Genomic DNA, 57,671 nt, shown 5'->3' with positions numbered 1-57,671 from the left:
GTTTAGGCGCGCCGGGTGAGGTGGGTAAAGCGGTGGCGTTTCTGGCCTCCGATGCGGCCAGCTTTATTAACGCCACCGAGCTGTTCGTGGACGGCGGGATGGCGCAAATCTAACCCAGACTGCGCCAGCAGCGGACGTCACGGCCCTCGCGAGAGGGCTGTAACGGCTGAGGACGCTCGCACCCCTGCGCGGCCATCGGGCATCGGTCGCGGAAAAAACAGCCTTCGGGCAGACGGCGGTTGCCGGGAAGCTCCGTTTTGCGTAAGGCCAGCGTTTCATCCAGCGGTTCACCGGTGCGCGGAACCGAATCGAGCAGCAGGCGGGTGTAAGGATGGCGCGGCTCGCCAAGCACCTGCGCGGCGCTGCCCAGCTCCACAATCTGCCCAAGGTACATCACCGCCACGCGGTCGCTCATGTGCCGGACCACCGAGACGTTATGCGAGATCAACACGTAGGTCAGATTACGCTGCTGTTGCAGGGTCACCAGCAGGTTGAGGATCTGCGCCTGCACGGAAATATCCAGCGCGCTGGTGGGTTCATCGAGCACGATGATATCCGGATCGGACGAGAGCGCCCGGGCGATGGCAATGCGCTGGCGCTGCCCGCCGGAGAAGGCGTGCGGAAGCCGGTCGAGATATTCCGGGCGAATACCCACCTGCAGCGCCAGGTTTTCAGCCAGCTGGCGGCGGTCGCGCTCGCTGCTGCGCTTTTGCACCCACACCGGCTCGGTGATGATTCGCCAGACCGGCAGGCGCGGGTCAAGCGAGGAGAGCGGATCCTGAAACACCATCTGCATGCCGCCCGCGTGGTGCGCCCGCTGGCAGGCGCCGGTGCTGGGCTTAAGCATGCCCATCAGCAGCTGGGCGAGCGTGCTTTTCCCACAGCCGGATTCCCCGACAATGCCAAGCGTTTCTCCCCGACGGATCTCAAGGTCGAGCCCGTTGAGCGCATGGACCCGTTCCGTCACGCGACCCAGCCAGTTTTTGCGCGCCGCAAAGTTCACGTGCACGCTATCCAGTTCCAGCAGTACATCAGACATGGGCTTTCTCCCGTTGTGGATACCAGCAGGCGGCCTGTTGGTCCTCTGCGCCAATGGGCGCTAAGCGCGGCGTTTCGCTGCATTTCGCCCCGGCGGCAAAGCAGCGCTCGCGGAATGCGCATCCCTGCGGAAGGTGGCTGAGGTTGGGCACCGTGCCGGGGATGGCGGGAAGCGGGGCGCGCGGCTGGCCGTTTTCCGGCGCGCACTGCAGCAGGCCAATAGAGTAGGGATGCACGGGCTGGTGGATCAGCGTTTGCGTGGTGCCGCTCTCGATCACGCTGCCCGCATACATCACGTACATTCTGTCGCAGAGCTGGGACACCACGGCCATATCGTGGCTGATAAACAGCACCGAGGTGCCGCTGGCCCGCGCCTTGTGCTTCAGCAGGCGCAGCACCTGCAGCTGAACGGTGACGTCCAGCGCGGTGGTCGGTTCGTCGGCGACGATCAGCTCCGGCTCGCAGGAGAAGGCAAGGGCAATCATCACCCGCTGGCGCATGCCGCCGGAGAGTTCAAACGGATAGCGCGCCATGACCGCTTTCGCGTCCGGGATTTGCATCTCTTCCAGCAGGGTAATTGCCTTCTGCTGCGCCTCACGCCGGGAAAGCGGTTGATGCTGGCGGATCACCTCGACCATCTGTTTGCCAATCCGCCGCGTCGGGTTGAGGGCGGTCATGGGCTCCTGAAAAATCATCGCGACCTTTGCGCCGCGCCACTGGCGAAGCTGTTTCTCGGACGCCGTCAGGACATTTTCGCCGAGTAATTTCACCTGACCATGATGAATGCGGTAGCTGCCTTCCGGCAGAAGACGCATGGCGAGCATGGCGGTCACGGATTTACCCGAACCGGATTCGCCCACCACGCCGACAATTTCACCCCTGCCGATCTCCAGCGAGACGTGGTTCAGCGCGTGGACCTCGCCGCGGAAAATCGGGAAGCTCAGATGCAGGTCGTCAATCTTGAGAACCGGATCGGTCATCACTGTTTACCTCCTGACTTCGGATCCAGCAGATCGCGGATGCCATCCCCAAACAGGTTAAAGCCCACGGCGGTAATCAAAATCGCCGCTCCGGGAAACGCGCAGTACCACCACTGGTCCAGAACGTAGTTACGGCCGACGGCCACCATCGCGCCCCATTCGGCGGTCGGCTGCTGCGCCCCCAGGCCAATAAAACCCAGCGTGGCGGCCATCAGGATGGCGCTGCCGATGTCCAGCGACGCCTGCACAATCAGCGGCGGCAGGGCGTTGCGCAAGATATGCCAGCGGATCACATGCCAGCGGGAGGCGCCAAAGGTGCGGGCCGCCTGCACGTAGGTAAACTGGCGCACCACCAGGGTTTGGCCGCGCGCCAGGCGGACGTAAAACGGAATGCGGACAATCGCAATCGCCAGCATGGCGTTAAACAGGCTTGGCCCGAGCGCGGCGGCCAGCGCCATGGTCAGCACCAGGGAAGGTATCGAGAGCATAATGTCCATCACCCGCATGATGACGGCGTCGCCGCGCCCGCCCAGCACGCCGGACAGACAGCCCAGCAGCGAACCGATGCCGCCCGCAATTACCACCACCGCCAGCCCGGCGGTAATAGACTGCTGGCTGCCCGCCAGCACGCGGCTGAACAGATCGCGGCCCACCTCGTCGGTACCAAACCAGTGCTGCGCGGACGGCGCCTGCAGGCGCGCGGTCAGATCCAGCGCGTTCGGGTCGTGCGGCACGATCCACGGTGCGGCCACCATAATGAAAAGCATCACCAGCATAATGACGCCGCCAACCATCGTGAGCGGACTTTGGCGCAGCATCCAGAACAGCTTTGCCCAGTTGATGCGTTGTCTGGCGGTTTTCACCGGGACGGGCGTTTCCTGCGTTAACATCATTCGGCACCTCCGCGCCCGATTCGCGGGTCAATCCACAGGTAAAGCAGATCGACCACCAGATTAACCAGCACGTAGGCCAGCGAAACAACGACCGCAAAACCCATCACGGCGGGGAAATCGAGCGCCTGAATGGACGTCACCACCCAGGCACCCATGCCCGGCCAGGCAAAGACGGTTTCGGTCAGCACGGCCCCGTACAGCAGATCCCCCAGCGCCAGCCCGAGCACGGTAATCGACGGGATCATCGCATTCGGCAGGGCGTAGCGCAGGACGATATACCAGCCGGGCAGGCCGCTGGCGCGGGCCGTGCGAATGTAGTCTTCGCTAAGCTGCTCCAGCATCGCGGAACGGACCTGACGCGCCACGATGCCGAGATGCACGAATGCCAGCGTCAGCGAGGGTAAAATCAGGTGCTGCAGCGCATTGAAAAAGACCTCGCCGTTGCCTTCCAGCAGCGCGTCCAGCAGGTAAAAGCCGGTGACGTGCGTCGGCGGATCGAGCCAGTCGTCCAGCCTGCCGCCGCCCGGCAGGATTTGCAGGTGCCCGTAGAACAGCACAATGACGCCCAGCCCAAGCCAGAAGGCCGGGGTGGAGATCCCGGTCATCGCCATTAAACGCACCAGGTGATCCAGCCAGCGGTTGCGGTACACCGCCGATAAAATCCCCAGCGGCACGCCGATGACCAGCGCCAGCAGGAGGGAACAAAAGGCCAGCTCCAGCGTGGCGGGGAAAAAGGCCTTCAGGTCTTCCGCAACCGGGCGTCCGGTCCGGATGGAGGTGCCTAAATCACCGTGGGCCAGGGCGTCCACGTAGCGGCCAAACTGAACGTAGAGCGGCTGATCCAGCCCCAGCTGCTGGCGAATGTTCTGCACGATGTCGTCGCTGGCGCGGTCGCCGGCCAGCAGACGGGCCGGATCGCCGGGGATCAGGTGCGAAATAATAAAAGTGATAATACAGACACCGGCCACCACCAGGAGTAACCCCCAGCAGCGCTGGCGCACGATGCTCCAGAACGTCATACACTTTCCCCCGGCGAAACGGTTACTTGCTCATGGTGGCGATGTTAAACACCTGCTCGAGCATCGGATTAAAGGTGAAGCCTTTGACCTCTTTGTTCATCGCCAGCTGGTAGTTCTTCTGGAACAGATAAACGTAGGCCGCCTCGTCGATGACCACCTTTTGCGCCTGCTGGTAATCTTTGGTGCGTTCCGCCTGGTCCGTGGTTTTCAGCGCGGCCTGCAGCAGGGAATCGACCTCTTTGTTCTCATAGAACGAACGGTTGCCCGGCAGACCTTTCTTGTCCGATTCGAACCAGTAATTCATAAACATGTACGGGTCGGCAAAATCCGGGCTCCAGTTGCCGATGGCGATGTCGTAATCGCCTTTGCCGACGCGGTCTCGCATGGTGGCGTTGGCCAGTTTCTCCAGCTTGACGTTAATGCCGATCTTGCCGAGGCTGGCCTGAGTCGAAAGGGCGATAGGCTCCCAGTTTGGATCGTTGTCCGAGTAGAGGAAGGTCAGGCTGGCGAGCTTGTCTTTGACCTTCTCCAGGGCTGCTTTAGCTTTGGCTTCGTCGAAGCTGTACTGCATGGCCGTGGCGTCAAAGCCCCACATGCCTTCCGGGATCGGGCCGCGCATCTGCTTGCCGTTGCCGCTCAGAATGCCTTTCACCATCCCCTCATAGTCCGTCGCCCAGGAGACCGCGCGGCGTAAATCCACCTGATTGAGCGGCGCTTTGCTGTTGTTGAGGTAGAGGTAGGTCACGCGCAGAGACGGGTATTCGGCGACGGCGACTTTGCCTTCCTGCTTCAGGGCCGCCAGCTGATCGACCGGCAGGGAGTCGGCAATGTCCAGATCGCCGCGGGAAAGCTGCAGACGGCGCGACGCGCTCTCACCGATAATTTTCACCGAGACGCGCTTGAAGTGCGGCTTGTCGCCCGACCAGTGCGGGTTTGGCACCAGCACCAGCTGCTGGCCTTTCTGCCAGCTCTTCAACATAAACGGCCCGGAACCGGCGGTGTTTTGCGCCAGAAAGCCGCGCGCGTCGTCCGCGGCATTGGCCTTCAGCACCGTCGGGTTAATGATGGAGGCGCCGTCGTTCGCCAGGGTGTAGAGGAAAGGCGCGAACGGCTGGCTGAGGGTGAATTTCACCGTGTGCTCATCAACGGCCTCCACTTTCAGATCTTTCGGGAAGGCCTCAGACGGCCCCTGGCCGAGCTTCAGCAGGCGCTCAAAGGAGAGTTTGACCGCCTCGGCGGTGACCGGCGTGCCGTCGGAGAATTTGGCGTTATCCGCCAGGGTGAAGGTCCACTCTTTCTGGTCGTCGGAGGCTTTCCAGCCCGTCGACAGATCGCCTTCCACCTCGGTAGAGCCTGGCTTGTACTTGACCAGACGCTGGTAGGACGGATAGGTGACGGTCCAGTCGTTGTTATCGATGGTGATGGCAGGGTCGAGCGTTTGCGGGTCGGCGGCTTTACCGATCGCCAGCATGTCTTTCGGGACGGCGGCCAGCGCCAGCGGGGCGCTCAGGGCCAGCGTGGCGGCAATGACGGTCGAGAGAAGCGATGTTTTCATGGCAGTGCTCCAGGTTCAAAGAGAGGTGTGCGTCAGGGGAAAACAGGCAAAACGGTCATCAAGCAGCGGGTAGCTGGCGGCGTTCGGCAGTTCGAAGTGCCACCATTCGCTGCCGATCCCGACAAAACCGCCGCCGAACATGATGGCGTTCAACAGCAGACGGTTGCGCTGGGCGTGCGGCGGCACGGAAGGGTGATACGGATGCGAGCGGTCATGCATTTCGTCAAAACCGGCGCCCATATCCAGCACGGCGTTATGCTCGTCCATCAGGGTCACGTCGATGGCCGTGCCGCGGCTGTGGTTGGAGCCAATCGCCACGTCGACCACATATTCCGGGTTCGGGCAGGCCTCCCACAGCTGGGCCTGCGCCTGCTGCGGCCGATAGGCGTCGTAAACCACCAGCTTCAGCCCGGCCAGCGTGGCAATGCTGATGGCTTTTGCCAGCGCGGTAGCAGCATCGGTATGCAGCAGGCACAGCGCCTCCTGATAGATCGGGCGGCCTGTGATGTTGTCGGCGGTGGCGTACTTCAGATCGATATGCAGCGTGGGGAACGTCTTCGCCACATCAATCAGTTCACTCTCAACGGGCATAGCTCCGCTCCTTTAGCGTTCGAATTGACCAAACTCTTGTTGTAATTGTCGGTTTACCGCCAGGCGCGCCGGGAGCGCATCGCCCAGCGCTTCCACCACGCCCGACAGCAGCAGGTTGAACAGACAGCTCACGGGGGCAAGTGAATCCCAGAAATGACCGGTATCGGTTTTCACCTGCAGTAAATCCATCGGGTAATCCCGCGCCCACGGGCACCAGATGTCGGTGATTAAGGCCAGCGGAATGCCTTTCTCGCTCGCGACGCGGCAGTACTGGCGGGCCATCGTGGAGTAGGTGCGCGTATCGGTCAGCACGACATAAGGGTGAGCAAACCCGGAGTTAAGGGATTCTACCCAGCTGCCGGATGCCCCTTCGGAGTAGCTCACCCGCGGGCGGAGGTATTCAAGGTGGCTGAAGAAGGCGTTGGCGATCCCGCGCGTGGACTGGATCCCCAGCACAAAGACCGCGTCCGCGTGGGCCAGATGGTGCACTACCTGGCGGAAGGCGTCCGTTTGCGCCAGCTGATACACCTGCGTGATGGCGTCCACTTCCAGCGACAGGGCGTGCTGAAGGCGGTTGGGCAGGGGGCGCTGCTGCTGCCAGGAGTCGAGGCGCTCGTTCATGCCCCAGGGCTGGTACGGATCGCGCAGACTCTTTTTGGCATCCTCCAGGTTGCGATACCCCAGCTTGCGCAGAAAGCGTCCGACGGTGATCCCGCTGGTTCCGCTCGCCAGCCCGACGCTCTCCGCCGTTTCAAACGGGATTTGCGCGGCGTGCGCCAGCAGCCAGCTTCCGACCCGCTTTTCGCTGGGCGTGAGCTGGCTGAAGGTCGCCTCGATACGGCTTAACATCTCGGGTTTCGTCGTCATACCGCCTCGCTGTTAACAGGCTGTCAAAAGCTGAATATGTGTTACCGGGTTAACAATGCATGACGCGTGCCATGTTCACAGAAGGGCGAAAACCCGCTGCGCAGTAAACTTCATGCAATATTTGGTTAACCAATGATCAACATTTGTGCAGCGTAGTTCACTTTTGGTGCACTGGCTGACCTGGCAGGGATGAATTTGGTGAATACGTCAGCCCGTTCACATTTTTGATAAGATAGAAAGACAGTGAACATAAAAGGGATCCCGGCATGGCGAATTGGCCCTGGCGAGTCAGCGTGCGCCTGGTGGCGCTTGCAAAGAAAACAGGGATGGTCGTGGGGATCGTCCTGGTCGTCCTGCTGGCGGTGCGGGTCTATCTCTCGCAGCAGGGGCCGGAACTGCACCCGTGGCACACCTGGCGGGGAGATGAGATGTCCGTTCGCGAGCTGGATAACGCCGATTTCGCCGGGTACCTCGCCCGTGAAAAGGCGATTTTCACCGATCTGGATAACGCGGTGACGGCGAAAACAGCGGGCGAGGATCAAACTCCGTTAAACCGCTACTACCGCCAGAGCCTGGTGTGGCCCGGCCAGTTTGTCCCCGATGCCAACCGCTCCTTTGTGCTGATGCCAGCCGGGAAGCCCCGCGGCGCGGTGGTGCTGCTGCACGGCCTGACCGACTCGCCTTACAGCGTCAGGCACCTTGCCGTGAACTATCAGCAGCGCGGCTTTGTGGCCGTGGTCCCGCGTCTTCCCGGACACGGCACCGCGCCCGGCGCGCTGACGGACGTGGACTGGGAAATGTGGCTGGCAGCGACGCGGCTTGCCGTGCGGGAAGCCACGCGTCTGACGGGGAATAACGTGCCGCTGCATCTGGTGGGCTACTCCAACGGCGGGGCGCTGGCGATGAAGTATGCCCTCGATGCGCTGGAAGACCCTGCGCTGCGTAAGCCTCAGCAGATGATCCTGCTCTCACCGATGATCGGCGTGACGTCCTTTGCGCGGTTCGCCGGATTCGCCGGGCTACCGGCGCTGCTGCCGCCGTTTGCCAAAGCGGCCTGGCTGAATATCTCCCCGGAATATAATCCATATAAATACAACTCGTTCCCGGTGAACGCCGCCCGCCAGTCGTGGCTGCTGACAAAGGCCCTGCAGGAGCAGATTGGCCGTGAGGCGCGGGAAAACAGGCTGGCGAATTTGCCGCCGGTGCTGGCGTTCCAGTCGGTGATGGACTCTACGGTCAGTACCCGCGCGGTGGTCAGCGGCCTGTTTGACCAGCTTCCGGCAAACGGCAGCGAGCTGGTGGTGTTTGATATCAACCAGGCGGCGAGCTTCCGTCCGCTCTTCAAACCGTCGTCCTGGACGGCCACCACGGCGCTGCTGCCGGTCGCGCAGAGGCGTTACGGTGTCACGATTATCACCAATGCCGGCGAGCAAAGTTTCTCGACGGTGGCGAAAATCACGCCGGCAGGCAGCACGCAGGAGACGGTCGTGCCGCTTGCCCAGTCCTGGCCGCAGGATGTTTATTCCCTGTCGCACGTTGCGGTGCCGTTCCCGCCGGATGACGATCTCTATGGTCGTGAACCACGCGTGAAAAACCGATATGGCATCAGCCTGGGGACGATTGCGCTGTGGGGAGAGACGTCCGTGTTGAGCGTCGGGAAAGAGGCGCTTATGCGGGTCACCTCGAACCCGTTCTACGACTATATGCAGGAGAGGATTAACAGCCGGATCGGGGACCAGAAAAAGTAATGTTCCCTTGTGGCGTGAATATGTTAGGTCGCATTGATTAAGTATGTTACATAGTAGCTTCAAGGCACCTCTCTTTATCACTGGAACCCCTTTTTGTGCTGACGACGCTGATCTACCGAAGCCACTTGAATTTATCCCGCCCGTCCACCGAACTGCGGGAGCTGGTGGAGCGCGCCAGGGGCCGCAACGTAAAACTGGACATTACCGGCGTCCTCCTTGCTAAAGGCAACGACGTTCTGCAGATCCTCGAAGGGTCGGAAGAGAGTGTGGTCAAACTGTTCCATAAAATCCGCGAGGACAAGCGGCACAGCGGGGTAGTAGAACTGCTGCGGGACTATGGTCCGCGCAGACGCTTCGAAAACGTCGGTATGCTGCTGTTCGACCTGCAAACGCAGTCGCCGAAAGAGGTGCTGCAGTCGGTGCTGCGCTACAGCAAGCTGGACAGCTATCTGACCTCCGACGATCGGGTGTTCAAATTTATTCAGACCTTTATAACCGGTAAACGTCCGGTCCCGTCGGGGGCACGCTACACCGCGGACAAATGGACGCTCTCGACCGAAGCGCTTCCCTTTGGCGAACATCTGGGCCTGATTGCCGGGCAAACCTGCCAGTTTGCGCTGCAGCCTATTGTCGAGCCCTCGGAAGGGAAGATCAGCTCCCTTGAGGCACTTATCCGCGGCAACGACGGCGGCAGCCCGGAGCATTTCTTCAGCACCGTCAATCCGGACAACGTCTACGAAGTCGATCTCCAGACGAAAGCCTATGCCTTTGCGCTGGCGGAAAAGCTGGGCATTGGTAGCCATAAAATCGCGGTCAACCTGCTGCCCATGTCGCTGGTAAATGTCCCAGGCGCGGTGGAATTTCTGGTCGATCAGATTAAAAAACATGGCCTTCAGCCGGAGCAGGTGGTCATTGAAGTCACTGAAAACGAGATGATCTCCGGGCTCAACCAGTTTAACAGCGCCATCAAGCAGCTTCGCGGCGAGGGGATTGGCCTGGCGATCGATGATTTTGGCTCGGGCTATGCCGGGCTTTCGCTGCTGACCCGCTTCCAGCCGGACAAAATTAAAATCGACCGTGAGATTGTCAGCAACATCCACCTGAGCGGCCCAAAACAGGCGATTGTGCGCTCCATCATCAGCTGCTGCTCCGATCTTGAAATCACCCTGGTGGCCGAAGGCATCGAGAAAATTGAGGAGTGGTGCTGGCTCGAATCGGCCGGGATCCGCCGCTTTCAGGGCTTCCTGTTTGCCCGGCCGCAGCTTAATGGCGTCGGCGATATCCACTGGCCGCATCTGGCGCGTTAAGTCAAATTTCCCTCCCGTTATTTCCCCTTTGCACGGCCTGTGCTTAAATAGCTAAAACGGTTTAACATAGTTTAGCTACGAGGATAACATGAAGAAAATCTGGGTACTTGGCGATGCGGTAGTGGATTTGCTGCCCGATGGAGAAGGTCGATTACTGCAGTGTCCCGGCGGCGCGCCGGCGAACGTCGCGGTCGGTATTGCCCGGCTGGGCGGCCAGAGCGCCTTTATCGGCAGGGTTGGCGACGATCCTTTCGGGCGCTTTATGGCGAAAACGCTCGCTGACGAGCGGGTTGACGTGACGTGGATGCGCCTTGACCCGGCGCACCGCACCTCAACGGTGGTGGTCGATCTCGACGACCACGGCGAGCGCTCGTTTACCTTCATGGTGCGCCCAAGCGCCGATCTGTTTCTCGAACCCGACGACCTGCCGACGTTCAGCGCCGGGGAGTGGCTGCACGTCTGCTCCATCGCCTTAAGCGCCGAGCCGAGCCGGACTGCGACGTTTCAGGCGATGGCCGCCATTCGTGAGGCGGGCGGTTACGTCAGCTTCGACCCCAATATTCGCCCGGACCTCTGGCCGGATGAGAACGCACTGCATGGCTGCCTGGAGCAGGCCCTGCAAAGCGCCGACGTGGTGAAACTTTCGGTAGAAGAGCTGGCCTTTTTCACCGGCAGCGCGGAGGTCAACGTTGGTCTGGAGGTGCTGATGCAGCGCTGCCCGGCGCGTCTGGTGCTGGTTACCCAGGGAAAAGCGGGCGTAACCGCGTGGCATGAAGGTACCGTAAAACACTACCCGGCAACGCCTGTGCAGTGCATTGATACGACCGGCGCGGGCGACGCCTTTGTGGCAGGGCTGCTCTACGGGCTGGCCGCCGGACAGGACCTGACGCCGGTTATCGCGCTCGCCCAGCGCTGCGGCGCGCTGGCCACCACCGCCAAAGGGGCGATGACCGCGTTGCCCTGGCAGCACGACCTGTAATTTCTCCTCTCCTGGCCGCCATCCGGCGGCCTGAATTGTCGCCTCGATCACACTTACTAAATCGGTTTAGCAAAAAAGATTGCCGATCCAAAATTCACAGGTTTAGTATCAGCAACCTAAACCGGTTTAGCAATTTAGCACGTTTAATGACTTCTTTTAGGGATGCGACAAAATGTATAAAAAACGCAGACTTGCCGTGATGATAGGCATGCTGGCCGGCAGTACCTCTGTTTTTGCCCAGACGGATATGTCCAGTATTGAAGCGCGTCTTGCCGCGATGGAGCAGCGCCTTCAGGACGCGGAAACGCGCGCGCAGGTGGCTGAGAAGCGCGCCGCGGCAGCAGAGCAAAAAACGCAGCAGCTGGTCGCCGCCCAGCAGCAGACGCAAACCACAACTCAGGCGGTGGCGCAGCGTACCGCCGCGCTGGAGAAAAAAGCGGATCAGAGCAGCGGATTTGAGTTCCACGGCTACGCCCGTTCCGGCCTGCTGATGAACGATGCGGCCTCCAGCAGCAAAAGCGGCCCTTACCTGACCCCAGCTGGTGAAACCGGCGGTGCGGTAGGGCGTCTGGGTAACGAAGCCGACACCTACGTCGAGCTGAACCTGGAGCACAAGCAAACCCTGGACAACGGGGCGACCACGCGCTTTAAAGCGATGCTGGCCGACGGTCAGAGAACCTATAACGACTGGTCAGCCGATACCAGCGACCTCAATATTCGTCAGGCCTTCGCGGAGCTGGGCAACCTGCCTGATTTTACCGGCGCGCTGAAGGGCAGCACCTTCTGGGCGGGTAAACGCTTCGACCGCGACAACTTTGATATCCACTGGCTGGATTCCGACGTGGTGTTTCTGGCCGGTACCGGCGGCGGCGTTTACGACGCGAAGTGGAACGATTCGCTGCGCAGCAACTTCTCCATTTACGGCCGCAACTTCGGCAGCGTGGAGCAGACCGACAACAACGTTCAGAACTATATCCTCAGCATGAACCACTTCGCCGGCCCGTTCCAGCTGATGGTGAGCGGCCTGCGGGCGAAGGATAACGACGATCGTAAAGACACTAACGGCGATCTGATTAAAACGGATGCCGCCAATCACGGCGTTCATGCCCTGGTAGGCTTGCATAATGAGAGCTTCTACGGCCTGCGTGAAGGGACCGCCAAAACGGCGCTGCTTTATGGTCACGGGCTGGGTGCGGAGGTAAAAAGCATCGGCTCCGACGGCGCGCTGCTGTCTGAGGCGGATACCTGGCGCTTCGCAAGTTACGGTGTCACGCCAATCGGCGGTGGCTGGAGCGTTGCGCCCGCCGTTCTGGCACAGAGCAGTAAAGATCGCTACGTCAAGGGCGATAGCTATGAGTGGGTAACGCTCAATACCCGCCTGATCAAAGAGGTCACCCAGAATTTCGCGCTGGCGTTTGAGGGAAGCTACCAGTACATGGATTTAAACCCGGAGGGCTATAAGGACCGCAACGCCGTGAACGGCAGTTTCTACAAGCTGACCTTTGCGCCGACGTTAAAAGCGAGCAAAATCGGCGATTTCTTCAGCCGTCCTGAACTGCGCCTGTTTGCCACCTGGATGGACTGGAGCAGCAAACTGGATAATTACGCCAGCGATGATGCCTTTGGCAGCAGCGGCTTCAACGCCGGCGGGGAATGGAACTTTGGGGTCCAGATGGAAACCTGGTTTTAACCCATCGCGCTCCCGCCTGGCGGGAGCGTTTCGCACATCATAAAAAGAAGTCAGGCAGAGGTATCTATGGATTTTAATCAAATCGCCCGCGAGCTAATTCCGCTGCTCGGCGGCAAGGAAAACATCGCCAGCGCGGCGCACTGCGCAACGCGTCTTCGTCTGGTGCTGGTTGATGACGCGCTGGCGGACCAGCAGGCCATCGGCAAGGTCGACGGCGTAAAAGGCTGCTTCCGTAACGCCGGGCAGATGCAGGTGATTTTTGGCACGGGCGTGGTCAACAAGGTGTACGCCGCATTTATTCAGGCGGCCGGGATTAGCGAATCCAGCAAATCGGAAGCCGCGGATCTGGCGGCGCGCAAGCTGAACCCGTTCCAGCGCATTGCCCGCTTACTCTCCAACATCTTTGTGCCGATCATTCCCGCGATTGTGGCGTCCGGTCTGCTGATGGGCCTGCTCGGCATGGTGAAAACCTACGGCTGGGTCAATGCGGATAACGCCCTCTACATCATGCTGGACATGTGCAGCTCGGCGGCGTTTATCATTCTGCCTATTCTGATTGGCTTCACCGCCGCGCGCGAATTTGGCGGTAACCCGTACCTCGGCGCGACGCTGGGCGGGATTCTGACCCACCCGGCGCTGACCAACGCCTGGGGCGTGGCGTCGGGCTTCCACACCATGAACTTCTTCGGCCTTGAGATCGCGATGATTGGCTATCAGGGCACGGTATTCCCGGTGCTGCTGGCCGTCTGGTTCATGAGCATCGTCGAGAAAAACCTGCGCCGCGCGATCCCGGATGCGTTAGACCTGATCCTGACGCCGTTCCTCACCGTGGTTATCTCCGGCTTTATCGCCTTGCTGATTATCGGCCCGGCGGGGCGCGCTCTGGGGGACGGTATCTCCTTTATTCTGAGCACGCTGATCGCCCACGCGGGCTGGCTCGCCGGGCTGCTGTTCGGGGGACTTTATTCGGTGATTGTGATCACCGGTATTCACCACAGCTTCCACGCGATTGAAGCCGGGCTGCTGGGGAATCCGTCGATTGGCGTTAACTTCCTGCTGCCGATCTGGGCCATGGCGAACGTGGCGCAGGGTGGCGCCTGTCTGGCGGTGTGGTTCAAAACCAAAGATGCCAAAATCAAAGCCATTACCTTACCGTCGGCGTTCTCTGCAATGCTGGGCATCACCGAAGCGGCCATTTTTGGTATCAACCTGCGCTTCGTTAAGCCGTTTATCGCCGCGCTGATTGGCGGTGCGGTGGGCGGGGCCTGGGTGGTCTCCGTGCACGTGTACATGACCGCCGTCGGGCTGACCGCCATTCCGGGTATGGCCATCGTGCAGGCCAGCTCGCTGCTGAACTATATTATCGGCATGGTGATTGCCTTCGGCGTGGCGTTTACCGTCTCACTGCTGCTGAAATATAAAACGGACTCTGAATAATGACGTTACCTTCCCGCTGGCCTGCGATCCTGCAGGCCGTTATGAAAGGTCAGCCGCGGGCGCTGGCGGACAGCCATTATCCGCAATGGCACGCCGCGCCGGTGACGGGGCTGATGAACGACCCGAACGGGTTTATCTGGTTTGCTGGCCGCTATCACCTGTTCTATCAGTGGAACCCGCTGGACTGCGAGCATCGCTTTAAGTGCTGGGGGCACTGGCGTTCTGCGGACCTGGTGCACTGGCAGCATGAGCCGCTGGCGCTCATGCCCGACGAAGCGTATGACCGCAACGGCTGCTACTCCGGTAGCGCCGTCGATAACCAGGGCGTCCTGACCCTGTGCTACACCGGCAACGTCAAGTTCGATGACGGCAGCCGCACCGCCTGGCAGTGCCTGGCCGTGGAACAGCCTGACGGAACCTTTACGAAGCTGGGGCCGGTGCTGGCGCTGCCGGAAGGCTACACCGGCCACGTGCGCGACCCGAAGGTGTGGCAGCACGAGGGGATGTGGTACATGGTGCTCGGCGCGCAGGATGTGCAGAAGCGCGGCAAGGTGCTTCTGTTTAAATCAGCCGATTTGCACGCCTGGACATCCTGCGGGGAGATCGCCGGTCACGGGGTTAACGGCCTGACGGACGCGGGCTATATGTGGGAGTGTCCGGACCTGTTTGCCCTCGACGGGACGCACGTCCTGATCTGCTGCCCGCAGGGGCTGGCGCGCGAGCCGCATCGCTACCTCAATACCTATCCGGCCACCTGGATGAGCGGGGCGTTTGACTATGCCCGCGCGACGTTCGATCACGGCGAGCTGAACGAGCTGGACGCGGGCTTTGAATTCTACGCCCCGCAAACCACGCTTGCGGAAGATGGACGCCGCATCCTGATTGGCTGGATGGGCGTACCGGACGGGGAAGAGATGCTTCAGCCCACGCGGGCGCACGGCTGGATGCACCAGATGACCTGCCCGCGAGAATTGCGCTTCCGCGACGGCAGGCTCTGGCAGACCCCGGCGCGCGAGCTGGCGGCGCTGCGTGAAGATGAGCAGCACTGGCAGGGGCGCGCCAGCGACGCGCCCGAACTGGACGCGACGCGCCTGGAGTTTGAGCTGGGCGCCGCGCACGTGAGCGTCGATTTTGGCGGCGCGCTGCGCCTCACGCTCGATGAGCAGGGCGTGCGCCTGGAGCGCGCGAGCCTGAAAACCGGTGAAACCCTGACCCGCTACTGGCAGGGTGACGTCCGTCATTTGCGCGTCCTGTGCGACCGCTCCAGCGTCGAAATCTTCATTAACCAGGGCGAAGGGGTGATGAGCAGCCGCTATTTTCCTGACCATCCGGCCCAGGTGCGATTCGAAGGTACGTTCGATATCACATTACGCTACTGGTCGCTGCGCGCCTGCATGATAGAATGAGGGTTTTGGCAGCCGGATCTAAGTCGTTGTGAGAAAAACAAAACGCGTCACCATTAAAGACATCGCGGAGCTGGCGGGGGTGTCAAAAGCCACCGCCAGCCTGGTCCTGAACGGCCGCAGCAAAGAGCTTCGCGTGGCGGAAGAGACGCGCGAGCGCGTGCTGGCAATTGCAAAAGAGCACCACTATCAGCCCAGCATTCACGCCAGGTCGCTGCGCGATAACCGCAGCCACACCATTGGTCTGGTGGTCCCGGAGATCACCAACTACGGTTTTGCCGTCTTTTCTCATGAGCTGGAAACGCTGTGCCGCGAGGCGGGCGTTCAGCTGCTGATCTCCTGCAGCGATGAAAATCCGGGGCAGGAGACGGTGGTGGTGAACAACATGGTGGCGCGTCAGGTGGACGGGCTGATTGTGGCCTCCAGCATGCTCAACGACGCGGACTACCATAAGCTGAGCGAGCAGCTGCCGGTGGTTCTGTTTGACCGTCACATCAACGACAGCGCGCTGCCGCTGGTGATCACCGATTCCATCACCCCGACGACCGAACTGGTGGCGGATATTGCGCGCCAGCATCCGGATGAGTTCTACTTTCTCGGCGGCCAGCCCCGTTTATCCCCGACGCGCGACCGTCTGGAAGGGTTTAAGCAAGGTCTGCAAGAGGCCGGCGTGGCGCTGCGCCCCGAGTGGATCATTCACGGCAACTATCACCCGAGCTCCGGTTACGAGATGTTTGCTGAACTCTGCGCCCGCCTGGGGCGTCCGCCGAAAGCGCTCTTCGCCGCCGCCTGCGGGCTGCTGGAAGGGGTGCTGCGCTATATGGGCCAGCATAACCTGCTGCAAAGCGATATCAGGTTAGCCAGTTTTGACGATCACTATCTCTACGATTCGCTGACGATCCCGGTGGATACCATCCGCCAGGATAACAGACAGCTGGCGTGGCACTGCTTTGATTTGATTAGCAAACTGATCGAGGGCGAGACCCCGGAACCGTTGCAACGCAAGCTGGCGGCCACCCTGCAGCGGCGCTATAAGTGAGCAATATAGCCCGGACCGATACATCAATAACTTTAATTAATTTAAGTTTTGGATGCGCCGATAACCATAAGGAATAATTCTCCTTGAGGTATTGGTTTATGTCGTTGAAAAAGTCGTCCCTGATAGTCCTGTTCTCGCTGCTTTTCTTCTTTGTTGTCAGCACCGTCACCAGCGTTGGCATCATCATTAAAAGTAATAATTCCCTGGATAACGTCAACAAAGAGATCCAGGTTGTGCTGTCCATTATTGACCCCATCAACCACAGCCGTACGCTGCGCGTGCGGGTGATGGAGTATGTGAAGATGGTGGAAGCGGGCAACGCGGCGGACGGCGCTGCAAAGCTTACCGCCGTGAAAGAGGCGCTGACCAAAGCGGACCACGCCTTTGCGGCCTTTATGGCGTCGCCGCGTCTGAGCGATGAAGCGCCGCTGGTGACTGCCTATCAGGACGCCTGGCAGAACTACCGCAACCAGGGGCTGGCGCCGCTGATCGACGCCGCCGAGGCGCACGATGTCGCCAAATTTAACGCGCTCATCCCGGAAGTCTCCCGCCTCGACCGCCAGTACGAGATCGTTCTCGACCAGGTCCTTTCCGTCCACCAGAAATACGCCAAAAGCCTGAACGAAGATGCGAGCAGTAGCTTCGTCTCCGGCCTGGCGATCGTTGCTGCTATCGCCAGCCTGTTTGTGGTGGTGATTATCGCCGTTAGCCTGCTGATGAAGCGCTTTGTCTTTGCGCCGATCAACCTGGCGCGCGAGCACTGCAGCCAGATTGCGGCAGGCAAGCTGGACATTCCGGTGCCGGTGAAGGGGAGTACAGGCAACGAAATCGACCATCTGATGGGTTCGATGGAGCAGATGCGTCAGGCGCTGCTGGCGACCATCGCCCAGGTGCGCGATGCGAGCCATACCGTAACGCACGCCGCCCAGGAGATTGCCTCCGGGAATATCGACCTGGCGTCACGCACCGAGCAGCAGGCTTCGGCGTTAACCCAGACGGCGGCCAGCATGGAAGAGCTGAGCGCGACGGTGGCGAACAATACCGATAATGTGTATCAGGCCGGGAAACTGGTGCAGGACGCGGTGAAAAATGCCCACACCGGTGAAGCGGTAACCCGTGAAGTCATCGACACGATGAATACCATCGCGGCGAACTCGAAGCGCATTGAAGACATCACCAGCGTGATTAACAGCATTGCCTTCCAGACCAACATTCTGGCACTGAACGCGGCGGTTGAAGCGGCGCGCGCCGGTACCCAGGGCCGCGGCTTTGCGGTGGTGGCCAGCGAAGTGCGCACTCTGGCGCAGAAAAGCGCGGTGGCGGCTAAGGACATCGAAAGCCTTATCGCGCAGTCGGTTTCCAGCGTGAAAAACGGTGCGGAGCTGGTTAGCCGCTCGGGTGAGGTGATTGACGCGATCATTTCGTCGGTGAATAAAGTGAATACGCTGATGGAGCAGATCTCCGTCGCCTCTGAAGAGCAGAGCCGCGGGATCGGCCAGGTCGGGCAGGCGGTGACCGAGATGGACGGCGTGACGCAGCAGAACGCCGCACTGGTGCAGCAGTCCGCCGCGGCAGCGGCCTCGCTGGAAGAGCAGGCGCAGCAGCTTTCACGGAGTATTTCGAGTTTTAGGTTGCCGGTGCAGGCTTGATGGTATGAGGGGGCTCCGCAGGGAGCCTTTTTTGTACCTGGCGTAACCGTAACTGTATAATTCAGAAGGTCTCTACGGGCAGTACAAATCTAATATAACGATCACCAGGGAAAATTATGTTAATTATTTTTAGTGGGCTACCCGGCAGCGGTAAAAGCACCGTTGCAAAAATAGTTGCCCAAAGGCTGGGAGCGGTCTACCTGCGGGTTGATACCGTTGAGCAGGCCATTCGTTCAGTTTCTGAAACCGGTCAGAAAACGGGTCCGGAGGGCTATTTTGCCCTCTATGGTTTAGCGAGTGAAAATCTTAAGCTGGGCTCCACCGTTGTGACCGATTCCGTTAATGATATTAACCTTGTGCGAGATGCTTTCCGCAATATTGCTCTGTCGTTAAATGTCCCTTTCCTGGAAGTTGAAATTGTCTGCTCAGACGAAAAAGAACATCGTTATCGCGTAGAGAACAGAATATCTGATATCCCGGGACTCACGCCTCCTGACTGGGAAAGGGTAAAAAACCGTGAGTATGAACCCTGGGAGAGAGAACATCTCATATTGGACACCGCTGCGTTATCAGCGGCAGAGTGTGCAGATAAAATCCTGGAAATAGGGCATAAGATTGCGCTAAACCGATCTTAAACGATGGGCAAGCGCCTGCAATGGCTTAGTTACTTTGAGGATTCGCCTGAATTCAGCATAATTGGCTTCAGGAAATAAAAAGCTTCGTTTTTATCGACAACGTAAACCGCAGCGTAATCAGAAATCGAAACCGCGCACTGGAAGAATTAATTCTCAACATGAACATAGGGGCAACATCGAAAATGGGAAAGCGCAAGAGTGCTCTGGTTTATGTCCTGACCGTCATTATTTTTTTGCTTATTATCCCTGAGATCATTCTGCGTGTATGCACGTCCGAGCAACTTGGCCGTCTCAGCGACTTCACCAGTTTAGGTGGCTTGTTAAATCCACTATTATCCTTGCTCATCTTCCTGGCACTGTTGTCAATCATACTGGCCGTCATTGCTATTGCATTGGTTAAGCGAATTCTTCGTACGAGATGATTTGCTTTCGAGCGACTCATAGCACCCGCCAGCCGTTACCGCTATGAGTCCAAATCCGACAGCACAAAAAAATTATATTCACCCCAGCAATATTTCCCTCCCTCATCCGTCTACCTCATCACACGCCATAATCAGTTACTGCAAACGAGGTAAACACCATGAGAGATTTTGAACTGCACGGCAGAGGTCACGGGCGCGGATTCGGTCGCCACCGCATGGGCAAAGGTTTAATCATCGGTGCGGTGATTTTCATCGTGCTCGGCCTGCTGGTGATGTCCCTGTGGAACGCCTTGCTCCCGGCGATCCTGGGCGTGAAGGCCATCGGATTCTGGCAGGCGCTGGGCATTCTGGTGCTGAGCCGCATTCTGTTTGGCGGGCTGGGTTTCCGCCCCGGAATGTTTGGCGCGCACCGCCGGATGCACGAGCGCTGGATGAATATGACGCCCGAACAGCGTGAGGCGTTTATTCAGCAGCGCCGTGAAGGATTCGGTCGCCACGGACGCGGCCACTGCGGCTGGCACGGTCATCGTGACGATAAGCGCGATGAAGCCACGCCAAAAGCGCCGGAAGCAGAGTGAGCGAGATGAAAGCCGGGGAGGCAGGCGGATCCATGCTGATGTCGGCGCTCAATGCCTGTCGCGCCCGGCTGAAAGCCTTCATTCGCGGACGGACGTCCGTTCGCGATGATGCCGACGACATTTTGCAGGAAGTGACGTATCAGCTGATGAAAGTGGAGCAGCCGGTCGAAAACGTCGCCGCCTGGCTGTTCCGCGCGGCGCGTAACGAGATGACCGACCGGGCGCGCAAAAAGCGTGAGGTGTCGCTCTCCGGCTATTTTACGGGTGAAGACGACGAGGGTTTTCCGGAAGATGAGCTGGCCGAAACCCTGTTCGGCGTACCGCACACGCCGGAGGAGGAGTACCTCAAGACGCTGCTGTGGGAAGAGCTGGGCCAGGCGCTGTCTGAACTCTCGCCGCCGCAGCGGGAGGTATTTGAAAAGACCGAGCTCCACGGCTACAGCATTAAAATGCTGGCAGAGGAGACCGGCGCCAGCGAACAGGCGCTGTTATCCCGCAAGCACAAGGCGGTGCTGTTTCTGCGCACGCGGCTGCGGGACGTCTATGACGCGCTGACGGGCGTATAGCGGCGACAGACAAAACCTTACACTTCCGGCACTTGTAGATTCATCACTATCGTTTATGATCGGGGCGTCTTGTCACTCTGGAATGTTATGCGCAACCGTCAGCTCTTCGGAAAATGGCTTTTGATTATCACCTGTCTCGCGATGGCGCTTTGCCTCGTGCAGCGTGCGGTGATGCTCAACCATTTTTTACAGGGACTGGATCCGCAGATTTCGCTGAGTGCAGATGCCCCGGTTCAAACCAGCAACACTGAACAACCCGGCCCGTCGCCGTGTCAGCTGGGCGCACACTCGCTGCTTTGTGCCCAGCCGTTGTTCTTCGACGGTGCATTACCGGCCATTATTATCTTCTTCGCGCTGCTGCAGCTGTTTACGCAAGGGCGGGCACTGGCTCCCGCGGAACAGCCCGTTCAGGCACCGCCTCCCCGAATACACCTGAAAAACTGCGTTTTCCGTGAATGAAAAACATCGTCCTCACACGATAATTTTTCACTGTTCACGGAGTACAACATGGTTAACCTCTTCAGGGGATTCGTCTTCCTGTGGCTGTCCTGCATCGGCATTGTCCATGCGGCGGACACCGGCTGGCTGGTCTCCCCACAAAACGATCACGCCCGCATCCGCTTTCAGGCGGAGAGGGAACAAACGCATGTTAAAGGCCTGCTCACCGTCGAGCTAAAGCCCGGCTGGAAAACCTACTGGCGATCGCCGGGCGAGGGCGGCGTGGCGCCGAAAATCAGCTGGCCAGAAGGTGTAACGGACAGCTGGTCCTGGCCGGTACCGTCGCGTTTCGATATCTCCGGCATGACGACGCAGGGCTATCACGATAAGGTCACTATCCCGATCGTTCTCGACGGGGTGAAGAGCGACGCGCTCAATGGAACGCTCACGCTCTCCACCTGCAGCAACGTCTGCCTGCTGACGGACTACCCGCTGCATCTCGATTTTACCCAGCCGGTGGATGAGGGCTTCCGCAGCGCCTTCGAGCAAGCGATGCGCGCCGTGCCCGGCACGTCGGGCGTGTCTTCCAATCTGTCCGCCTGGCTTTCCGACGGCAATCTGGTGATTACCGGCACCACGGACGGGAAATGGGATAATCCGGGGATCTACTTTGACCCGCTGGAGGGTGACATTCTGCCCGGCGAGCCGGTTATTAAACATGACAGCACTGCGCTTCGGGTGACGGTGCCCGTGACCGACGAATGGGGCGATAAACCCGCCTCGCTGGCAGGCAAGAGGCTGTCGTTTGTGCTGACCAACGGCGATCGGGCGCAGCAAACCACCATGACCGTTGGGGCAACGCCCGAAGAGACCTCCGCACCGGACGGGACGGGAAAAATGGTGCTCTTTGCGCTATTAGGCGGGCTGATCCTCAACCTGATGCCCTGCGTGCTGCCGGTAATGGGCATGAAGCTTAACAGCATCCTGCAGGCGGGATCGGATAGGCGTGCCATCCGGCTGCGCTTTCTGGCCACCAGCGCCGGGATCCTCACCTCCTTTATGCTGCTGGCCGGGATGGTCACCGCGCTGAAGCTGGCCGGAGCGTCGCTGGGGTGGGGCATTCAGTTTCAGAACCCGTGGTTTATCGGCCTGATGGTTGCCGTGACCTTCCTGTTTGCGCTGAACCTGTTTGGGGCGTTTGAGATGCTGCTCCCTTCTGCCGCCGCCGGACGGCTGGCGACGGCAGGGGGATCGGGGATTGGCGGCAGCTTCTGCGAAGGGATGTTCGCCACGCTGCTGGCAACGCCGTGCTCCGCGCCGTTCCTCGGTACCGCGGTCGCCTTTGCCCTTGGCGCGCCGCTGCACGCCCTGTGGCTGATCTTCCTGATGCTCGGCGTGGGCATGAGCCTGCCGTGGCTGTTTGTCGCCCTGGTGCCGAAAACGGCCATGCTGCTGCCCAAACCCGGCCGCTGGATGAACACGCTCAGGGTCATCCTCGGCCTGATGATGCTGGCCTCCAGCCTCTGGCTGGCGACGCTGTTGAGCGTGCATCTGGGCGAGGCGGTCAGCCAAATCGTGATGCTGGCGCTGACTGCCGCTGCGCTGGTGCTGTTTGCGCTAAAGGGGCAAAAATCTTCGCCGCTGTTCTGGGTGGTGGTCATCGCGCTGTCGGCGTTCGGCGGGTATCAGGTGCGCGGTCTGCTTAACGCGCCGCCTGACGCTCCGGCACAAAGCGATGCGCAGACTATCCCGTGGCAGCCGCTCAGTGAAGAGGCTATCGAGAACGCGCTGGCGCAGGGGAAACGGGTGTTTGTGGATATCTCCGCGGACTGGTGCGTGACGTGCAAAGTTAACGAGCACCGCGTACTCATTCAGACGGACGTGATTGCCGCGCTGCGCCAGCCGGACGTGGTGGTCCTGCGCGGGGACTGGAGCCAGCCGTCCGCGTTTATCGCGGATTTTCTGGCGAAGCGAAACCGCTACGCCATTCCGTTTAACGCGGTGTATGGCCCCGGCCTGCCTGATGGCGAGATCCTCTCGCCGCTGCTGGACAAGCGCACCCTGGTCACCACCCTGAACAACGCAAAAGGCTAACTGTGTCATGAAAAAATTCCTTATTACGCTGCTGCTCCTGCTGGCCCCGCTTCAGGTATTCGCCGCGCAGCCGCTGACGCCGGACCAGGAGCAGCGCGCGCAGAAGATAATCGCTGATTTCCTGTTTAACGATCCAAACTCCCCGCGCATCGGCGCGAAAAACCCAAAGCTCACCCTGGTGGTGTTTACCGACTACAACTGCCCGTACTGTAAAAAATTCGATCCGTACCTGGAGAAGATTGTCGAAAAACATCCGGACGTGGCGGTGGTCTTTAAGTTTTTACCTTTCCGCTCGGAAAGTTCGCTGACCGCCGCACGAGACGCGCTAACCGTCTGGCGTGCGCATCCTGAGCAGTTTATGAAGCTGAACCACACCCTGATGGCGAAAAAGGGGTACCACGATGACGCCAGCATTCAGGAGGCGCAAAAGCGGGCGGGCGTGAGAGTGACGACGCCGGACGAGGAGAGTTTTCTGACGATCAGGCGCAGCCTCATTGTGGCGGAAAAAATGGGGATCCAGGGCACGCCCGCCACGCTTATCGGCGAGGGGCTGCTTCCCGGCTGGGTGCCGTTCGAACAATTCGACGAAATGGTCAGTGAAGCACTGAAAAACCGCTAACCTGAAGGGGGCGAAATGCCCCCGATAAACCGGAGAGGGAAATGAAAAAATTACTGTTACTTTCGGCGCTGGCGACGTCAGGGCTGGTACAGGCGGCTGAAGCCATACCGGATGTGGTGAAGCAGTTCAGCGAGCAGCAGCAGATCAACATCATCAAGAAGCTGGATGCGCCGGGCGGGGCGCCAGCCTGGCTGGGGCAGTATCAGGATATGGGCGTGACGCTCTTTCTCACGCCGGACGGCAAGCACGTGATCTCAGGTTATCTTTATGATGACAAAGGGAAGAACCTCAGCGAGGGCTACTTCCAGAAAGAGATCTACGCCCCGATGGGACGCGAGATGTGGAAGAACCTCAACGCGGCGCATCCCCTGAAGGAAGGGGCCGATAGCGCCCCGCGTAAGGTCTTTGTCTTTGCCGATCCGTTCTGTCCGTACTGCAAGCAGTTCTGGTCCGAGGCGCAGCCGTGGGTCAAGGCCGGTAAGGTTCAGCTCAATACGCTGCTGGTGGCGTTTCTCAACCCTAACAGCGGGCGCAACGCCGCCGCCATTCTGAATGCGAAAGATCCGGTTTCGGCCTGGCGCGAATACGAGCTTTCCGGCGGCAAAAAACTGCCCAAGCCTGAAGGCGAGGTTTCCCGCGAAACGGTTGCGATCCTACAGAAACATCAGGCGCTGATGGACAGCCTCGGCGCTAACGCCACGCCCGCAATTTACTATCTGAATGCGGAAAACGAGCTGCAGCAGGTGGTGGGGATGCCGGATGCGCAGCAGCTCGAGGCGATGTTCGGGCCGAAGCCGTAAAAAACAGGCAGAAACGGGCGTTTCTGCCTGATCGTGACTTAGCTACCCCAGCGTCCACGGAGATAGTTTACCGCCTGCTGCGTCTGCGGCTGGTTCAGGTAATCTTCACGGAACAGGATGGTGCCGTTGACGTTGGGCAGCGAATCGTTGAGATCGAGCTGCTTTTTCAGCTCCGGCACGCCGCCCTGAACCGTCCAATCCGGCTCTTTTTTCGACGGCTCGCCCACCTTGTAGAACGCAATGCCGATATACAGGCGAGTGTGGGTCGGCTTCACCACGTCGGCCCACCATCTGGTCAGCACGTCGTAGCGCGCGGCATCCCGGGAGAAGGGCCAGTAAATCTGCGGCGCGATGTAGTCCAGCAGGCCCTGCTGCACCCACTGACGCGTATCGGCGTAGGATTCATCATAGGCTGCGGCGCCGCGGGTGTCGGAGCCTGCCGGGTCAAAGGAGCGGTTGCGCCACACGCCCGCCGGGCTGACGCCAAACTCCACGTTGGGTTTTGTCTGCTTGATCGCGCGGGAGACCTGGACAATCAGCTGCTGCGTGTTGTGTCTTCGCCAGTCGGCTTTTGAGGCAAACCCCTGGCCGTACTGCCGCCAGCTCTGCGCGTCATTGAGCGCGGATCCCGGCGATTCGGCATAGAAGTAATCATCAAACTGCACGCCGTCTACCGGGTAGTTCGCCACCACTTCGGTGACCACTTTGGTTATCCAGTCGCGCACCTCCGGAATGCCCGGGTCTAGCACAAAGCGGTCACCCGAGATGCGGACCCATTCCGGATGCTGGACATAAACGCTGGACGGCGTCTGGTATGACGTCCGGTTCAGGGCGGCGATGGTGGACGGTTTGGTGTTGGTCGATACGCGATAGGGGTTAAACCAGGCATGGACCTTCAGGCCGCGCTTGTGCGCTTCATCGAGCATAAACTGCAGCGGATCGTATCCCGGATACTCACCGATGTTGCCGGTCAGCATATCTGACCACGGTAAAATTTTGGATGACCAGAGCGCCGTGCTGTCCGGCTTCACCTGGAAAAATACCGTGTTGATGCCGAGCTGCTTAAGGTTGTCGAGCTTTGCGATCAGCGCCTGCTTTTGCATCGCGATGCGCTGGTCCGCGCTGCGGCCATTCACCGAGGCTACCGGCGGCCAGTCAAGACGCGAGACGGTCGCCAGCCAGATCCCGCGCATCGGGGCGTTTGCCTGCGGCGTCGGTTTACTGACGGTGGGAAGAGGGGTAACCAGCGATTTGGGTGGTTTTGAGGAGCAGCTTACAAGTAAAAGCGCGCAGGCAGCCAGCGCACCAATCCGTTTTACGTGTCGCGTCATTTGCGTATTAGCTCTTGATAATCCTGCTGTTGGCCCAGGGATTAAAGGCGGGCGCCGCCTGCGCTGTATTTCCCTCATCGCTGAGAGAGTCCAGATACAGGGCTTCAACTTCCGCGCGCGCCCACGGGGTGCGGCGCAAAAATTTCAGGCTCGATTTAACGCTGGGGTCTTTTCTGAAACAGTTAATTTTGATGCGGTCACCCAACTCGCTCCAGCCATATTTCGCCACCAGGGCGTTGACCATCATCTCCAGCGTTACGCCATGCAAAGGATCTTTGGAAATATGTGCAGTCATAGGCGTCCGGATGTCTCGATTTTTAGGGGATTGGGGTAAACGCTGAAAGGGTACAAGAAAGCAGGGGAAGCGGCAATTTTCCTTTTCCCCTCGCTCACTTTATGACGGACTCCGTGCGCTGATTTTCGCCGACAATTTTTCCCGCGCTGTTTTCAATCGTAAACCGAATCGACACGTCGTCCTGGCCCACGGGCGTGGCCGTGACCGCTTTTACCATCGTTCCCGAGTCTGCTGCGATCGTCATCGTCGTCGTGCCTTTTGCCAGCACCTTATCGCGCTGGGTGATGCGCCAGCTCAGACGGCATTCGCGGCACGGTTTCCAGGTGTCGTTGATGGCCCACAGACGCACGGTCGCCGCCGCCCCGGATTGCCACTGCGCCGTGACGGGTTCAATGGACGGCAAAACAGGCTGGTAGGCGCGTTTTAAGGCGTAAAACCCGGCTTTAGGCTTACGCAGGTAGTCCACCACGCCCCAGTTGATGGAGGGCCAGGTTTCCACAAACATGAAGTGGAACAGGGCCGTCACCGGCTGGTAGCGCTGTCGACGGTAGCTCTCTGCCGCCGTGGCCACCAGCTGCGACTGGTACGCCTGAGTATTGCGGATCATCGCCTGAATGTTGTCCCCACGCGAAATACCGGCAAACTTAAAGGTCTGGAACGGCTGAAAATTATGGTATTTCCAGACGGTCCAGCCGGTATCGTCAGCGGCGGTCGTTTTGGGCCAGAGCGACGCCGCCGGGATGATGGTTTTTAGCGTCGACAAGCGGGGAAGCGCCTGCGCGCCGAACTCGGTGATGATCCCCGTTTTGGCCGGAGCAAGCAGGTCGCGTACGGTACCAAAGTACCAGCCCGCCCAGTAATGCTCCTCAACGGCGGAGAAGCGGTGCACGATGCGCGAGGTATCTTCGGCAAGCGTATCCGCCACCTTTTGCGTGAGCTCGCGATTCAGATCTTTATTCCAGTCCGGGAAGCGTTTTTCCATCCACGGCGAGTTCCACGGCGGTTCGTTATGCCCGCCCCAGACGATGATGGCGGGGGAATTGCCAAACTGTTCGATCATCTCCCGCGTCTGTCGAACCGCATTTTCCGTGAAAGCCGAACTGTTGTTGTAGCCCCACTGCAGCGGAACATCCTGCCAGATCATCATGCCCATCTCATCGGCCACGTCATACAACGCACGTCCGGCAACGTGTCCGTGCACGCGTATGGCGTTGGCGTTCATGGCTTCCACCAGACGAAGATCGCGACGGTATTTTTCTCGCGTCATGGTGCTGAGCCAGGGGGAACCGATGTAATTACTGCCCTTAATGAAAAGGCGTTTGTCGTTAATGAGCCAGCCCTTATTGTCGGGCTGCTCGACGATCTTGCGCAGCCCGGTGCGGGTGACCGCCGTATCCATCAGGCCGTTTTCATCCCGCAATGCCACGCGAATGGTATACAGGTGCGGTTTCCCCGTGCCGACGGGCCACCACAGTTTTGCCTTCGGCATGGGCAGCGTCACCTGCACGGAATGGGCGCCGCTTTCGAGGGTAACCGGAAAGTCAGCCTGATAGCGCCTGCCGCTGAAATTGGCGGGCGTGGCGGTGAGCCGCACGGTCGCCGGGCCCTGACCGAGCGCGCGATAGCGAATATCTGCTTTCAGCGCGGGGTGCATCAGACCCTGTGACCAGTCTGGTCGCAGGATGGTCTCATCAAGGGTAGCGCCCCGGCTGAGATGCAGCCTCACCGGCGCCCAGATGCCGCCCGAGTTGGCGTCCTGTCCTTGCGGCGACCAGGCCCCGCCGGGACGGGTGTCATGCTGGTTAAGTATCCCCTTCATGACCGTTTTATGCAGCGGCCAGACCTTAGTGGGATCTTCGTAAGGGCTGTCCACCCTGACCACCAGTCGGTTATGACGTTGTAACGCTTGACCGGCATCCAGCGAAAAGCGCTGAAAATAGCCCTCATGCTGGCCCAGCGGCTGGCCGTTCAGGGTGACCTCGGCCAGGTAATCGACGCCGTCAAACACCAGGGTGCTCATTACGTCGGGCGGCTGCACGGGCAGGGAAAACGCGTGCTTGTACCACAGCGCGCCCTGATGATCGTACCCGGCGCTGTACCAGTTGGCGGGGACCTGAAGCGGGCGCCAGCCTGATGCGGCAGGATGCGCGCTATCATTGGCGTCCTGAACCTGCCATTCTCCGGCCAGAGACCAGCTGACCGGCGCAGCGTTCGCCACCGTATGGGTGGTCAACAGGGCAACGAGCAGCGCGCAGTAGCGAGTTATCATGCGTTTACCCCGCGCGCGTTGAGCCACGCCATCAGGCGCAGCGATTCCTTTTGAAGCTGCTGGTTTAGCGCCGCAAGCTGTTGCCCTTCCAGCGTGTGCGCCTCGCTCTCCAGCGCCTGCAGCTGACGGGCGAGTCGCCCGAAATCCAGCGTGACGGCTTCTCCTCGCAGCTTGTGGGCGGCGCGGCGCAGCGCTTCACGATCGTCGCTGTCGATAGCCAGGGTGATGGCCTTCATGGCCTCCTCCAGCCCTTCGCCAAACAGGGCCAGCAGTTCCTGGACCAGAGCAGGGTCGTCAGCGCACTGCTTCAGCAGGCGTGCTTCATCCGGGAAGGCGGAAGGGTCATCGTGGCGCGGGAGCACGCGAGCAATCTCCTCAGCGAGACGCTCCTGGCTGATGGGTTTGGCAATGTAGCCGTCGAAACCCATCTGAAGACAGCGCTCTTTATCCCCCTGCATGGCGTGTGCCGTCATGGCGACGGTGGGCTGCGCCGGTCCGGGCCGGGCGCGTTCTTCTTCACGCAGCAGGCGAATGGCGGTTTCACCGTCCATCTCTGGCATCTGAAGATCGATCAGCAAAACGTCCCACACGCCCGCGCGCCAGCGTTCCAGCAGTGCAACGCCATTATCGACGATCTGACAGGTGTGCCCGAGCCGCTCAAGCAGGCGCGCGGCGACCTTCTGGTTGACCAGATTATCTTCCGCAAGCAGGATCCTGAGCCCGGCCGTGTCCGGCGCGACGGTGGGCGCGGGCGCGCTTTCACTCACCGTCTTTGGCGCACGTTCAAACGCCGCGGCAATCGCCTGATGCAATTCATTCTGGGCGATAGGTTTATGCAGGTAGTTCTGGATACCGATCCGCTTCAGCATATTGATATCAAAATGTCGGCTCATGGAGCTCAGCATGATGATATGGCTCTCAGCAACCTGCGGCAGCACCGAAAGTTCGAGAGCCAGCGACACGCCGTCCATATCCGGCATCTGCGCGTCCAGCAGGATCAGGGGCCATGCCGTTCCGGTTTTAACCCGGTTGATGGCCTCGCTGGCGTTATTAACGCAGGTGGGTTTCAGCCCCATCTGGCTAAGCATGGCGGCCAATAGCCGCAGGTTGGTCGCGTTATCGTCAACCACCAGCACGGGTTCCCCGTTAAAGCGATGGCTATGCCGGCGTTCCTCCGGGCCGGGCGCCTGGGTCGCAAGCGGTAGCACGAAGGAAAATTCGCTGCCTTTCCCCGGCTCGCTGGAGACCGTTAATTCGCCGCCCATCGCCGCGACCAGTCGCGCTGAGATGGTTAGCCCGAGCCCCGTACCGCCATAGCGTCGGGTGGTGGAGTTATCCGCCTGGCTGAAGGCTTCAAAAATGGCTTTCTGCTTATCTGCCGGTATGCCAATGCCGCTGTCGCACACCCGGAAACGCCAACGATCCGCGCTATCCGCGGGCTCAACAATCAGGATAACTTCCCCCTGATGGGTAAATTTCAGCGCGTTACCCAGCAGATTGGTCAGGATCTGGCGCAACCGCGCGCCGTCAACCAGCAGCACGTCGGGAACGTCGGGCGCAATATCGACCAGCAGCTCAATGCCTTTTTCGCTCGCCCCCGGCATGTGGGGGCGAATAAGCGACTGAATGAAGGGGCGGACCGGGACGGGCTCCGCCTCCAGCTCCACTTTGCCGGCTTCAATCCGGGAAAAGTCGAGAATGTCGTTGATGATATGCAGCAAAGACTGGGCAGAACTCATCACCAGCGTCAGGTAATCGCGCTGATCGGCACTGAGAGAGGTATCGAGGCACAGCTGGGTCATGCCAATAATGCCGTTCATGGGGGTGCGAATTTCATGGCTCATATTCGCCAGGAACGCGCTTTTTGCCTCATTGGCTTTTTGTGCCTCAATGGCCGAGGCGAACGCCTGAATTTCAGCCTCCTTGCGGCGCGTAATATCCTGCAGCGTGCCAATCACGCGCTCGGCGTTTCCCTCAATGGAGAGCGTGACCACCTGGCCGGAGAGCAGCATCCAGCGCAGACCTTCGGTAGGGTGATGCACGCGAATTTCACATTCAAAGACCGGACGATGATCCTGCTTCGACGCGTGCAGCGCCTTGCGTAGCGCAGCGCGATCGTTCTCGTGGACCTGATTGAGCAGAAAACGCACCGGATATCGCCACTGGGTGCGCGACTGGCCCAGCATGGCCAGCAGGGTATCGTTGACCTGGAGCGTGTCGCCAGACACCTGCCAGTCCCAGATCCCGATATGGATGGATTCCGCCGTCAGCAGAAAATCGTCATGCAGCTGATGACGCGCCCGCTGTGCTTCATCCAGCTCCGTGACGTCGCTGTGCAGGCTGACAATGCCGCCGTCCGCAAGGCGCTGGTGCTGGACGAAGATCCGCCGCTGGCCTGCCTGCCGCACTTCGCAGTGTTTATCCTGCCGACAGTTGCGCACGATCGACTCGCGCAGCGTCTGGCGAAGGCCAGGGTCGACGTTGTAAACGGCGTCGATAAAGCGTTCCGCCAGCGACTCCAGCGTTGTGCCCACCTTCAGCCACGGGGTAATGACCGGATAAAAAAGGGCCACGTTGTGATTCCAGGCCTGCAGGCGTTCCTCGGCGTCATAAATCATGACGGCGGCCGGCAGCGCGTTAAGATCGTACGTGAATGCGCTCATCGTGATCCTCCTACGCGCGGTAGTGCAGTTCTGCCTGTCGGCGCAGGTATTCCAGCCCGGGCGCGATCGCCATGGCCCAGGCCGTCAGGATCTCATCGTCGCACTGCGGATCGCGCAGGCTCACGGTGTTCAACATCGCTTCGCGCCACAGGGCGAAAAAACGCGGCGGGAGGTGGAGACCGTCGTCACTTTGCTCCCGCGCCAGGCGCTCGAGGAAATCAGGCACGATTAACGCGCCGTCTACCGCAAGCATGGCGAAGAAACTCTTAAACAGAGTCTGCTGACCCTCGCTATCCGGCAGGCGAGAAAAATGCTGCTCCGTCTCGGGTGACATATGGACGAAGGCGTCATAAAACGTCTGAAAAAACGCCGTTTTATCATTATCCGGAAAGACGCGGTTCAGACTGGATTCAAACAGATCGCGGTAAAATTTCACGGCGTCCTCCTTACTGCGTTTTCGCCCGGTAGACAGTGCCCGACGGGCGTATAGTCATCTGCCACACGGCGCGTAAAGTAGCTCTCTTTTTTAGCCCGGCGGGCGTCAAACAGGGGGCCCGCGTTGTGTTTGAAGAACAGGGCTTCCAGCACCGTGGCATTGGTGGAAAGGGTGAGCGCAGCGTTAGTATCGCCCGTGGCTTCCTGGCGGCCTTCGTACCAGCCTTTTTGCGGATCGTTAAGATGCTTTGTCACCGCCATCAGCACGTCGGTGTACGGGGTGTCCCACAGGGCCCACAGGGCAAAGACCGCTTTGGTTGATACCTGCGCGAAACGGGTGTAGTCCCGGCCATCGTCACCGACAGAGTTCCAGGCATAGCCATTTCCCCAGACCGTATCCTGGATATGCCAGGGCGCCTGCGGGAGCGAGAAATCTGCCCTGGCCGTCAGGATCTTATCGGTCTCCCAGCGGCTCTTCTGGCTCAGCCAGACGTTTTCGGCCTGCTTGCGCAGGTGCTTTTGCCGATCGGCCGCAACGCCTTCGGGCTCCCAGCCAAACTCCAGGCCCGGCAGCATATAGGGAAGGGTGGTAATCAGAGAGGGCTGCCACGTGGTGCGCGGATCCCGGGCATCGACGGCCAGACGCCGCTGGGCGATGATGACGTGGTGCGCCGGGGGCGTAAACGCTTTCTCCGGGGAAAATCCCCACAGCTGAAACGCCGTTGCGGCATATTCGCTCTCGCCCAGGCGCAGCTCCTCGCGTACCACCGGCTGGCCGTTTTGCAGGGAAGATGACCACAGTTCGCCTTCGCCGTCGATGACCGGACAGAAATTCCAGCGCAGGATGATTTTATCGAGGTATTCGCTGTACTGCGGTTCCCGCTCTGCGGTGAGGCGCAGGGCGAGCATCAGACGCGCCATGTCGCGCGCGGACCAGCCATTTTTAACGGGCTTGCCGCTAAAGTCGATCGGCGTCGCCGTCTGGCTGGAATAGAGTCGGCCCGGCGTCCGGGCCTCGGTCAGCATCATGCGGTTGAGGGTGCCCATCAGCCGCGTCAGGCGAGCGTCATACTCGGCCTCCTCAATCAGCCCCAGCTCTTTGGCCGCCAGCAGGGCGATAAGCGTATCGCCCATTTGCCAGAGCGTGACGCGGGGCTGTTTGTCGCTGCCGTTGACCAGCCCGGTTTGCGGCTGGGTATTATTGACGAAATAGCGCCAGGCGATCGCCGCCCACGTCTGCTCTTCCGGCGTCAGGGCGGCAATGCGCGCGCTGGAGTGCCAGCCGCCACTGATGAGCCAGCGCCAGCCTGCGCCCTGATGGGCAAACAGCGCAAAGACGATCGCGCCTGCAAGGAGTAATCCCGCAAGCCCTCTGGCTATGGTTTTAAGCATTGCGCAGTCACCGGAGGCAGTTTAACGGGCTCGTCCACGCTGCATGACGCGCACTGACAGGCCTGGCAGGCGGGTTTTGTACGCTGCGTGACGCCGGTCCGGTCGCACCAGCTTTTTACGGCCGGGGTGCTGGCAAGGAACGGGCGGCTGCGCAGCGCGTTGTTCTCTTCAAACTGATCGAGCAGCTTTCGATCCCACAGAGACGGGGCAAAATCCTTGCTCTTCGGGTTGTCGGTATTGAAGGCCAGCAGTTTTCCCTCTTTTTTGAACAACAGGGCCTCCAGCATGATGCCGTTATTGTTCGCGGTGAACTCTTTGATCGGGCCGTCGCCGTTTTCATACAGCCCTTCGTAGTAGCCTTTTCCCTCTTCGTTGGCATTCTCAATGGTGTTCAGCAGGCGGTCGGTATAGGGGGAGTTCCACAGCACCCACATGCCCAGCGCCGCCTTCAGCGAAATCGCGGCAGCGTTAGGGACGAACTGGCCTTTATCGGTAATGGTGTTCCAGTTGTACCCGTCGCTGAAGACGGTGTCATAGACGAAGTAAGGGGCCTTATCGAGCTGGTGCTCGGATCGCGCGGTCAGGACGCCGGTAATGGTATAGCGGTTCTCCTGAGCCTGATAAACGCGGTCGGCAAAGTTTTTCATCCACGTCAGAGAGTAGTCGCGCGGGGCGTTATCCCGGTCGGTCGGTTTATCAAAGCCGAACTCCAGCCCGTAGAGCAGGTAGGATTCCGTCACCACGTAGTTATGCTGCGACGTGTTGCGCGGGTCGCGCGTATCGTACGGGACCAGCACGCAGTAGATCTCGGCCAGCTCGTAAGGCTGCGGACGGCTGGCTTTGCAGGTATTGAACCCCCACAGCTGGAAACCGGCCGCGCCGTACTCTTCATAGCCCAGTCGACCTTCCTGAACGTACTTCGGCTGGCCGTTCTCCAGATAGGCCCCGTACAGCGTGCCGCAGGGGTCGATCGCGTGGCTGAAATCCCAGCCGAGCACCACGTTATCAATGCTGTTGCCGTATTCCGGGTAACGCTCCTTGATGATTTTCAGCCAGACCAGCATTCGCCCGATATCCAGCGCCGAGAAGCCAATTTCGCCGGGCTTGTTGGTGTAGTCCACCTTCTGACCGCTGATGGTGTTATAGGCCTTGTTGGGCAGCTCGTTGCGGAACAGCACCAGGGTGTTTAACGTGGCGAGAAACTTCAGCATCCGGCGGTCAAATTCCGCTTTATCAATGATCCCCAGCTCGCGCGCCGCCGTCAGGGCGGCCAGATAGGAGGCGCTGTCCCACATGGTGGTGGAGGGATATTTGTTGACCGCATTCACCAGGCCCGTCGTGGGCTGATAGTTGGTAACGAAATACTGCCAGGCGTTTTTGGCGATGGTCATCTCTCGGGCCGTCAGCTCGCCGCTGCGCGGGGAGTAACCTGATGCAGGCAGCTCGGTGTCCGCACGCACGGTCGATAGCGCCAGCCAGCAGATCGTTATTCCCGTGAGCAGGTGGAAAAGGATCGGGGATCGTGGCTTCATGGCGTTGCTCCTGCTGAGGGGGATGTGTAGAGGCAGGCCAGACAAAGCATCTGGCCATGCGCGATGTAAGACAGACTTTCCAGCACAATGGCATTGGTATCGGCGTCCACGACGGCATTGACGCTGTTGTTGAGATTTAACCCGCGCTGCCAGCCTTTACCCGGCACCTGAAGCGGCAGAACCTGCTGGCGCAGCGCTTCGCTCCAGCTGTTGCGGAACAGGGCATACCAGGCAAACGCGGTGCGGGTGGAGGTCATCGCCACTTTCTCCGGCACCTCGTCGCGCAGGTTACGCGCCTGTACCGGCTGCCTGTCCGGCAGATCGTTAACGTAATCCGGCGCGGGTTCGGCATAATCCGTGCTGACGGGGGGTTTTGGCGCGCGCAGGCCGTGGCGCCGCTGCTGGATCTGCATAATCCGCCACGCAATTTCAGCGCTCTGCGCATCAAAGCCCAGTTCAAGACCGGTTAACAGATAGGGGAGACTGATCAGCGAGGTTTGCTTTCCCCAAGGCGTGCGAAGCCCTTCATCGGGCACCATTACGCCATCCAGATCGATCATCTTTTGCCCTTCAGGCGGGTTGGTCACCGCGAGTCCTGCCGCGCTGTCAATCAGGCGCAGCGTATGGCTGGCATAGAGACGGTAGCCAAAAGTGTCCCGCTGTTCATCGTCGGTCAGCGTCCAGTGGTGGAGCGGCACCGCAGCCTGGCTTTGGGTGTTATTTTCAATCAGCGCCGCGGTGCGCCACACGCTCAACAAATCGCGGATGGCCGCCGCGTGCTGGGGATAGCGCCACAGCAGGGTCTGTAATGCCGTCAGCAGCCGGCTCAGACCGATTGCGGAGGCGTCAGGTTTGCCCAGGATCTTGAGCGTGTCCGCATGGTAATAGGCGGCGGGGAGACCCTTGTCATTGAGCGGCAGTTGCCCCAGCGTGAACACGGCGGTGCTGACCCTCTCGTCAAACTCATCGGCGGAAATGATATTGAGCTGCTCTGCGGCAGCGGTCGCAAAGAGGTAGCTTCCCACGCTCCAGAGGCTCAGCCAGGGTTCACCGTCACTGGCGTTCGCCAGGCCGTTTGGCTGGGTATTATTCACGTAGTATTGCCAGGCGACCCGCGCCCAGATGGCTTCGTCATAGGTCAGCGCCCGTGTTGTGGGCAGCGGCGGGAAGTCTTTACTGAGCGCGATGCCGCCGCTGCTTTCCACGCGCGTGGGCATCTGTTTCTCCACCCAGACCACAATGGCAAAGCCGATCAGGAAGCCGAGCAAAATGGTGAGGTAGCTGCGCGCGGGCAGCAGGGCATCACGTATCCTCATTGAGTGACCTCGTCCTCTTCAGCGGGCGTCCACATGGCCGCGAAAATCAGCGGCAGCATGGCGGCGATGTTCACCCCTCCCCAGAAAATATTGATGACGTAGCCGGAGGGGTCGTCCACCTGTCCACGCGCCACCTGAATACCGCCCCAGATAAGCCCTGCGAGGGTCAGCACCACGATGGCAATCTGCGGCTTCACCAGGTAGAGAAAACGGCCCGTCTGCCGCTCTTTTGGCGTGACGTGAAATTTGATCTGCTCGCCCCGCAGCACCGTATTGAGCGCGCGCAGGTTCATGGAAAAGAAGGAGAGGTATGAGGCCCTGCCGTCCCAGGCCGAGATCCCCCAGGTGCCGAACATAAACGCCAGTTCAGAGAAGATAAAAAACGGGAGAAAATGGAGATAGAACGGCGTCGACCAGGCGGACACCGGCGGAATGCCGGTAAACAGATAGATAATGGGCGAAATCAAAAACACCGTGTTCCACACGCAGGCCATGTATGACCAGAAGGTGGTGGCATACATCAGCGTCTGGGGCAGAGAGAGCCTGAAGCGGCGACGGCTGAAGATGTTGTCATGAAACAAAATATCCAGCGAACCGGCGGCGTACTTAAAGCGCTGGATCATCCAGGTGAGCATATCCTGCGGAGAGAGCATCTTCGACTCAACCCGCGGATGCATAACCGAGCGCCAGCGCCGTGCGGCGTCACCGTGCAGCAGCACCGAGGTGTAAATATCTTCCGAGACGTGGAATTTGTAGGGGGTAAGCTCGGTGTCAAACGCCACGTGCGGACGCATTGCATTCTGCAGCGCGTCCCGGGTCTCCTCATCGCGAATGTCGCGCGTATGACGATGGATCTCCTCTTCGACGGACCAGACATAGCTTCTCAGCGCGGCCTGCATGACTGCCTCGCGACGGTGAATGGACGCTGCGCCGCAGCAGAAAGCCGCGTTCGCCCAGTTGCGCCGCCGCAGGATCACGTCATAGAACATGCGCGGATCGTTAAAAAACGGGTCGCGGCCAATCGTGATCGGGCCAACACACTTTTGAATCAGCCAGCCCAGACCGTAGCCCACTTTTCCGGCTTTTCGCTGGCCCCAGCGCGACAGGGTTTCTCCTTCCGGAAGATCGAAGAACCACTGCGGCGTCTGTACCCAGGCCACGTCCGGATCGCGAAAATAGCCCAGCGTATGGCTGAGCAGGGTGGGAAATACCCGGGTGTCGGCGTCGCAGATAACAATAAAATCGCCGTCGGTTTGCTCAAGGCCGTTGCGCAGGTTGCCGGCCTTAAAGCCGATGTTGGTCTGGCGAGTGATATAGTTAACGCCTTCCTCTTCGCAAACGGCTTTCATCTCCGGGCGGCGGCCGTCATCAAGCACGTGGATGCGGTAGTCAATCGGGAACGGGTACGCCATCTTCAGGGCGTCGCGAATGGACAGCCTGACCAGCTCGGTGTCTTCGGAGTAGGTGGCAATGAACAGATCCACCTTGACGGGACGGGGCTCTACGGCCTCCTCAGGCGACAGGCATTCGTTAATTTCGCCGGGCGGCGGACTCTGAGGAGGATCCTGTTCTTTCCACAAATTGATGGTAAACAGCACGGTGCCAATCCACGCCAGGGTTTCGGCGAGGACCAGCGGAATGGCATACCATAATGCGTCAGTATTCAGGGAGGCGGTCCAGCGCCAGTAAATATAATTGGCACCCAGAATAAGCGCCGCGACCGCTAACACCTGCCAGGTGAACATGACCCAGCGCGGTGTTGTTAACGGTTCCGGAGGACGACGATGTTCAAAACGGGAAAAATAAAAATCCATAGTTCCGGCGTTCCTGATTCCGTGAAAATGCAGACCCATTCTGCTGCGCAGACAGTTGCCCAAAAGCGAAAGAAAATAGCGATTAAACAAGATTTAAGATAAGTGTAGAACGCCGAATAAAAGTGTCCAGCCACGTTTTTATTAATATTTAGCGGTGGTTAATTCAGCTTAAATCCTGCTTAATGATGTTTCATCGGTCGTCGATAAATTGCGGTTACTATTCCTTTAGGCTATCTACTTTATTTAGACCTTAAATTTCGTTTTCAGGCAAAGGACACCCTATGAGCCATGTTGCGCCGTCGGTAGCGCAAGAAGATGACGCTAAATCAACAGCATGGCGGTATGCCGTTGCAGGTGCCAGAGACCTGAGAATCGACTTTATGCGCGGCATTGCCCTCGTCATGATGGTCGTGGCGCATACGGAGGTGATGTCGGTATTTAATATATTCTCCTGGGAGCGTTTTGGGTTAACAACCGGCGCAGAAGGTTTTGTTATTCTCTCGGGGTTTATGCTTGGCATGCTGAACCGCGCGCGTCTGCAAAAAGTGGTTTTGCTCACGGTTTCCTGGGGGCTTTATCTCAGGGCATGGAAAATATATCGTGTAAATATCATTATCATAGTGTCGTTTATTCTTCTGGCCTATATCCCACATATTAATGTTTTCGAGGTCACCCATTTTACCGACCGTTTTTCGGGTGAAAGCTGGTCGCTTTATCCGGTTACGCCGCAAATAAAAGAGACCTGGTTCAACATTATCCTCTATTTGCAGATTGGCCCTCATCAGACGCAAATTCTGGGGCTGTATATCTTTTTACTGCTACTCAGCCCGCTATTTTTGGGGATGCTGCAGAAAGGAAAAGTCTGGTGGCTGCTGGGGCTGTCGCTGCTGGTGTACAGCCTGTGGCAGCGCTGGCCGCTTCGGCTGACGCCGTCGGAATTCGAATTTGCCTTCCCGCTGCTCGCCTGGCAGTTCATCTTTGTGCTGGGCATGGCCAGCGGCTGGTATAAAGCCGAACTGCTCTCTTTCGCCCGGACGCCTCCGGGGAAAGGGGTGGTAGTGGCGCTGGTCATGGTGTCGCTGATGCTGGGATTTGTCGCCCAGAACCATACCAACCCGTTTATGCCGCCCGCGCTGCTGATGCACGTCATCCCGCCTGACAGCTTCAATTCGTTTTATCACACCTGGGCGGCGAAGAACGGGCTGGGCCCGGTGAGGGTGTTAAACGATATCGCCCTGATGGTCACCGTCTACCTGGTGCTGACGTATTGCTGGACGCCGCTCAATCGCCTGCTGGGATGGTTCCTGATCCCGCTCGGCCAGCACTCGCTTTATACCTTTATTTTGCATGTGTACGTGGTGCTGCTGGTGAGCCAGTTCATCACCTTCGACTTATGGCGTCAGGCCTGGATAGAGAACACGTTAGTGCATGCGGCGGCACTGGGTATTTTGTGGCTGATGGCAAAATACGACGTCGGCGCACGCTGGATACCTAACTAAGGATGGCGGTTATGCGCGAAAAATGGCTTCTGGCGGGCGTGCTGCTCGCCGCGATCCCCGCCGCAGAGGCGGCGAAAAGCAGTGAAAATGAATCCCTGCGCGATAAGAACGGTGAACCTGTTCAGGCTGGCGTCTTTACCAGCCGCTGGGGGCGCCTGTTCTCGGGTAACGACAAGAAATTCTCAGGTGCGCTGAGCTTTAGCTCGGGACTGAAAGAGCAGTGGATGAGCATTCCTAACAGTTCAGACACCGCCACGGAAAAGAAAAAGATTAACCAGACGCTGAATCTCAGCCTTCAGTATTCCCCCTACAGCTTCTGGTTTGCCAACATTACGTCCCGACTGCCGGTCAGAGACACCAGCCGCTACACAGCCGATTTTCGCTACAGCTTCGGCTACGATGACTGGCACGCCAACACCGTCAGTCTGGTTTACAGCAACTACGGCGATAACCATTTCTGGACATCGGGCAGCCGACGACACACCTATTTCGAACAGGGCGCCTTCACCCTGGCCTATAAGTTTTCGCTACCGAAACCGGTCGAAAACACGCTCCTGATTAATAAAGGGGATTCCATCATTTGCCAGGTCGGGTACAGCTGGGTGCCGCGCTACTACGACCTCAGCAGCGATGACATCCGCAAAAATAAAAACGTCATGCTCGGCGGCTGCGGCTACACCTTCAAACAACATTTCTTCGTTCGCGCGACGGCATTCTGGTTCCCGGACAGCAGCCAGCAGCAGCCCTGGAACGGCGATTACAGCTACAGCTTCGGTTATGCCGGCTATACGCCGGGTTCGTTCTCCATCCAGTACGCGAACTATGCGGGAACGCGCTATCCGGGGCACGGCAACGGGAATGCAAAATTCAGGGAAGGGACCGTGAGCCTCATCTGGTTCTTACCGCTTTAGGAGGGATGTATGTCGGCGCTGCACGTGTTAATCGTTGAAGATTCGCTGATTTATCGTCGGTTACTCTCCCGAATGCTCACTCAGTGGGGGTATATCGTGAGCGAGGCGGAAAATGGCGTCGCCGCGCTGGAAACACTGTCCAGCCAGCCGATCAGCATGGTGATAAGCGACTGGGAAATGCCGGAAATGGACGGACTCACGCTCTGTCAGACCATCCGCAACCGTCAGTTTGGCCACTATGTCTATGTCATTCTGCTCACGGCACGCGAAAATGCCGGGGATTTAACGCAGGGCTTTGATGCCGGAGCCGATGATTTTTTAAGCAAGCCGGTCGAGCAGGATGAACTGCGGGCGCGTCTGCACGCCGGGGTCCGTATTTTAACGCTGGAAGCGACCCTCGCGGCGCACAACAAACGCCTGAGTGAAGCGTTGCATCAGATTGAACAGGATCTTGAACTCGCGGCGCGCGTTCAGCACTCCGTGCTGCCTTCGCACCGCTTACGCTTTGGGAACTACTTTTCCGACTGGCTTTTCATGCCGTCTGCGTGGGTCTCAGGCGATGTGTTCAATATTTTTCCACTCGATTCTCACATTGGGTTCTATTGCGTGGATGTGTCCGGTCACGGCGTGGGGGCCGCGATGATGTCCCTCGCGGTGGCGCGTCAGTTCTTACATGGCCGGGTGGTAGACCGTTTTTTGTTTACCGATCAGGGCGGCATTCAGTCGCCTGCGGAGGTGATCAGGATCCTGAACAGCCGCTTTTGCAGTGAAGAGAGCGACATTACCAGCTATTTCACCATTATCTACGGGGTGATCGACCCCGAGAGCGGACGAGGGGTGTTGTGTCAGGCCGGGCATCCTACTCCCGTCATTGTGAACGCAGACAGCGCCGTCACGTCCGTGGGCAATGGCGGCCCGCCGGTGGGGCTGATGCCTGACCTCAGCTGGGAGGACGTCGCGTTTACCCTCAATCCGGGGGATCGCTTATGCTTATTCAGTGACGGTATTACGGAGTGTGAGAACGTCAGCGGCGAGCAGTTTGGCCCGCAGCGTCTCGAACGCTGGCTTCATGACCATGCGCGACTTCCGGTTGACCAGCTCCTGGCGCGGTTCGGTGACCACCTGACCGGCTGGCGCAACGCAAATCGTGATGAACCGACCGCCTTAACCGATGACGTTTCACTGCTCGTGATCGAGCGTCAGGGAGAACAGAATGATTATTAACACTGAACGACTACCGCATGCCAACATCCTCACGCCCGCAGTCCGGCGGCTGGATGCCTCCGTTGCCGCGACGTTTAAAGCGTCCGTGACGGAAGAAATTGGCGACGATCGCAAGGCTTTGATTGTCGACTTCAGCAAAGTGGATTTTATCGACAGCAGCGGGCTGGGAATGCTGGTGTCGTTGTTTAAGCTGATGAACGGGAAAGGCGACATGGCGCTGTGCTCCCTGAACCCCGGGATAATGAATATGTTCACCCTGACCCGCATGGATCGCATATTCCGTATCTATCCGGATAAAAGCAGCGCGCTTGCGCAGCTGGGGCACTAGATGCAGACGCCGGTGCAGGCAGAATTTCCGGCGGTGCTCGGTTCCCTGACGCCGCTGGCCGGCTGGCTGGAATCGCGGCTGAGCGCGCTTCCCGTAGATGATGAGTGGCGTTTCGCGCTCGATCTCGCCGTCTGTGAGGTGGCGACGAATATCATCCGGCACGCGCTGCATGAGGATGCCTCGCGCACATTCAGCGTACGCTTCGATATCCGCGACAGCGACGTCTGCATTGTTTTTACCGACGCGGGCGACGCGTTCCCGCTGGCGCGGCTTGAGGCCGCCAGGCGAGACCGTTTTTGTGAAATCTCGCCGCTCCTGGAGAGCGGCAGGGGGCTGATGCTCATTTTGCTGAGCGTCGATCGTTTCTCGGTGGAGCGAGCGGCGGGTGAAAATATTGCCACGCTTGAAAAGAAAATCAGCGTATGACCTGCGGGCCATACGCGTGCTGTTTCTATTTCGTGTTGTCAGCAAACAGCTCTGGCGCCCACGGGCGTGGGTCAACCTCCATAAACGGCGCGCGCTCGAAGCGATCCTTCAGCGCCCACGGCACCGTGCAGTCGAAGATCGTCTTGCAGGAAATGCCGTTGCCGCGAATCGAGGTGCTGTAATCCGGCGACTGGGACGGATCCAGCTGGTGGCCGCGGATCCCAGGAATATTGGTGATGCTGACATCGCCCTGCATGCGGGTGGTCATCGCCCACAGGATGTCGTCGCTGTCGAAAATATCCACGTCTTCGTCGACCAGAATAATGTTCTTCAGCTCCGAATAGGTGGCTAAGGCGATAAGCGCCGCCTGGCCCTGACGTCCTTCGTCTGACGGCTGGCGTTTTTTCACCTGCAATATCCCGAGGAACTTGCCGCCGCCCGCGGTATGGGCATAGACGTTTTGCAGGAAGCCCGGAATAGCCTCCTCTACGGCATTGCGGATGCTGGCCTCGGTCGGCAGTCCGGCCAGCGTGGTATGTTCTTCCCCCGGTCCCACCAGCGTTTGCAGGATCGCGTGGTTTCGCATGGTCACGGCTTTCACTTTGATCACCGGCAGGGAGGGGTTCGCCTCGCCGCAGTAACCCGGGAACTCCGGCATCGCGTGGCCGGTATTGGTGTGCTGATCCTCTCTCACGCGCACGCCCGGCAGCAGTTCACCTTCGATGATGATCTCCGCCCGCGCGATGGCTTTCTCTTTGACCGCCACGCCCTGTACCAGCTCAACCGGCTGCTGGCGCAGCGCCCCGGCGACGCCCAGCTCGTTGTAGCCAAACGGCGTGGTAGGGGCCTCAAAGCACGCGCCGATGTAGATGGCGGGGTCGAGACCCATGTTGATCGTCACCGGCAGCGGCTTTCCGGCATCCTCCGCCTTTTTGCGGAAGACTTCGATATGGCGCCCGGCGGCAAGGAACATGGAAAGCTCGTCGCGCTCCTGAACGCAGAGGCGGTGGATGGTGACATCCGTCAGCGAGCTGTCTTCCGGATCGCTTGCCAGCACCAGCCCCAGACAGAAGAACGGACCCGCATCAATCGGCGTGTTGGTTGGGGCCGGAAGCAGCTTGCGAAGGTCGAAGTCAGGATCGTCAGCATAAAAGACCTGCTCCTGGCAGGGGGCCTGCGAGGCCGGGACGACAACCGGCGCAACCGGCTTTTTCACCGCCTGGCCGACGTGCTTTGCCAGTTCCGAAGGCTCACAGCCCAACAGCAGCGCCGCGCGCTCGCGGCTGGCGTGCATGCCCACCAGGATGCGGGAGTGCGGATAGCCCTTCACGCTGTTGAACATCATCGCCGGGCCCGTGCGGGTCGGACGTTTGACCGTGCCGCCTGCGCCGATATGGCGATAGACGCCCGCCAGCTCCGCGTTGGGGTCGACCGGACGATCGGTTTCAATGTACTGCCCTTCGTGGCGCTGCAGTAAGGCGATGGCGCTGCGGAGATCGTTAATCTGGTTTTCCATATTTTCCTCCCTCGGTTGAATACCTCCATTTTTATGGCAATGACCAATAGCATCAATTGCATCATTACTGTTAAATTGATAAGTAAATTCATATCAATTCAGGAGGTCGTCTCGTGCAGTTTCGCCAGATGCGCCACTTCATCGTCGTAGCCGAAGAGCTCCATATGCACCGGGCCGCCGAGCGTCTGAACATGGCGCAGCCGGCGCTGAGCCAGCAGATAAAGGCCCTGGAAGAACGTTTAGGCGTCACGCTTTTCAGCCGGGCGAACCGCCGCTTGACCCTGACGCCCGCGGGCGAAGCATTTCTCGTGAAAGCCCGGCTTGCCATCTCGCTGACCGAACAGGCGGTGCTGGACGCCAGACAAACGGCACGGGGCGAGCAGGGTGTGTTAAACCTCGGGTGCGTGTCGAGCGCGATGTTTGACGGCAGGTTGCCCGCCGCGCTGCGCCAGATGCACAGCCGCTGGCCCGCCATTACCATGTCGCTGATGACGGGAAACGTGCAGACGCTCTACGCCGCCGTGCAGAGCAACCAGCTGGATGTGGCCATCATCCGCGCGCCGCTGCCGTCGCTGCCGGACGATCTGCAAAGCCGCCCGTTCGCCTCGGAGAAAACGGTGCTGGCGCTGTATCGTCAGCATCCGCTGGCCGGGTCCGCCGCGCTGACGCTTTCGTCGGTGAAAGACGAAAAATGGATCTCCCTGCGCGACCCGGAGGGAATGGGGCTGGAGCAGTACTTCTATGACGCCTGCAGCGGGGCGGGCTTTCAGCCGGACGTGGTGCAAAACGCGACCGACGTGCCCACGGTCATCAGCCTGGTTTCGGCAGGGTTTGGTCTGGCGCTGCTGCCCGCGTCGGCAAAGGCGGTGAGCGTCGAGAACGTCGTCTACGTGGACATCCTTGACCGGCTGCGGGAGAGCGAACTCACCCTGGTTTGCCACCGGATTATTCGCTCAGAGGTGCTAAAAAAGTTTCTGGTCACGCTCGATCACACCTGACGTCCTGCTGCCCGCAGGAGCTGCTCGCGCAGCCAGGCGTTCGCCGGATCCTGGCTGTTTTTCGGGTGCCAGTACATGTTGATGGTAATGGGCTGGAGCGGCAGCGGTGGTGCAAAAAGATCCAGCGTGCTGGCAAACTGCTTCAGCATCCGTTCCGGCAGGGTGCACACCAGGTCGGTACCGGCAACCAGCGCGGGCGCCATAGCGTAGCTCTGGGTGGACATGGCAACGTGTCGCTGATAGCCCAGCCCGGCGAGGGTTTGGTCGACAAATCCGGTAAACGGATCGCCCGCCGACGACACCACCAGATGGGAAAGCGCGCAGTAGATCTCCAGATCTAACGCACCCGTTCCGCGCGGATGGCCTTTTCGCTGGGCGGTGGCAAACGCGTCGTCGAGGAGTTTGCGCCTTACCCACCCGTCATGGGCGCCCGTGCTCACGCCGATGTAGAGATCCACATCGCCGTTCTCCAGCTGCTGCGGCAGTTCGGCCATCTCGGGCAGGGCGAAGCGCAGGCGAATACCGGGAGCATCGGTACCCACCTGGTTAAGCAGCGCGGTGCCGAGCATCAGCGCCGGGTTTTCATGCAGCGCGATAACAAAGGTCCGGCTGCTGGTTTGCGCGTCAAACGCGGTGGGCGCAAACATCGCGCTGATGCCGCGCAGCACGCCTGTCACCTGCGGCCTGAGCGCTTCCGCGCGCGGCGTGGGTAACACCCCGCGTCCATGCGGGGAGGGAATAAATAGCGGTTCGCCAAACAGCGTGCGCAGACGCGCGAGACGTGCGGAGAGCGCGGGCTGGCTGATGCCCAGCCGCGCGGCCGCATGGGTGATGTTCCTGTCCTGAAGCAGGGCGTCCAGCGTCAGGAGCAGGCCTATGTCCATGTCAGATATCCGCGTCATCTTATTTCGCGCTGCTGGCGTCCCGGTTGGTATAGGTCACAGGGACCCAGGCATAGCCGCCTTTCTCGCCTTTCGTCACATAGCCGATGCCCGGGAAAGGCAGATGGGGCGCGGCAATGAGGTCTTTATTTTTCACAAAGTCAGCGAACGCATGCTCGCGTACGCTTGCCGCTTTGTTCTCATCTTCATCGTAGGTGATGGTCACCGCAGGCTGCGGAAACTGGACCGCCGCGGCGTGAATGATGTCGCCGACAAAGGTGATCTTCTCGCCTTTGCTTGTCAGGGTGTAGAAGGCTGAACCCGGCGTGTGTCCGGGATGAACCGTGCCGGTAAGCCCCGGAAGAATCTCCGATGTGCCGCTAAACGGCACCACTTTCCCCGCGTCAAGGTAGGGTTTTAAGGTCTTCTGCGCGACGTCGAAGTAGTTCTTGCCGTAGCCGGTTTTCTTTTGATTGTCGTCGTTAAAGAAAAAGTCGATGTCCGGTTTGCCAACGAAAACGCGCGCGTTGCTGAACACCACCTTGCCGTCTTTCACCAGGCCACCCGCATGATCGGAGTGGGCGTGGGTCAGCAGGACTTCAGTGATGTCCTCGGGTTTTATTCCCTGCGTGGCGAGGCTCTCAACCAGACGTCCGCCGGTATCAGGACCAAAGAGCTGGCCCGAGCCCGTATCCACCAGGATTTTATGTCCGGGTATCGCAATCAGAAACGCGTTGATGGAGACCTCAGCCGGGTTGGTCTGAAAGTTTTTCGCGAGCAGCGCATCAATGTTTTGCGGCGTTGTCCGGCGCAGCAGCTTGTGCAGATCCTGCGCGACGGTCCCGTCGGTAAACGAGGTGACAAGCACGTCGCCGACCTGCACGCTGTAACCGCCCGCCGGTTGTTTAACGACGTGTTGCGGCGTTTCTGCAGAGGCCTGGAGCGCAGGGTAGAAAAGCAGTGAGCTGGAAATCAGCGTGGAAAGAGCAAGTTTTTTCACGGTAAGCATACGAGTCTCCTTTGAAAGTGCTCATCTTACTGCTCCGTAAAATTATAAGAACCTGCCCAGAAATGATAGGACCTATAAACGGGATGGATAGGAAACCGAAGGGCCGGGAAGGCGCGCGATAGCTTTCCCGGCCCGTAAGACATTATTTTTTCAGCGGTGCGTTCCAGCTGTCCGGCGTGGCTTTGGACCATGAGCCATAAGCGGCATTAGGCAGCACAATCCAGTCGTTGCCGAAGTGTTCCGCGCTGGCCTCAACCAGATCACGCTGCTGCTCGCTCGGCTTTTTGTTTTTAAACTGCACGGCGAAATCCGGCAGGCTGTCGCCGAACAGCATCACGATCTGCTGCTTTTTGAGGATGCTCTGACGGCGCTCTTCCTTGCTGACCGTATCCAGCAGCACGCTTTCGTCAGATACCTGCGGCAGGCCGAGAGCGTTTAACGTCTTCAGCGTGTCGGCTTTGTTTTCCTGCATACGATCCGAGACATAGTAGATGCGGACCTTGCTTTGATTCACGTGGTCAAGAAACGCTTTCGCCCCCGGAATTAAGTCGGGTTTTCCCTGTTTCTCCCAGTCGCTCCAGGTGTCCCATTTCGTATAGTCGTGACACTGCTCCATGTCGCGCACCAGCAGAGGGGTGTTATCCAGTACCGTTTCATCCAGGTCCATTACCACGGCGTAATTTTCGGGCGTTTTCAGATCCTTTAACTTTTCGTTGAAACGCTCGGTGGCAAACCGATAGGTTTGCAGCTGAAGGGCCATAATCTCTGCCGATTTCTGCTGATAGCGCAGCGCCATTTCGTACGCTTTCGGTTCACACAGGTCGTGCTCCGCGGCCGTCGCCGCTGCCGCTGCACTCAAAACCGGTAATGCCAGCAGTAATGCCTTAGCCATTGAATTCACACTTCTTTCCTCAACACCGTGGTTAAAATCCCGAAAGCGTAATGAAATTCAGTGACAGAAATATGACCGTGATGTGGCAATGTGTTTCCGCTAGACCAGCATGTAATACCAGAACAGAGCGACCTCGTCTTTTTCCGGTAGGGCGTTGTAGAGATAACGATCGTATCCGCCCAGGGTAAATCCGTAGTGACGGTAAAACAGGCAGGCAGAGACGTTCACATTTTGTGTTTCAAGCCGTAATCCCGGCGCGTTTACGCTGCGGGCCCACACGTGCGCGGCGGCCATTAATTTATGCGCAGCGCCGGTTCTGCGTTTGGTGCGCTCAACGGCAATATAATCCACTGAAATAAATTTGTTCCAGCCGACTGACGCGGTAATAAATCCGGCTATTTCACCGTCGTCCGTTTCCGCGACAAGAAATATGGCGTCCGGATTAACGCAGTGATTTTCAAGCGTTTGAATGTCGAGTTCGTAGGTTTTTATCCACGGCTCTGCCACGGCTTCAATATGCAAATCACAGTGGATAAACGGCTCCCGGGCAATGTGGCTAATGGTGAAAGAAAAGTCACAGCATTCAAGGCGTGCGAAGTCGGTATTGAGTCCTTTTCGAATCTGCATAGTATTCCCGTTAGTGAGTTATTTCATAAAGAATAGACGAAGCGGTTAAATCCGCTGAGCTCACGCACTTTTAATCCTGAACTAAGCTTGTACTTCGTTCCGCGTAAAATGTGGGTCATTCGAGGACAATGAATGGAATTCAGGACATTTCAAAAGCAGTGGGGTGCTGAGTTTATTTCCGATGACGTTGTACGTTTTCGCGTCTGGGCAGAAGGACAGAAAGAACTTACGCTACGTCTTGCCGCCACCGAGGTGCCGATGACGGCAACCGGCGACGGCTGGTTTCAGGCGGACGTCCCCGGCGTCAGGCACGGTGCAGAATATCAGTTTGTTCTTCAGGACGGCACGGCGGTGCCCGATCCCGCCTCGCGGGCGCAAAAGGGCGACGTTAACGGCCCCTCCGTAGCGATCGATCCCCGACGTTACCAGCCGGTCAACCGCGACTGGGCAGGGCGGCCGTGGGAAGAGACGATCATTTACGAACTGCACATCGGCACGTTTACCCCGGAGGGCACCTTCCGGGCGGCGATCGACAAGCTGCCGTATCTGGCGGAGCTGGGGATTACCCAGCTTGAAGTCATGCCCGTCTCCCAGTTTGGCGGTTCCCGCGGCTGGGGGTACGACGGCGTGCTGCTGTATGCCCCGCACTCTGCGTACGGCACGCCGGAGGATTTCCACGCGTTTATCGACGCCGCGCACGGGCTGGGGCTTTCCGTGGTGCTGGATATCGTGCTCAACCACTTCGGCCCGGAGGGGAACTATCTCCCTCTGCTGTCGCCCGCGTTTTTTGATGAGGATCGAATGACGCCGTGGGGCAACGGCATCGCCTACGAGCGCGAGCCGGTCAGGCAGTACATCACCGACGCACCGCTCTACTGGCTGACGGAGTACCGTCTGGACGGCCTGCGCTTTGATGCCATCGACCAGATTAAAGACAGCTCCGGGACGCACATTCTGGAGGAGATTGCCGCAAAAATTCGCGAGGCGATCCCACACCGGCACGTTCACCTGACCACGGAAGACAGCCGCAACGTGATTTTTCTGCATCCGCGCGATGAACAGGGCCACACGCCGCTGTTTACCGGTGAGTGGAATGATGATTTTCACAACGCTGCCCACGTGTTTGCCACCGGTGAGACGCACGCCTACTACCAGGACTTTGCCTTTGAGCCGGAGAAAAAGTTCGCCCGGGCGCTGGCTGAAGGCTTTGTCTACCAGGGCGAGATTTCGCTGCAAACCGGCGAATCCCGCGGCGTGGAGTGCCGCACGCAGCCGCCGCAGTTCTTCGTCGATTTCATCCAAAACCACGATCAGACCGGCAATCGCGCCCATGGCGAGCGGCTTATCTCCCTCGCGGGGGCTGATAAAACGAGGGTGCTGCTCGCCGCGCTGCTGCTTTCCCCCCATATCCCGCTGCTGTTTATGGGCGAGGAGTTTGGTGAAACGCATCCGTTCCTGTTCTTCACCGATTTTCACGGCGAACTGGCAAAGGCGGTGCGGGAAGGGCGCGCGAAAGAGTTTAGCGGCCATGCCGGGCACGATGAAACCGTCCCGGACCCGAACGACGTGAACACGTTTATCCGCTCAAAGCTCGACTGGAACAAAATCGCCACCGACGAGGGCAAAACGTGGCTGCGCTATACGCGCCATCTGTTGACGCTGCGCCATCGCTATATCGTTCCGCTTCTGCATCCGGGCGGCGCCGTTGAGGGCCATGTGCTCAAGACCGCGCCCGGCATGGTGGCGGTGAGCTGGCGCTTCCCGTCAGGCACGCTTTCTCTGGCGCTGAATATTGGAACGAAGCCCGTCGACCTGCCCGCGCTCGCGGGGGAGACGCGCTTCGCCTGGCCGGAGCTCAACGACGTTTTACCCCCGAACGGTATTGTCGTTCGCTTTGCTGATGGAGAAGCATCGTTATGATCCCTTCCGCCACGTACCGTATTCAGTTCCGTAACGGCATGACCTTCGACCGCGTTGTGGCGCTGGTGCCGTATATGAAGGACCTCGGCATCAGCCACCTTTACGCGTCGCCCGTGTTTACTGCCACGACGGGGTCTACCCACGGCTATGACGTGACTAACCCGAATGAAATCGACCCCGCGATTGGCGGACGAGAAGGCTTTGACCGCATGGCCGCGGCGCTTAAGCAGGCCGGTATGGGGCTGATTCTGGATATTGTCCCGAACCATATGTCCACCTCGCTGGAAAACCTCTGGTGGCGGGACGTGATTGAATACGGCCAGCAGAGCCGCTACTTCCGCTATTTTGATATCGACGGGTCGCGACCGCTGACGCTGCCGTTTCTCGGCGACATCTTTGAGGCGGAGCTGGAGAAGGGAGCCATCACGCTAAAACGTGACCCTGTCACGGAAAAGGCCGCGCTGGTTTACTACGACGCCGAGTATCCGCTCAACCCGGGCACTTACAGCGAGGAGAAGAGCATTGCCGAGCTGCACGAGGCGCAAAGCTGGCGGCTGATGTCCTGGCGAGAGGCGCCGAAGCAGCTATCGTGGCGGCGCTTCTTTGAGATCACCGGGCTGGTCGGCGTCCGGGTTGAGGATGATGCGGTCTTCGACGATACGCACCGGCTGATCCTTGAGCTGGTCCACGCGGGCGTGGTGGACGGCCTGCGCATTGACCATGTCGACGGCCTGGCGGATCCGCTGGGCTATCTGCAGCGCCTGCGGCAGGCCGCCGGGCCCGACTGCTACATCACGGTCGAAAAGATTCTCGCCAAAGGGGAACAGCTCCCCGCTGACTGGCCGGTATCCGGTACCACCGGCTACGAGTTTATCGCCTCGCTGGCGGAAGTGCTGGTCGACGACGATAACCTCTCGCGCCTGGAGACAATCCACGACGAGACGCTGGGCGTGACGGTCGATCGCCACGCGGAGCTGCGCGATGCCAAAGGCCTGATGACCGATCGCAATTTCGAGGGTGAATTCACCACGCTGCTAAACCTTGCTGAGGATCTGGCCCGCCGCAATGAGGTTGCGCTGCCGCGCGAGGAAATCCGCCACGCGCTGCGCGAGCTGCTTATTGCGTTTCCGGTCTACCGCACCTACGGCACTCGCGAGGGGTTAACCCCGCCGGACGTGGCGCTGCTCAACCGCGTGGTTGCCAGCGTGGAGACGTCTGAAGCCGCGCTCAGCCTGATCGTGCGCATTCTTACCGGCGACCTGCCGGAAGATTGCCGCGAGAGCGCCGCGCTGTTCAGGACCCGCTTCCAGCAGCTCACCGGGCCGCTGATGGCGAAGTCCGTTGAAGACACGCTGTTCTTTCGCCACAACCTTGAGCTTGCGCTCAATGAAGTGGGGGCCGACCCGACCCCGCGCGCGTTTTCCTTATCCCGCTTCCACCAGGAGATGCGCATTCGTCTGGCCCGTCAGCCCGACGCGCTGCTGGGCACCTCCACGCACGATACCAAGCGCGGGGAAGATGCCCGGGCGCGCCTTTACACCCTGACGGAAGCCCCGGAACGCTGGGGGGAAAATCTGGCCCGCTGGCGGCAGATGAACCAGACCCAGGTGCGTTTTCTCAATGACGGTACCGCGCCGAACGCCGCCGATACGTGGATGATCTACCAGGCGCTCGCGGGCGTCTGGCCCGCCACGCTGTCACCGGATGATGCTGAAGGGCTTAAAGCACTCGAAACGCGATTCCTCGGCTTCCTCGAAAAAGCGCTGCGCGAGGCGAAGCAGCGCACCGACTGGATCGACAGCAACGAGAGTTACGAGAGCGTGGTGTTGAGCTACGCGCGGCACCTGCTTTCGCCGGACAACAGCCTGTTCCTGCACGATTTCAGCGAGGCGATGCAGCCCTTTATTCGCGCCGGGCTGATGAACAGCCTCAGCCAGACGGCGATCAAGCTGACGGCGCCCGGCGTGCCGGATATTTATCAGGGCAGCGAGGCGCTTAACTTCAGCCTTGTCGACCCGGATAACCGACGCGAGCCGGACTTTCCGGCCCTGGTGCAACACCTCAGCGCGGCGGATGCCGGGGTGTTTGACAACCCGGCCTGCTGGCGGGACGGACGGGTCAAACAGTTTGTTACCGCCACGCTGCTGCGGCTTCGACCGCACTACGACGCGCTTTTCCGCTACGGCGACTGGCTGCCGCTTAAGGTCACCGGCGAGCGGGAGGAGAACCTGATTGTTTATGCGCGCGTTAAGGACGAGGAGGCGCTGATTGTCGCCGTGCCGCGTCTGGTTTTTGGCGTCACGGATAATCATCAGCTGTGGGTCAATACCACGGTGGCGATACCCGACGAACTGGCCGGGAAGCGCTATCGGGATCTGTTCAGCGGTGAGAGCCGCATTCTGCAAAAGACGCTGGATTTAACGTCAGAAAAGGGATGTGTACTGGTTCTGCTTACCTGCGAATAATCGTGGAGAACGAAAATGGCAAAGGATACAACGTTTGAAATTCGGGCCGGTCATGGCCAGCAGTTGGGGGCGAATTATGACGGGAAGGGCGTTAACTTCGCGCTGTTCTCCGCGCACGCTGAACGAGTGGAGCTCTGTCTGTTTGACCCGTCCGGGAAAACGGAAATCGCCCGGCTGGAGCTGCCGGAGTATACCCATGAGATCTGGCACGGCTATGTGCCTGACCTGAAGCCGGGCGCGCTGTACGGCTATCGCGTCTACGGCCCCTACGACCCGGAAAATGGTCATCGCTTTAACCCACATAAGCTGCTCATCGACCCTTACGCTCGCGAACTGGTGGGTGACATCGACTGGAACGACGCCCATTTCGGCTATGAGCTGGGGCATGACGAGCTGGATTTGAGCTTTGATACCCGCGACAGCGCGCCGTTTACGCCAAAATGCAGGGTTATCGACCCGAACGCCTTTGACTGGCAGGACAACAACCGGCCGAACGTCCCTTGGCCGCATACCGTTGTCTATGAGAGCCACGTGAAGGGGTTTACCCAGATGAACCCGGCCATCCCGCCCGAGCTGCGGGGCACGTTTGAGGGGATGGGGCACAAAGCCTCGGTCGACTACATCAAAAGCCTGGGCATTACCTCGGTGGAGCTGCTGCCGGTTCACTGGTTCCCGGACGACCAGCACCTGCTCGACCGCGGCCTGAAGAACTTCTGGGGCTATAACACGCTGGGCTTTTTTGCTCCGGCGTCGCGCTACTACGGCCCGGCGGGGATCCAGGGCTTTCGCGATATGGTGCGTGCCTATCATGACGCGGGCATCGAGGTCATTCTGGACGTGGTGTACAACCACACGGCGGAAGGCAACGAGCTTGGCCCCACGCTCTCGTTTAAGGGGATTGATAACTACAGCTATTACCGCACGCTGCCCGACCAGCACCGGTACTACATCAACGACACCGGGACGGGAAACACGGTCAACACCTCGCACCCGCGCGTGTTGCAGATGGTGATGGATTCCCTGCGCTACTGGGCGGAATCAATGCACATAGACGGTTTTCGTTTCGACCTCGGGACGATCCTGGGCCGCGAGCCCGAAGGATTTGATCCGCGCGGCGGTTTCTTCGACGCCATGACCCAGGATCCGGTCTTATCCCGACTGAAGCTGATTGGTGAACCCTGGGATATTGGCCCCGGCGGCTATCAGGTGGGCGGATTCCCGCCGGGCTGGGGGGAGTGGAACGACAAATACCGCGACACCGTTCGCGAGTACTGGAAGGGGGACAACGTCTCCACGGACTTTGCCGCGCGGCTTCTCGGCTCCGGCGATCTGTACGATCTGCGTGGGCGTCGCCCGTGGGCCAGCGTCAACTTTATCACCGCCCACGACGGCTTTACGCTGAATGACCTGGTGTCGTACAACGAGAAGCACAACGCCGACAACGGCGAGGACAATAACGACGGGCATAACGATAACCGCTCGTACAACTACGGCGAGGAAGGGCCAACCGAGAACCCGGATATTATTGCTACCCGCGAACGGCAGAAGCGTAACTTCCTCACCACGCTGCTGTTCTCCCACGGCACGCCGATGCTGCTGGCGGGGGACGAGTTTGGCCGCACGCAGAAGGGGAACAACAACGGCTACTGCCAGGACAGTGAGATCTCGTGGATCGACTGGAAGGGGCTCTCCGAAAACGACGCCGCGCTGCGCGAGTTTACCCGTCGTCTCATTGCCCTTCGCGCGCAACAGCCGCTGCTGCGCCGTGAAAGCTGGCGCGACGGGCTCGAGATCCGCTGGTTCAATGCCGGAGGCGGTCCGCAGCAGGCCGAGCAGTGGGATGAAGGCTCGACGCTTGGGGTCTCCATCAGCAGGCCGGATCTGCGGCAGGAGGACGGTATCTGGCACGACGTGCTGATGCTGTTCAATCCGTTTGAAGGCACCGTGCCGTTCCAGATCCCGCAATTTGGCGAAGGGGGATGGGTGCTGGAGCTGTCTACGGCGGATGATGCCGCCACCGGGACAGCGATCACCGAAACCGTAGAGTACGCGCTGGCCGGACGGAGCATTACGCTGTTCCGCCGTCCTTAGTTACAGTGACGCCGCCGCCCGAGCGGCGGTGTCATACAGGGAGGAGATCGTGCGTAACAGCTGCGCGGTCTCGCCAATCGACTTCCCGGCAATGCCGCTCTCCGCGTGGATCGCAATCAGACACGCCTCCCGCACGTCCCGGTATTTCATGCACAGCGCTTTCCCTTCCTCCGTTGTAGAGAAAAAGAGCTCTTTACCCGCTTTCTCGCTCGTCACGTAGCCCGCTTTGACCAGCTTTTTCAGCGCATAGGTCACCACGTGGGTGTCTTCCACGTTGAGGACGAAGCAGATATCGGCCAGCTTTTTTTTGCGGTCTCGGTGGTTGACGTGATGCAGCAGCGAAACGTCAAAGGCGCCCATATCGGGCTCGCCGGCAGCCGTCATGCAGCGCACCATCCATTTGTTAAACGCGTTGCTGGTCATGATCAGCGCATATTCCAGCTCTGATAACTCCGCGCAGCGCTCGGATACCAGATGGCGGGAAGAGACGATCCGGCCCTCGTTGATATCGTCGCGATCGGGTGAAGCACTCTTTTCTGAGGTCATAACGTTCCTTAGCCAGAAATGTAAACTCATCGATAAAATAAGAACATTTTATTGATAATTTGTTTACATGTTTTTGAGGTTCAGATATAGCTTTTTAGCGCAGGTTTTGCGAAGCCTGCCAACAAAACACAACATCGCTCGCCGCAAATTAAAAAAATAGCCGTCGGCGCGCAACGCTCACTTTCGATAGGGTAAACGTTATGGACGGTACTACGCTGCTGCCGCTGATCGGGATACCGATCGTGGTTATTGGTTTTGCACTGCGCTTCAACCCGCTGCTGGTGGTCGTGGTGGCGGGGCTGGCGACGGGTCTGCTGGTCGGCATGGATTTCGGGATGCTGCTGGAGACCTTTGGCGAGAAGTTCGTCAATAGCCGATCGCTGGCCACCTTCATCCTGATCCTGCCCGTGATTGGTCTGCTGGAATATTACGGGCTTAAGGAGCGCGCCCAGGCCTGGGTGGCGAAGATCGCCAGCGCCACCTCGGCGCGTATTCTGATGCTTTACTTTGTTGCGCGGGAAGGCACCGCCGCGCTGGGACTGATGTCGCTGGGCGGCCATGCCCAGACGGTGCGCCCGCTGCTGGCACCGATGGCCGAAGGGGCGGCGCTGAACGAATACGGCGAACTGCCGCAGCATATTCGCGACAAAATCAAAGCCCACGCCGCCGCATGCGACAACATCGCGGTCTTCTTTGGGGAAGATATCTTTATTGCCTTCGGAGCGGTGCTGCTGATCGACGCGTTCCTGAAAGAGAACGGTATTCAGGGCATTGAACCGCTGCATATCGGCCTGTGGGCCATTCCCACCGCCATTGCGGCATTAATTATTCATATGACGCGCCTCCTGCGCCTCGATGCGAGTATCCGTCGCGACGTGATGGCCTGGCGTGCAGAGCAGGGTACGCAGGAGGCCGCGCAATGATGACGCTTATCACCATTAACCGCGTGTACTACCTGATTGGCTTTGTCGTAATGCTGCTGGTTGTCATGACCCTGCGCGATCGCGCCAACCCGAAGCGCTTTACCACCGCGCTGTTCTGGTTCTTGTTTGGCGGGATCTTCCTGTTTGGCGATCTGATGGTGCAGGAACTGGGGAAATCACTGGCGTACCGGATCATTGGCGGCGGCGTTATCGTTATCGCGCTGCTGGCGGGTTTTGGTCTCGTCGGGAAAGGGCACTATAAAATGTCCACCGAGGAGGAGCGCGTCGCGTCGTCAAATCGGCTTAAAAACTGGCTGTTCCTGCCGGCGCTGATGATCCCGGTGGTGACGGTGCTGGGCACGTTATTCCTGAAGGGCGTTTCGGTCGGCGGCGTGTTTCTGCTCGATCAGAAGCAGCTCACCCTGGCGGCGCTGTGCGTGGCCTGCGTCGCGGCGATCCTCACCGGCTGGTGGCTGACCAAAGGCACGCCGCTCCATGCCGTTCGTCAGTCCCGTCGTCTTGTCGATACCATCGGCTGGGCGGTGATCCTGCCGCAGATGCTGGCCATGCTTGGCGGCGTGTTCGTAGTGGCCAACACGGGTGATTCGGTCCAGAAGGTGGTGAGCCTGTTTGTGAACCCGGAAAGCCGCTTCATGCTGGTGGTGATTTACTGTGTGGGCATGGCGCTGTTTACCATGATTATGGGGAATGCGTTTGCGGCCTTCCCGGTGTTAAGTGCCGGTATCGCCTTGCCGTTTCTGATCAACGTGCATCACGGCAACCCGGCGCCGCTGCTGGCGATTGGCATGTACGCAGGCTATTGCGGCACGCTGATGACGCCGATGGCCGCGAACTTCAATATCGTTCCCGCCGCGCTGCTGGAGCTGAAAGACAAATATCAGGTGATCAAGATCCAGATCCCGACCGCGTTAACCCTGCTGGTGGTCAACGTGTTCCTCATGTATTTCCTCGTGTTTCGCTAAGGAGCTGTCATGGAATTAACGCAACATCAGGCCGACGCGTTTGCCCGCATGCCTTTGACCTATTTGCGTCAGGAATACCCGAACCACATCATGCACCTGCTGAATGATGATGGTGACGTACTGCCGCCGCGCGAGCTGCATCCCATTTTCTACGGCTGTTTTGACTGGCACTCGGCGGTGCACGGCTACTGGCTGCTGCTGCGCTGCGTGCGCCTCTATCCAGAATTACCGTGCCGGGACGCGATCGTCGCGCTTTTTGACGAGCACCTGACCGAAGAGAACGTGGCGAAGGAGCTGGCCTATTTTACCGCGCCGTTCCGCGCCTCGTTTGAGCGGCCGTATGGCTACGGCTGGCTGCTGGCGCTGGCCCAGGAGCTGAAACAGTCGTCGCTGCCGCAGGCCGCAGGCTGGTACCAGACGCTGGCGCCGCTCACCCAGGATATTCGCAACCGGCTGGTGGATTACCTCGGCAAGCTCACCTATCCGATCCGCGTCGGGACGCACTACAACACCGCGTTTGCCCTCGCGCTGGCGCTGGATTATGGTCGCGCAGTGGGCGACAAGGCGCTTGAGCAGGCAATTCTGGCGGCGGCTGAGCGGTTTTATCTCGCCGACACGCGCTATCCGGCTCATTATGAGCCCGGCGGAGACGAGTATATTTCCGGCGCGCTGACGGAAGCGCTGCTGATGAGCAAGGTGTCGGAAGACTTCCCGGCCTGGTTTGACGCGTTTCTGCCTGAGGTGGGCGCCGTTACGGCACTGATGAACCCGGCGGAAGTGAGCGATCGTACCGACCCGAAAATTGCCCATCTGGACGGGTTAAACCTCAGCCGCGCATGGTGTATGAAGCACATTGCGAAAGCGCTTCCTGCCAGCCACCCGGCGCAACCGGCATTGCGCGAGGCGGTGACGAAACATCTGGCCGCCAGCGTCGGGCATGTGGTTGGCAGCCACTACAGCGGCGGGCACTGGCTGGCGAGCTTTGCGCTGCTGGCGCTGGAGTAAACAAACGCGCCGTCTTTCTTGCCGGGTGGCGCT

General features: G+C 59.4%; 50 protein-coding genes (1 of these 50 running past the window's edge). 28 read left to right on the top strand and 22 right to left on the bottom strand.

Going from position 1 to position 57,671, the window contains the following annotated elements; all coding sequences use genetic code 11:
* On the top strand, positions 1-113 hold the 3' portion of the coding sequence (locus B498_RS09325; RefSeq protein ID WP_008501706.1) for an SDR family NAD(P)-dependent oxidoreductase. Its footprint begins 637 nt before the window's first position; the window shows 113 of its 750 coding nt (coding positions 638-750); its start codon lies beyond the left edge, outside the window; the stop codon is at positions 111-113.
* On the opposite strand, the gene B498_RS09330 is transcribed toward B498_RS09325, so the two are convergent.
* Genes B498_RS09330 through B498_RS09360 form a run of 7 tightly spaced genes read right to left on the bottom strand, consistent with a single transcriptional unit; the run spans position 110 to position 6,943 of the window.
* Complete coding sequence (locus B498_RS09330; RefSeq protein WP_008501705.1) at positions 110-1,039, bottom strand: ABC transporter ATP-binding protein; 930 nt, start codon at positions 1,037-1,039, stop codon at positions 110-112. The two genes, B498_RS09325 and B498_RS09330, sit on opposite strands and share 4 nt — an antisense overlap.
* Positions 1,032-2,018, bottom strand: a complete 987-nt coding sequence (locus B498_RS09335; RefSeq protein ID WP_008501704.1) for an ABC transporter ATP-binding protein — start codon at positions 2,016-2,018, stop codon at positions 1,032-1,034. Before B498_RS09335 ends, B498_RS09330 begins: the two co-directional genes overlap by 8 nt.
* Entirely contained in the window at positions 2,018-2,911 is an 894-nt protein-coding gene (gene ddpC / locus B498_RS09340) for a D,D-dipeptide ABC transporter permease (RefSeq protein WP_008501703.1), read from the bottom strand. The genes B498_RS09335 and ddpC overlap by 1 nt, the downstream gene beginning before the upstream one ends.
* A complete protein-coding gene (locus B498_RS09345) occupies positions 2,908-3,930 on the bottom strand; it encodes an ABC transporter permease (RefSeq protein WP_008501701.1) in 1,023 nt (340 codons plus the stop codon). Before B498_RS09345 ends, ddpC begins: the two co-directional genes overlap by 4 nt.
* 22 nt (positions 3,931-3,952) lie before the next feature.
* Positions 3,953-5,485: an ABC transporter substrate-binding protein gene (locus tag B498_RS09350; RefSeq protein ID WP_008501700.1), complete on the bottom strand. Its 1,533-nt coding sequence runs from the start codon at positions 5,483-5,485 to the stop codon at positions 3,953-3,955.
* Between the two features lie 15 nt (positions 5,486-5,500).
* Complete coding sequence (gene ddpX / locus B498_RS09355; protein ID WP_008501699.1) at positions 5,501-6,076, bottom strand: D-alanyl-D-alanine dipeptidase; 576 nt, start codon at positions 6,074-6,076, stop codon at positions 5,501-5,503.
* Between the two features lie 12 nt (positions 6,077-6,088).
* Complete coding sequence (locus B498_RS09360) at positions 6,089-6,943, bottom strand: MurR/RpiR family transcriptional regulator (protein WP_008501698.1); 855 nt, start codon at positions 6,941-6,943, stop codon at positions 6,089-6,091.
* A 266-nt stretch (positions 6,944-7,209) separates the two neighbouring features.
* Between B498_RS09360 and B498_RS09365 the strand changes: the two genes are divergently transcribed.
* The 15 genes from B498_RS09365 (at position 7,210) to dsbG (ending at position 24,347) form a co-directional block, all read left to right on the top strand.
* The gene (locus B498_RS09365; RefSeq protein WP_008501697.1) at positions 7,210-8,691 is read left to right on the top strand and encodes an alpha/beta hydrolase; all 1,482 of its coding nucleotides are present in this window, start codon (positions 7,210-7,212) and stop codon (positions 8,689-8,691) included.
* Between the two features lie 95 nt (positions 8,692-8,786).
* Positions 8,787-9,998, top strand: a complete 1,212-nt coding sequence (locus B498_RS09370) for a diguanylate phosphodiesterase (protein WP_008501696.1) — start codon at positions 8,787-8,789, stop codon at positions 9,996-9,998.
* A gap of 88 nt (positions 9,999-10,086) precedes the next feature.
* On the top strand, positions 10,087-10,977 hold the full coding sequence (locus B498_RS09375) for an aminoimidazole riboside kinase (RefSeq protein ID WP_008501695.1): 891 nt from the start codon (positions 10,087-10,089) through the stop codon (positions 10,975-10,977).
* A 172-nt stretch (positions 10,978-11,149) separates the two neighbouring features.
* Complete coding sequence (locus B498_RS09380; RefSeq protein WP_008501694.1) at positions 11,150-12,667, top strand: carbohydrate porin; 1,518 nt, start codon at positions 11,150-11,152, stop codon at positions 12,665-12,667.
* Between the two features lie 66 nt (positions 12,668-12,733).
* Complete coding sequence (locus tag B498_RS09385) at positions 12,734-14,104, top strand: sucrose-specific PTS transporter subunit IIBC (RefSeq protein WP_008501693.1); 1,371 nt, start codon at positions 12,734-12,736, stop codon at positions 14,102-14,104.
* Positions 14,104-15,510: a sucrose-6-phosphate hydrolase gene (locus tag B498_RS09390; RefSeq protein ID WP_008501692.1), complete on the top strand. Its 1,407-nt coding sequence runs from the start codon at positions 14,104-14,106 to the stop codon at positions 15,508-15,510. Before B498_RS09385 ends, B498_RS09390 begins: the two co-directional genes overlap by 1 nt.
* 28 nt (positions 15,511-15,538) lie before the next feature.
* Entirely contained in the window at positions 15,539-16,546 is a 1,008-nt protein-coding gene (locus tag B498_RS09395; protein WP_008501691.1) for a LacI family DNA-binding transcriptional regulator, read from the top strand.
* 98 nt (positions 16,547-16,644) lie between these two features.
* Positions 16,645-18,195 (top strand): methyl-accepting chemotaxis protein, encoded by a 1,551-nt coding sequence (locus B498_RS09400; protein WP_008501690.1) that lies wholly within the window; start codon positions 16,645-16,647, stop codon positions 18,193-18,195.
* Between the two features lie 116 nt (positions 18,196-18,311).
* Positions 18,312-18,830, top strand: a complete 519-nt coding sequence (locus B498_RS09405) for an AAA family ATPase (RefSeq protein WP_008501689.1) — start codon at positions 18,312-18,314, stop codon at positions 18,828-18,830.
* 580 nt (positions 18,831-19,410) lie between these two features.
* Complete coding sequence (locus B498_RS09415) at positions 19,411-19,830, top strand: hypothetical protein (RefSeq protein WP_008501687.1); 420 nt, start codon at positions 19,411-19,413, stop codon at positions 19,828-19,830.
* 5 nt (positions 19,831-19,835) lie between these two features.
* Positions 19,836-20,396, top strand: a complete 561-nt coding sequence (locus B498_RS09420) for an RNA polymerase sigma factor (protein WP_071530971.1) — start codon at positions 19,836-19,838, stop codon at positions 20,394-20,396.
* Positions 20,397-20,483: 87 nt separating this feature from the next.
* Positions 20,484-20,855 (top strand): hypothetical protein, encoded by a 372-nt coding sequence (locus B498_RS09425; protein ID WP_008501685.1) that lies wholly within the window; start codon positions 20,484-20,486, stop codon positions 20,853-20,855.
* Positions 20,856-20,903: 48 nt separating this feature from the next.
* The gene (locus B498_RS09430; RefSeq protein WP_008501684.1) at positions 20,904-22,928 is read left to right on the top strand and encodes a protein-disulfide reductase DsbD family protein; all 2,025 of its coding nucleotides are present in this window, start codon (positions 20,904-20,906) and stop codon (positions 22,926-22,928) included.
* A 7-nt stretch (positions 22,929-22,935) separates the two neighbouring features.
* The gene (locus B498_RS09435) at positions 22,936-23,547 is read left to right on the top strand and encodes a DsbA family protein (protein WP_008501683.1); all 612 of its coding nucleotides are present in this window, start codon (positions 22,936-22,938) and stop codon (positions 23,545-23,547) included.
* 41 nt (positions 23,548-23,588) lie between these two features.
* On the top strand, positions 23,589-24,347 hold the full coding sequence (dsbG, locus tag B498_RS09440; protein ID WP_008501682.1) for a thiol:disulfide interchange protein DsbG: 759 nt from the start codon (positions 23,589-23,591) through the stop codon (positions 24,345-24,347).
* A 38-nt stretch (positions 24,348-24,385) separates the two neighbouring features.
* Here the strand turns inward: dsbG and B498_RS09445 are convergent, their stop codons facing one another.
* The 9 genes from B498_RS09445 to B498_RS09485 form a co-directional block, all read right to left on the bottom strand.
* Positions 24,386-25,678, bottom strand: coding sequence for a glycoside hydrolase family 10 protein (locus B498_RS09445; protein WP_008501680.1), 1,293 nt, complete (start codon positions 25,676-25,678; stop codon positions 24,386-24,388).
* Positions 25,679-25,685: 7 nt separating this feature from the next.
* Positions 25,686-25,973 (bottom strand): VF530 family DNA-binding protein, encoded by a 288-nt coding sequence (locus tag B498_RS09450; protein WP_008501679.1) that lies wholly within the window; start codon positions 25,971-25,973, stop codon positions 25,686-25,688.
* A 94-nt stretch (positions 25,974-26,067) separates the two neighbouring features.
* Positions 26,068-28,242, bottom strand: a complete 2,175-nt coding sequence (locus B498_RS09455; RefSeq protein WP_008501678.1) for a glycoside hydrolase family 2 protein — start codon at positions 28,240-28,242, stop codon at positions 26,068-26,070.
* Positions 28,239-30,905 carry a response regulator gene (locus tag B498_RS09460; protein ID WP_008501677.1) on the bottom strand — a complete coding sequence of 889 codons (2,667 nt, stop codon included), beginning with the start codon at positions 30,903-30,905 and terminating at the stop codon, positions 28,239-28,241. Before B498_RS09460 ends, B498_RS09455 begins: the two co-directional genes overlap by 4 nt.
* Before the next feature lie 10 nt (positions 30,906-30,915).
* Complete coding sequence (locus tag B498_RS09465; RefSeq protein WP_008501676.1) at positions 30,916-31,341, bottom strand: globin; 426 nt, start codon at positions 31,339-31,341, stop codon at positions 30,916-30,918.
* Positions 31,338-32,732: a DUF3131 domain-containing protein gene (locus tag B498_RS09470; protein WP_008501675.1), complete on the bottom strand. Its 1,395-nt coding sequence runs from the start codon at positions 32,730-32,732 to the stop codon at positions 31,338-31,340. Before B498_RS09470 ends, B498_RS09465 begins: the two co-directional genes overlap by 4 nt.
* A complete protein-coding gene (locus B498_RS09475) occupies positions 32,717-34,264 on the bottom strand; it encodes a DUF3131 domain-containing protein (protein ID WP_008501674.1) in 1,548 nt (515 codons plus the stop codon). Before B498_RS09475 ends, B498_RS09470 begins: the two co-directional genes overlap by 16 nt.
* Positions 34,261-35,580, bottom strand: a complete 1,320-nt coding sequence (locus B498_RS09480) for a DUF3131 domain-containing protein (RefSeq protein ID WP_008501673.1) — start codon at positions 35,578-35,580, stop codon at positions 34,261-34,263. The genes B498_RS09475 and B498_RS09480 overlap by 4 nt, the downstream gene beginning before the upstream one ends.
* Entirely contained in the window at positions 35,577-37,394 is a 1,818-nt protein-coding gene (locus B498_RS09485; RefSeq protein ID WP_008501672.1) for a glycosyltransferase, read from the bottom strand. The genes B498_RS09480 and B498_RS09485 overlap by 4 nt, the downstream gene beginning before the upstream one ends.
* Before the next feature lie 281 nt (positions 37,395-37,675).
* Here B498_RS09485 and opgC point away from each other — a divergent pair, with 281 nt between their 5' ends.
* Genes opgC through B498_RS09510 form a run of 5 tightly spaced genes read left to right on the top strand, consistent with a single transcriptional unit; the run spans position 37,676 to position 41,782 of the window.
* Complete coding sequence (gene opgC, locus B498_RS09490) at positions 37,676-38,893, top strand: OpgC domain-containing protein (RefSeq protein ID WP_008501671.1); 1,218 nt, start codon at positions 37,676-37,678, stop codon at positions 38,891-38,893.
* Positions 38,894-38,904: 11 nt separating this feature from the next.
* A complete protein-coding gene (locus tag B498_RS09495; protein ID WP_008501670.1) occupies positions 38,905-39,804 on the top strand; it encodes a hypothetical protein in 900 nt (299 codons plus the stop codon).
* Between the two features lie 9 nt (positions 39,805-39,813).
* Positions 39,814-41,028: a PP2C family protein-serine/threonine phosphatase gene (locus tag B498_RS09500; protein ID WP_008501669.1), complete on the top strand. Its 1,215-nt coding sequence runs from the start codon at positions 39,814-39,816 to the stop codon at positions 41,026-41,028.
* Positions 41,018-41,356, top strand: a complete 339-nt coding sequence (locus tag B498_RS09505; protein ID WP_008501668.1) for an STAS domain-containing protein — start codon at positions 41,018-41,020, stop codon at positions 41,354-41,356. The genes B498_RS09500 and B498_RS09505 overlap by 11 nt, the downstream gene beginning before the upstream one ends.
* Positions 41,357-41,782 carry an ATP-binding protein gene (locus B498_RS09510; protein ID WP_008501667.1) on the top strand — a complete coding sequence of 142 codons (426 nt, stop codon included), beginning with the start codon at positions 41,357-41,359 and terminating at the stop codon, positions 41,780-41,782.
* Between the two features lie 25 nt (positions 41,783-41,807).
* Here B498_RS09510 and B498_RS09515 read toward each other — a convergent pair whose 3' ends face one another.
* A complete protein-coding gene (locus B498_RS09515) occupies positions 41,808-43,298 on the bottom strand; it encodes a UbiD family decarboxylase (RefSeq protein ID WP_008501666.1) in 1,491 nt (496 codons plus the stop codon).
* Between the two features lie 113 nt (positions 43,299-43,411).
* Between B498_RS09515 and B498_RS09520 the strand changes: the two genes are divergently transcribed.
* A complete protein-coding gene (locus B498_RS09520) occupies positions 43,412-44,296 on the top strand; it encodes a LysR substrate-binding domain-containing protein (protein WP_008501665.1) in 885 nt (294 codons plus the stop codon).
* Here B498_RS09520 and B498_RS09525 read toward each other — a convergent pair.
* The 4 genes from B498_RS09525 to B498_RS09540 all read right to left on the bottom strand — a co-directional run bounded on the left by B498_RS09525 (position 44,287) and on the right by B498_RS09540 (position 47,705).
* Positions 44,287-45,198, bottom strand: coding sequence for a LysR family transcriptional regulator (locus tag B498_RS09525; RefSeq protein WP_032622937.1), 912 nt, complete (start codon positions 45,196-45,198; stop codon positions 44,287-44,289). The genes B498_RS09520 and B498_RS09525 overlap by 10 nt on opposite strands.
* Position 45,199: 1 nt before the next feature.
* The gene (locus B498_RS09530) at positions 45,200-46,186 is read right to left on the bottom strand and encodes an MBL fold metallo-hydrolase (RefSeq protein WP_008501663.1); all 987 of its coding nucleotides are present in this window, start codon (positions 46,184-46,186) and stop codon (positions 45,200-45,202) included.
* Positions 46,187-46,328: 142 nt separating this feature from the next.
* Positions 46,329-47,078, bottom strand: coding sequence for a 5'-nucleotidase, lipoprotein e(P4) family (locus B498_RS09535; RefSeq protein ID WP_371316214.1), 750 nt, complete (start codon positions 47,076-47,078; stop codon positions 46,329-46,331).
* Between the two features lie 99 nt (positions 47,079-47,177).
* Complete coding sequence (locus B498_RS09540; protein ID WP_008501660.1) at positions 47,178-47,705, bottom strand: GNAT family N-acetyltransferase; 528 nt, start codon at positions 47,703-47,705, stop codon at positions 47,178-47,180.
* 132 nt (positions 47,706-47,837) lie between these two features.
* On the opposite strand from B498_RS09540, the gene treZ reads away from it, so the two are divergent.
* From treZ to glgX, 3 genes are read left to right on the top strand one after another with little or no spacing between them, the layout of a single operon-like run.
* Entirely contained in the window at positions 47,838-49,625 is a 1,788-nt protein-coding gene (gene treZ, locus B498_RS09545; RefSeq protein ID WP_008501659.1) for a malto-oligosyltrehalose trehalohydrolase, read from the top strand.
* Complete coding sequence (gene treY, locus B498_RS09550; RefSeq protein WP_008501658.1) at positions 49,622-52,090, top strand: malto-oligosyltrehalose synthase; 2,469 nt, start codon at positions 49,622-49,624, stop codon at positions 52,088-52,090. Before treZ ends, treY begins: the two co-directional genes overlap by 4 nt.
* 15 nt (positions 52,091-52,105) lie before the next feature.
* Positions 52,106-54,181, top strand: a complete 2,076-nt coding sequence (glgX, locus tag B498_RS09555; protein ID WP_008501657.1) for a glycogen debranching protein GlgX — start codon at positions 52,106-52,108, stop codon at positions 54,179-54,181.
* On the opposite strand, the gene B498_RS09560 is transcribed toward glgX, so the two are convergent.
* Positions 54,182-54,727: a winged helix DNA-binding protein gene (locus B498_RS09560; protein WP_008501656.1), complete on the bottom strand. Its 546-nt coding sequence runs from the start codon at positions 54,725-54,727 to the stop codon at positions 54,182-54,184.
* A 200-nt stretch (positions 54,728-54,927) separates the two neighbouring features.
* Here B498_RS09560 and B498_RS09565 point away from each other — a divergent pair, with 200 nt between their 5' ends.
* The 3 genes from B498_RS09565 to B498_RS09575 are packed head-to-tail and all read left to right on the top strand — an operon-like array spanning position 54,928 to position 57,638.
* The gene (locus B498_RS09565; protein ID WP_008501655.1) at positions 54,928-55,650 is read left to right on the top strand and encodes a DUF969 domain-containing protein; all 723 of its coding nucleotides are present in this window, start codon (positions 54,928-54,930) and stop codon (positions 55,648-55,650) included.
* Positions 55,647-56,633, top strand: coding sequence for a DUF979 domain-containing protein (locus tag B498_RS09570; RefSeq protein WP_008501654.1), 987 nt, complete (start codon positions 55,647-55,649; stop codon positions 56,631-56,633). The genes B498_RS09565 and B498_RS09570 overlap by 4 nt, the downstream gene beginning before the upstream one ends.
* A 9-nt stretch (positions 56,634-56,642) precedes the next feature.
* Positions 56,643-57,638, top strand: a complete 996-nt coding sequence (locus B498_RS09575) for a DUF2891 domain-containing protein (protein WP_008501653.1) — start codon at positions 56,643-56,645, stop codon at positions 57,636-57,638.
* Positions 57,639-57,671 lie beyond the last annotated feature (33 nt).

The sequence above is a fragment of the Enterobacter sp. SST3 genome, from assembly GCF_000286655.1.
In the GTDB taxonomy this organism is placed as follows: Bacteria; Pseudomonadota; Gammaproteobacteria; order Enterobacterales; family Enterobacteriaceae; genus Enterobacter; species Enterobacter roggenkampii.
Note: the sequence above shows the minus strand (reverse complement) of the source record. Positions and strands in the feature narration are given on the sequence as shown.

Bases quoted from the DNA above. Each gene is read 5' to 3' on its own strand.
- B498_RS09330 (WP_008501705.1), bottom strand. From the start codon at position 1,039: ATGTCTGATGTACTGCTGGAACTGGATAGCGTGCACGTGAACTTTGCG.
- glgX (WP_008501657.1), top strand. From the start codon at position 52,106: ATGGCAAAGGATACAACGTTTGAAATTCGGGCCGGTCATGGCCAGCAG.
- B498_RS09385 (WP_008501693.1), top strand. From the start codon at position 12,734: ATGGATTTTAATCAAATCGCCCGCGAGCTAATTCCGCTGCTCGGCGGC.
- B498_RS09570 (WP_008501654.1), top strand. From the start codon at position 55,647: ATGATGACGCTTATCACCATTAACCGCGTGTACTACCTGATTGGCTTT.
- B498_RS09530 (WP_008501663.1), bottom strand. From the start codon at position 46,186: ATGCTTACCGTGAAAAAACTTGCTCTTTCCACGCTGATTTCCAGCTCA.
- B498_RS09540 (WP_008501660.1), bottom strand. From the start codon at position 47,705: ATGCAGATTCGAAAAGGACTCAATACCGACTTCGCACGCCTTGAATGC.
- B498_RS09405 (WP_008501689.1), top strand. From the start codon at position 18,312: ATGTTAATTATTTTTAGTGGGCTACCCGGCAGCGGTAAAAGCACCGTT.
- B498_RS09460 (WP_008501677.1), bottom strand. From the start codon at position 30,905: ATGAGCGCATTCACGTACGATCTTAACGCGCTGCCGGCCGCCGTCATG.
- B498_RS09365 (WP_008501697.1), top strand. From the start codon at position 7,210: ATGGCGAATTGGCCCTGGCGAGTCAGCGTGCGCCTGGTGGCGCTTGCA.
- B498_RS09435 (WP_008501683.1), top strand. From the start codon at position 22,936: ATGAAAAAATTCCTTATTACGCTGCTGCTCCTGCTGGCCCCGCTTCAG.
- B498_RS09510 (WP_008501667.1), top strand. From the start codon at position 41,357: ATGCAGACGCCGGTGCAGGCAGAATTTCCGGCGGTGCTCGGTTCCCTG.
- B498_RS09425 (WP_008501685.1), top strand. From the start codon at position 20,484: ATGCGCAACCGTCAGCTCTTCGGAAAATGGCTTTTGATTATCACCTGT.
- ddpC (WP_008501703.1), bottom strand. From the start codon at position 2,911: ATGATGTTAACGCAGGAAACGCCCGTCCCGGTGAAAACCGCCAGACAA.
- B498_RS09515 (WP_008501666.1), bottom strand. From the start codon at position 43,298: ATGGAAAACCAGATTAACGATCTCCGCAGCGCCATCGCCTTACTGCAG.
- B498_RS09475 (WP_008501674.1), bottom strand. From the start codon at position 34,264: ATGAAGCCACGATCCCCGATCCTTTTCCACCTGCTCACGGGAATAACG.
- B498_RS09525 (WP_032622937.1), bottom strand. From the start codon at position 45,198: ATGACGCGGATATCTGACATGGACATAGGCCTGCTCCTGACGCTGGAC.
- B498_RS09445 (WP_008501680.1), bottom strand. From the start codon at position 25,678: ATGACGCGACACGTAAAACGGATTGGTGCGCTGGCTGCCTGCGCGCTT.
- B498_RS09500 (WP_008501669.1), top strand. From the start codon at position 39,814: ATGTCGGCGCTGCACGTGTTAATCGTTGAAGATTCGCTGATTTATCGT.
- B498_RS09335 (WP_008501704.1), bottom strand. From the start codon at position 2,018: ATGACCGATCCGGTTCTCAAGATTGACGACCTGCATCTGAGCTTCCCG.
- treZ (WP_008501659.1), top strand. From the start codon at position 47,838: ATGGAATTCAGGACATTTCAAAAGCAGTGGGGTGCTGAGTTTATTTCC.
- dsbG (WP_008501682.1), top strand. From the start codon at position 23,589: ATGAAAAAATTACTGTTACTTTCGGCGCTGGCGACGTCAGGGCTGGTA.
- B498_RS09565 (WP_008501655.1), top strand. From the start codon at position 54,928: ATGGACGGTACTACGCTGCTGCCGCTGATCGGGATACCGATCGTGGTT.
- B498_RS09345 (WP_008501701.1), bottom strand. From the start codon at position 3,930: ATGACGTTCTGGAGCATCGTGCGCCAGCGCTGCTGGGGGTTACTCCTG.
- B498_RS09560 (WP_008501656.1), bottom strand. From the start codon at position 54,727: ATGACCTCAGAAAAGAGTGCTTCACCCGATCGCGACGATATCAACGAG.
- B498_RS09360 (WP_008501698.1), bottom strand. From the start codon at position 6,943: ATGACGACGAAACCCGAGATGTTAAGCCGTATCGAGGCGACCTTCAGC.
- B498_RS09505 (WP_008501668.1), top strand. From the start codon at position 41,018: ATGATTATTAACACTGAACGACTACCGCATGCCAACATCCTCACGCCC.
- B498_RS09400 (WP_008501690.1), top strand. From the start codon at position 16,645: ATGTCGTTGAAAAAGTCGTCCCTGATAGTCCTGTTCTCGCTGCTTTTC.
- treY (WP_008501658.1), top strand. From the start codon at position 49,622: ATGATCCCTTCCGCCACGTACCGTATTCAGTTCCGTAACGGCATGACC.
- B498_RS09495 (WP_008501670.1), top strand. From the start codon at position 38,905: ATGCGCGAAAAATGGCTTCTGGCGGGCGTGCTGCTCGCCGCGATCCCC.
- opgC (WP_008501671.1), top strand. From the start codon at position 37,676: ATGAGCCATGTTGCGCCGTCGGTAGCGCAAGAAGATGACGCTAAATCA.
- B498_RS09390 (WP_008501692.1), top strand. From the start codon at position 14,104: ATGACGTTACCTTCCCGCTGGCCTGCGATCCTGCAGGCCGTTATGAAA.
- B498_RS09430 (WP_008501684.1), top strand. From the start codon at position 20,904: ATGGTTAACCTCTTCAGGGGATTCGTCTTCCTGTGGCTGTCCTGCATC.
- B498_RS09420 (WP_071530971.1), top strand. From the start codon at position 19,836: ATGAAAGCCGGGGAGGCAGGCGGATCCATGCTGATGTCGGCGCTCAAT.
- B498_RS09480 (WP_008501673.1), bottom strand. From the start codon at position 35,580: ATGAGGATACGTGATGCCCTGCTGCCCGCGCGCAGCTACCTCACCATT.
- B498_RS09415 (WP_008501687.1), top strand. From the start codon at position 19,411: ATGAGAGATTTTGAACTGCACGGCAGAGGTCACGGGCGCGGATTCGGT.
- B498_RS09450 (WP_008501679.1), bottom strand. From the start codon at position 25,973: ATGACTGCACATATTTCCAAAGATCCTTTGCATGGCGTAACGCTGGAG.
- B498_RS09375 (WP_008501695.1), top strand. From the start codon at position 10,087: ATGAAGAAAATCTGGGTACTTGGCGATGCGGTAGTGGATTTGCTGCCC.
- B498_RS09535 (WP_371316214.1), bottom strand. From the start codon at position 47,078: ATGGCTAAGGCATTACTGCTGGCATTACCGGTTTTGAGTGCAGCGGCA.
- B498_RS09470 (WP_008501675.1), bottom strand. From the start codon at position 32,732: ATGCTTAAAACCATAGCCAGAGGGCTTGCGGGATTACTCCTTGCAGGC.
- ddpX (WP_008501699.1), bottom strand. From the start codon at position 6,076: ATGCCCGTTGAGAGTGAACTGATTGATGTGGCGAAGACGTTCCCCACG.
- B498_RS09455 (WP_008501678.1), bottom strand. From the start codon at position 28,242: ATGATAACTCGCTACTGCGCGCTGCTCGTTGCCCTGTTGACCACCCAT.
- B498_RS09350 (WP_008501700.1), bottom strand. From the start codon at position 5,485: ATGAAAACATCGCTTCTCTCGACCGTCATTGCCGCCACGCTGGCCCTG.
- B498_RS09575 (WP_008501653.1), top strand. From the start codon at position 56,643: ATGGAATTAACGCAACATCAGGCCGACGCGTTTGCCCGCATGCCTTTG.
- B498_RS09380 (WP_008501694.1), top strand. From the start codon at position 11,150: ATGTATAAAAAACGCAGACTTGCCGTGATGATAGGCATGCTGGCCGGC.
- B498_RS09485 (WP_008501672.1), bottom strand. From the start codon at position 37,394: ATGGATTTTTATTTTTCCCGTTTTGAACATCGTCGTCCTCCGGAACCG.